This is a genomic window from Micromonospora sp. CNZ295, from assembly GCF_004217535.1.
Map to the genome: position 1 here is coordinate 3369741 of NZ_SHKZ01000001.1, position 57671 is coordinate 3427411.

A 57671-nucleotide genomic window follows, 5' to 3' on the forward strand; every position below is an offset into this window, starting at 1 on the left:
GTACGAGGCGCTGATCGTCGCGTCGCTGGCGCAGGCGGAGGCCGGCGTGAAGAAGGACCTCGGCAAGGTCGCCCGGGTCGCCTACAACCGGGTGTACCGGGGGAACTTCGACTGCGGCTGCCTGGAGATGGACGTCACGGTCAACTACTACCTGGAGCTGACCGGGCAGCCGACCAAGGCGTCCAAGGACATGACCGCGGCCGAGCTCGACAACCCGAAGAACCCGTACAACCGCAAGCTCAGGGGCATGCTCCCGACACCGATCAACAACCCCGGCCGGGACGCCCTGGAAGGCGCGATGAACCCGCCGAAGGGCGACTGGCTGTTCTTCGTGGCGGTCGACCGGCAGGGCAACTCCGCGTTCGCGGAGACCTACCAGGATCACCTGAAGAACGAGGCCAAGGCCCGGGAGGCCGGGATCATCTGATGGCGGTCGCGCGGCGGGCGGCGGTGGTCGGCAAGCCGATCGCGCACTCCCTCTCCCCGGTGATCCACAACGCCGGCTACGCGGCGGCCGGGCTGACCGGCTGGTCGTACACCCGGTTCGAGTGCGCGGAGTCGGAGCTGCCCGGCCTGGTCGCCGGCCTCGGCCCGGAGTGGGCCGGGCTCTCGGTGACCATGCCGGGCAAGGAGGCGGCGCTCGCGGTGGCCGCGGCCGCCTCGCCCGTCGCGGTCGCCGTCGGCGCCGCCAACACGCTGGTACGACGCGGCGACGGCAGCTGGTACGCGGACAACACCGACGTCACCGGCATGGTCGACGTGCTGACCGCCGCCGGCGTACGCCCGGGGGCGACAGTGACCGTGCTCGGCGCCGGTGGCACGGCACGCGCGGCCCTGGCGGCGGCGGCGCGGCTGCGCGCCCGGGCGGTGACCGTGGTGGCCCGGCGGGCCGAGGCGATCGGGGCGCTGCGACCGGTGGCCGACGCGGTGGGCGTGCCGCTGGCCGGCGCGCCGTGGGACGGGGCCGCCGACCACTGCGCCGCCGACGTGGTCGTCTCGACCGTGCCGAGGGGCGTCGCCGACCCGCTCGCCGCGGCGGTGCCCTGGCGGCCGGCCACCGTGCTCTTCGACGCCCTCTACGACCCGTGGCCGACCCCGCTGGCGTCCGCCGCGCGGGCCGCGGGCTGCCGGATCGTCTCCGGCCTCGACCTGCTGCTGGCCCAGGCTCTGGGCCAGTTCGAGCAGTTCACCGGCGTGCCGGCGCCGCGCGAGGCGATGGCGGCGGCGCTCGCGGCAGCCCGGTCCGCGTGACCTCGACCGTCCTCTGTGGTCGTGCGGAGGATCCTTAGGCGACGGTTAAGACGCGCTTAGGTCCAGCTGACGTCCTCACGCCCTGTCGCGTCCGCCGCTACGCTGCCGGATGTCAAGGCAGCAGACCCAGGGAGTTTCGTTGAGCAGGCGTGGAGTTCACCGGCTCACCCGGCACCGTGGCCCCCGACGCAAGGCGGCGCTGCTCGGCGTCGCCGCGACGACGGTGGTCGGCGGGCTGGTGGCGGGCGTGATGCCGCTGCTGGCGGCCGACGACATGTCGGTGCACGCGGTGGCCGACACCACGGCCACCCTCGTCTCGCAGGACGGCGACAACGGCGCCCGGACCACCCTCGCCACCTGCCCGGCCCGCTGCGACGCCAACCCGCGCGGCGCCCGGGAGGCGGTCATCCAGTTCGCGGTGACCACCCTCCCCGCGAACGCGGTCAACGTCCGGGCCACCCTGCGGGTGCACGCCTGGCAGAAGTTCGACGCCACCGTCACCGCCCACGCGTCCACGGTGGACGCCCGCCTGGCCCGGCCCGCGCCGGCGCCGGTCGGCCCCGCCGTCGACACCGTCACCGGGGTGCGCCCCGGCTTCAACGACTGGGACGTATCCGCGCTGGTGCAGGGGAACGGCGTGGTCACGGTCTCGCTGGCGCAGACCGGGCTGGAGACCCGCATCTACTGGGCCTCCTCCGAGAACCGCGCCACGGACCTGCGGCCCCGCCTGGTCCTGAGCTACGACGTCGCGAGTCGCCCGACCGCCGCGCCGAGCAGCGCCGCACCGGCGCCCTCGCCGAGCCGGACGCCGGCCCCGACCACGCCGCCCCCGCCGAGCGCCAGCCCGACCAGGCCGGCGCCGAGCCCGACCGTGACCCAGTCGCCGCGCCCGGCCGGCTGCGGGCAGGTCTCCTCGAAGCTGGTGCCCTCCTGCGGCGCGTGGTGGGGCATGTACTCGCCGACCAACCCCGCGACCTGGGACCACGGCCGCGCCATCACCGACGTCGAGGCGCAGGTCGGGCGCCGGTTCGACATCGTGCACCGCTACCACGACTTCTCCAACAACGGCAGCAACGGCGCCTTCCCGGACGCGTACGAGCAGCAGCAGATGCGCGAGGGCCGGCTGATGTTCTTCGCCTGGGAGTCCCGCATCTTCTCCTCGGGCACGGTGCTCACCTGGAAGGACGTCTACAGCGGCCGGCACGACGCGACCATCGACGCGGTCGCCGGCCGGATCCGGGCCACCGGCGTTCCGGTGTTCATGGGCTTCGACCACGAGCCGGAGGACGAGCCCGCCAAGGGCATCGACGCGGACTTCGTCCGCGCCTGGCGGCACGTGCACGACCGGTTCGCCGCGGCCGGCGCGCACAACGCCGTCTGGGTGTGGACGATGATGGGCTGGTCCGGCCACTACAGCCGGTACGCGGGCCTGTACCCGGGCGACCGCTACGTGGACTGGGTGGCGTGGGATCCGTACAACTTCCACGTCTGCAACGGCAGCACGGTCTGGAAGAGCCCGGCGACCACCATCGGCAGCTTCTACCGCTGGCTGGACCAGAGTGGCATCGGCGCCGGCAAGCCGCGGATGCTCGCCGAGTTCGGCACCAACTTCAACGCGGCCGACCGGCTCGCCAAGCGGCGGTGGTTCGAGGAGTTCCCCGCCGCGCTGAGGGCGCACCCGAAGATCAAGGCGGCGATCTACTTCAACTCGGCCGGCATGACCACGCGGACGAGCAGCTGTGACATGACGATGAACCACGATTCCTCCGCCCTGGCCGGGTTCACCCGGGCCGGCCAGGACGCCTACCTGCGGCAACCCACTCCGGAGGGCTGAGGACGCGACGGGCCGCGCGACGGCGGCGGGATGCCCGGACGTCAGTCGGACATCCGACCCGGTACGCTCGCCGTCGTCGCGTAGGGCCAGTGACCGCCCAATCGGCGGATATCGCCGACCGGGGTGGGCGAGGCACGCTACGCGGGTTCTCATCCACCTTGGAGGCGTAGCGTGCCCGAAGTCTCGCTCTCTCGGCGATCTGCCGGATTCCGTATCCGCGCGGCCGCGATCGGTCTGCTGACCGTCGTCGCCGCGGTGGCCGTACCGTCGGCGGCGTCCGCCGCCGTGGTGCCGGCGCCCGAGACGCAGACCCTGGTGTCGACCAACCCCGCCGACAGCACCCCGCACGCGCGTGACGGCGAGGCCCGAGCGTTCGCCCAGGTCGGCTCGATGGTCTACGTCGGCGGCAGCTTCACGCAGATCCGCCAGAACGCGAGCGCGGGCTGGACGACGCAGCGCTACCTGTTCGCGTACGACCGGAGCACCGGGACGATCTCGACGACCTTCCTGCCGGTGCTCGACGGCGCGGTGAACGCGCTGATGGCCGGCCCGAACAACACGCTGATCGTGGGCGGGGCGTTCAAGAACGTCAACGGAGTGTCCCGGAAGAACCTGGTGGCGCTCAACGCGACCACCGGCGCGATCATCGACAGCTGGGTGGGCCGGTCCGACGGCGGCATGATCCGCGACATGGTCCGGCACGGCAACTGGCTGTACCTGGCGGGCGCGTTCAACTGGATCAACGGCACCTCGCACAACGGGCTGGCGCGGCTCAACTACACCACCGGCGCGATCGACCCGACCTTCAACATCAACGCGACCGTCGGGCGGCACGGCACCAGCTCGTACGCCTGGGCGCTCGACGTGACGCCGGACGGGAACACCCTCGTCGCCGGCGGCAACTTCACGCTCGTCAACGGTGAGTCCCGCAACCAGATGGTGCTGGTCGACCTGACCGGCACGCCGAGCGTCCTGGACTGGAGCACCGACAAGTTCGTCCCGCCGTGCGCGGCGCCGGCGACCTTCGTCCACTACGTGCAGGACGTGCGGTTCGGCGGTGACGGCAGCTGGTTCGTCGTCGGCACCAACGGCGGCGCGGGCTGGCCGGCCGCGTACTGCGACGCGCTGGTCCGCTTCGAGACCGCCGCCCGGGGCAGCGGGCAGCTCGGCACCTGGGTCAACTACACCGGCAACGACACCATCACCTCCGTCGAGGTCGCCGACAACGTCATCTACCTCGGCGGGCACTTCCGCTGGCTGAACAACCCCAACGCCAGCGACCGGGCCGGCGCCGGGGCGGTCGACCGGCTCGGCATCGCCGCCGTCACCCCCGCCACCGGCATGCCGGTGGCCTGGAACCCGGGCCGCCGGGGAAGCTCGTCGATGCCGGCCGGCACCAGCACGTGGGGCTCCCAGGTGCCGGTGCTGTGGCGGGGCAGCGACGGGCTGTACTTCGGGCACAACTCGGACGGCATGGGCAGCGAGTACCACGGCCGCCTGGGCATGTTCCCGCTCGCCGGCGGGCGCACCGTCACGCCGAAGACGGCGCCGACCGCGACCAGTGGCAACCTCTACCTGGGCACCGGTCAGGGCGAGCTCGCCAAGGTGCCGTTCGACGGCACGAGCATCGGCGCGGCGACCACGGTCAGCCAGCCCAACTACACCGCCGCCGGTGCGACCTGGCGGGTCAGCGACCGGATCTACTGGGCGCACACCGTCGCCGGCACCCCGACGGGCAGCCGGATCGACATCTCGATGTTCAACGGCGGTGCGATCGGCGTCCCGTGGGAGTCGTCCGGCTACAACGACTGGTTCAACGCCGCCAACATGACCGGTGCGTTCTTCCTCAACGGCCGGCTCTACTACACCCGCAGCGGCGGCAGCGGCCTCTACTACCGGTACTTCGAGACCGACGGCAACTACCTCGGCGCCACCGAGTTCACCCTGCCCACCACCGGCGTGACGTGGTCGACGGTGCGCGGCATGGCCTGGGTGGGCGGCAAGATCGTGTACGGCAGCACGGACGGGACGCTGCGCAGCGTGCCCTTCGACCCGACCGCCGCCCCGGCGGTGGACGGCGCGGCGAGCACGGTGATCGCACCGGCGAGCGCCGACCTGAACTGGTCGACGCCGCGCACGTTCTTCTCCGTGCAGTGACGGGTCGACCGTCCGGGACGGGCGATCGGTAGATTGTTCATGTCGGGCCGGCGGCGGATCCCCGCCGCCGGCCCGCGACGTCGGGAGGGTCCGTCCGGTGTCCGGCGCCCGAGACGTTCCTCGCGTACAACACAACAGACGGTGAAAATCCCATGACTGATGCACCTCCCGGCTCCTGGTCCGCCGACACGTCCGGTGGCGGGGGCGCGCCGGCCCGTACGGTGACGCTGACCGACCTGCTGCGGGTGCCGCTGCACCGGATCCGGCTGGTGGCGTCGGTCGCGGTCCTGGGTCTGGCGGCCGGGCTCGGGTACGTCTTCCTCGTCCCGGGCGCGGTCACCGCGAACGCCGTGGTCGCGGTCCGCCCGGTCGTCACCGACGCCTTCACGCCTGGCGCGCCCTCCGACCGGGCGGTGAACATGAACGTGGAGAGCGGCATCGCCACCGGGACCGACGTGGTGCGGCGCCTGGTGGAGGCCACCGGCCGGGACCAGCGCGACGTGCGGGACGCGCTCGAGGTCGAGGTGCCCACCGGCGGCCAGATCCTGCGCTTCCAGTACTCGGCGAACTCCCCCGAAGAGGCGGTGGAGGCCGTCAACGTGGCGGCGCAGGCCTACCTCGACGTGCGCCGCGGCATGTACGAGCGGCAGCGGGACGAGATGCTCCGCTCCTACGACGACAGCATCGCCAAGGTGCAGGCCGAGCAGGCGGCGCTGCAACGGCGGATCGCCAACGCCCGCGACGGCGCCGTGGACGCGGCGGTGGCCGAGCTGGGCGGCGTCAACAGCCGGCTGACCCAGCTCAGCTCCCAGCGCAGCGAGATCGCGGCGGTCGACGTGAACCCGGGCTGGGTCACCCGCACGGCCGAGAAGGCGCTGGTCTCCCCGGGCGGCAACCGCCCGCTCTACCTGGCCGTCGGCCTGCTGGGCGGCATCCTGCTCGGCGTCGTGCTGGCGTACCTGTGGGAATCGGTGGACCGCCGGATCCGGTCGGTCGACGACGGCCGGGACGCGACCGGCCTGCCGCTGCTCGGCACGGTGCGCAGCCGGCCGTTCCGCGGCTCCCGGCACGCGATGGACGCCGACATCCGGTACGTCGCCTTGGCGATCGCCGAGCGGGTCCGCGAACCCGCCCGGGTGGCGCTGCTGACCACCCGGGAGGACCAGTCGGCGATGACCGCCGGCCTGGCGGTGGCGCTCGCCGCCACCGGCCGGGACGTGTACGTCGCCGACGACAGCGGCCGCCTGGACCGGCTGCGTGCCGAGGTGCTGGCCGGCCTGGGCCGGCTCCCCGCCGCGGCCAACCCGGCCCGCCCGGTCGTACCCAAGCCCCGCGAGGGCGGCGCGGCCAGCGTCGACGACGTCACCGAGGTGATCACCGTCCGCCGGCCGTCCCCGCACCCCACCCCCCGTCCCTCGACCGACCCGGACGCCACCATGACCCTGCCCCGGGTCACCTCCGGTGCGCCGCCGGTCAGCGGGAAGAGCAAGGTCAAGACGACCGCGGACGAGGTGCCGGTGGGTGCCGGCGGCGTGCGGTTCGGCACCTGGCGGCAGCGGGCCGCCAACGGCCTCGTGCTCTTCAACGCCCCGCCCGCCGAGGCCGACGAGCGCGGCGTCGCCGCCGCCCGGCAGGGCACCGCCGTGGTGGTGGTCGAACAGGACCGGACGCGCCAGACGGACCTGCGCCGGTTGGCGGAACGGCTGCGCGCCGCGGGGGTCACACCGCTCGGCTTCGTCCTTGCCCGCAGCGGGTGGGGGTGACGGTGCCCCGCACCCGGGCCCCGTCCGTCAGCGAGCCGGCCGGTGAGGACCCGGCCGCGATCGGGCCGCCCCCACCTCCACCGCCTCCGCCACCCCGGCTGCCGGTCTGGCCGCTGGCGGTGATGTTCGGCCTGGTGCCGGTGTGGTGGGCGGCGGGCGCGTTCTACCTGGGCTGGTCACTGCTGGGCGCGGTGCTGCTGGCGCTGCTGCTCGTCCGGGGTCGGGTGCCGCTGCCGCCGGGCAGCGGGGTGTGGCTGGTCTTCCTGGCGCTGGTCGTACTCAGCGCCACCCAGCTGTCGTCGCCGGGTTCGCTGCCCACCTTCGGCCTGCGGCTGGGGTTCTACGTGACCGCCCTGGTCGTCGGGGTCTACGTGTACGCCGTCGCGCGGGAACGCGGCGACCTGGCCGGCGTGCTGGTGCCGCTGTGCCTGTTCTGGTTCGGCCTGGTCCTGCTGGGCTGGCTGGGCGTGCTGGCGCCGAGGTTCGCCCTGACCACCCCGGTTGAGGTGCTGCTGCCCGGGGGCATCGCCGGCAACTCGTACATCCAGGACCTGGTGCACGTGACGGCCGCCGAGTTCAGCGAACGGTCGCTCGACCCGATCTACCGGCCGGCGGCGCCGTTCCCGTACACCAACAACTACGGCAGCGCGTACGCGATGGCCCTGCCGTGCGTCGTGGCGTTCACCATGCTGCGCCGGCGCGGCCTGCTGCGCTGGGCGCTGCTCGTGTCGCTGCCACTGTCGCTGCCGCCGGCGTTCCTCACCCTGAACCGGGTGATGTTCGCGAGTCTCGGCGCGGGCCTGCTGGTGCTCGGTCTGCGGGCGGCCCGGCGGGGAAACATCCGCGTCGGTGCCTCCGTCGTCGGGGTGCTCCTCGTCGGCGGGCTGGTCACGCTGTTCATCCCGGTCGCCGAGATGATCGGCAACCGCGTCGAGGCCAGCGACACCAACAGCGACCGGCTCTCGCTCTACGCCGAGGTGCTCCGGCGCATCGCGGAGTCGCCGTGGCTGGGCTACGGCGCACCGGTCAGCGCGGACACCCTCACCGCGGCGGCCCCGGTCGGCACGCAGGGCCAGCTGTGGATGGTGCTGTTCAGCCACGGGGTGCCCGCGCTGGTGTTCTTCCTCGCCTGGTTCGCCGTCGCGGCGGTGATCTGCGCGCGCGCCCGCTCGGCGGCGGGGCAGTGGCTCGCGGTGCTGCCGGTGGTGTGCGTCGTGCAGATCCCGTTCTACGGCATGGCGAGCCCGAACCTCGCCGTCGCCTTCTTCGCGATCGCCGTCACCATGGCGCTCGTCGAGCGGGAGGCCGGGGCGCGCCACGTGATCCAGCTCCGCCCGGCCGGTGGCCCGGGGGCGGTGGCCGGATGACCGCCGCGACCCGCCCGCCGTCCGGTACGGCCGGACGCGCCGACGCCACCACCGCCGAGTCGCGGCGCAGCGCGCGCAGCGGGGCGGCCGGGCTGTTCGGCGCGGCCGTCAACGGGCTGTTCGGCTTCGTGCTGGCGGTGGTCATCACCCGGGGGTACGGCACCGAGGGCTCCGGTGCCTTCTTCGCGGCGATCGGCGTCGTCACGGTCGCCGCCGCCGTCTGTGTGCTGGGCGCGGAGACGGGGCTGATCTGGGCGCTGCCCCGGCGTCGCCGTGGCGCCGACGGTGACGCCGCACGGGTCCTGCCGGTGGCCCTGCTGCCGCCGATGTCCGCCGCGATCGTGGTCGCCGCGGCCGGGGTGCTCGCCGCCGGCACGCTCGCACCCCGGCTGCTGGACGGGCCGGGCGCCGAAGCCACCGCGCTGGTCCGGGCCAGCTTCGCCGCGGTTCCCGTGGTGGTGGCCATGACGTTGCTGTTCGCCGTGCTGCGCTGCGTACGGCCGATCCGCGCGTACGTGGCGGTGCAGTCGGTGCTGCTTCCGGTGGCGCGACCGCTGCTGGTGGGCGCGGCGGTCCTGACCTCCGGTGGGCTGCTGGCCGGGCTGACCGGCTGGCTGGTGCCGGCGGCGGTGGCCGTGCTGGTCACCCTGGTGCTGGTCGCCGGCCCGCTCGGCGTCGGCCGGGGGGCGGCCCTGCGTCCGGCGCCGGGCGACTGGTCGACGTTCTGGAGGTTCGCGCTGCCCAGGGCCGCCTCGGCGGCGATCGACGCGGGTGCCGTGTGGGTCGGCGTGCTGCTCACCTCGGTGCTCGCCGGGGCGGCCGAGGCGGGCGTGTTCGGCGCCGTCGGGCGGTACATCCTGGCCGGCCAGCTCGCGATGCAGGGCCTGCGGGTGGCGGTGTCCCCGCAGCTCTCCCGGCTGCTCGGCGAGGGCCGGCCGGACGCGGCCGCCGCCGTGCACCGGCAGCTGACCACCTGGGGGCTGGTGCTGTCCTGGCCGCTCTACCTGCTGCTCGCCGTCTTCGGGCCGGCGTTCCTGGAGCTGTTCGGGTCCGGCTTCGCCACCGGCGCCGCCGCGATGACGGTGCTCGCCGTGGCCATGCTGGTGAACACCGGGGTGGGCAACGTGCAGAGCCTGCTGCTGATGGGCGGTCGCAGCGGCCTGCACCTGGTCGCCACCGTGGCCGGGTTGCTGGTCACCGTCTCCCTCGGTCTGGTGCTGATCCCCGGCCACGGCGCCACCGGCGCGGCCCTGGCCTGGGCCGCCGGCATCGTCACCGAGAACCTGATCGCGGTGACGTGCGCGTGGCACGTGGTGCGGCATCCTCTGGTGGACGCGCCGATGCTGGCCGCGGCGGCGACCACCGTCGCCGGGGTGGGCGCCGCCGCGGCCGTCGGCGTGCTGGCCGGTGGCCGGGGGATCCCCGGCCTGCTGGCCGCGGTGGCCGTGCTGGCGGTCGCGTGCGTCGGCTTGTTGACGTTGCCCCGGGTGCGGCGCGGCATCCGGGTCACCATGAGGCAGATCCGTGGGCGGGGGGAGGCGGCCCCGGCCGCCTCCGGCCCCGCCGCACCGCAGCAGGAGGGCAGGTGAGGTCCGTCGTGCCGGCTTTGCGTGATCGGGTGAAGCAGTTGGTGCCGACCCAGGTGACCGAACGGGTGAGGGAGTCCCTCGTCGAGTACGGCGTACGGACCAGTGACCGGCGTCCGCTGCCGGATTTCCTCATCATCGGCACCAAGCGGGGCGGCACCACGTCCCTGTGGAACTACCTGATCCAGCATCCGCTGGTGCCGCGGCTCTTCCCGGCCTGGAACACGAAGTCCGCGCACTACTTCGAGGAGCACTGGCGGCGCGGCGAGGCGTGGTACCGCTCGCACTTCCCGACCGTGCGGCACCGGGAGGCGCTGGCCCGGCGGCACGGCGGGCCGGTCCGGGTCGGCGAGGCGGCCCCGCTGTACATGTTCCACCCGCTCGCCGCGCAGCGGGTGGCCGCGCTGATGCCGTCGGTCAAGCTCGTCGTGCTGCTCCGTGACCCGGTGGAGCGGGCGTACTCGCACTGGAAGGAGCGGCGCACCCATGGCATCGAGCCGCTGGACTTCGCCGACGCCCTCGCCGCCGAGGAGGAGCGCACCGCGGGCGAGCGGGAGCGGCTGATCGCCGAGCCGGAGTACTTCAGCGAGGCGTACGACTGGTACACCTACCGGGCCCGGGGCCGCTACCTGGAGCACCTGGAGCCGTGGCTGGAGCGCTTCGACCGTGGGCAGTTCCTCTTCCTGCCCAGCGAGGAGCTCTACCGGGACGCCCGGTCGACCTACCGGCGGACGCTGGACTTCCTCGGTCTTCCGCCGCACGACCTGCCCAGCTTCAAGGTCTACAACGACCGGCGCTCCGCTCCGCTGGACCCGGCGCTGCGGGCGGAGCTGACCGCCTACTACCGTCCCTACAACGAGGCGCTGCGGCAGCGGCTCGGGCTGGACCTCGACTGGCCGGACCGGTCCGCGTGACGGCGGCGGCCACCACGCCCGCCGACCCGCGTACCCGCACCGACGGGCTGGGCTGGGTGACCCGGGCGGTCTTCGGTGACGAGCGGGTGGAGTTGACCGTCGGCGGCCCGCCGTCGGCCGGCCGCCGGGTGGTGGCGCGGTACGCGATCGTCCCGTCCCCGGAGCGGGCCCGGTTCCTGCTGCCGCTCGGCTCGCCGCGGGCCACGGCGGCGTCGCTGCTGGCGTACAACGCGCTGCGGCCGCCGAAGGTGCGGGCGGTGCGGGCCGTCCTCGGTGGGGTCGCCCGGCTGCGTGGGATCGAGCTGGCCCCGTTCCCGGTCCTGACCGTGTCGCTGCCCGACGGGGTGGCCGCCGACGAGGCGCTGCTGGCGCAGCGGCTCGCCGCCCTGCTCGGCCGCGGTGCCGCGTACGCGGCCTGCGGGGTGCGCCCGCCGGACCCGAACCACAAGCCGACACTCCAGTTGTTCGACGCCGCCGGCCGTCCGCTCGGCTACGCGAAGATCGGGTGGAACGACGCCACCCGTGCGCTGGTGACCGCCGAGGCGGCGGCCCTGCGCGAGCTGCCCGCGTGCACCGGGGCTCCGGGCCATCCGGTCGCACCCCGGCTGCTCGTCGAGACCGCGTGGGCCGGGCAGGCCGTCGCGCTCGTCGAGCCACTGCCACCGGACGTGCGGGGCGTGCCCGCGACCGAGCCGCCCGAGGTGGCCGCGGTCCTCGCGGTGGCCCGCCGGGGCCGCCCGCCGGCCCCGCCCCGGGCGCTGGCCGGTTCGAGCTTCCTGACCCGGCTGCGGGCGGCCGCGGAGCGTGCCGCCGCCAGCACGCCGGACGGCGCACGGGCGGTCGCCGCGGTGGCCGCTCTCGCCCACCGGCACGGCGACACGGCCGTCGAGTTCGGCCACTGGCACGGCGACTGGGTGCCGTGGAACCTCGGCCGGCACGCCGGCCGGCTGGTCGCCTGGGACTGGGAGCACAGCGGCCCGGACGTCCCGGTCGGCTTCGACCTGGCGCACGACGCGTTCCAGCGGGCCCTCGTACTGCGTGGCGAGCCCGCGGGCACCGCGGCCGACGCCGTCGACGCCCAGCTCGCCCGGTACGGCGACGCGCTGGGCCTGGACCGGGCGGGACGGCGGCTGGTGGCCGACGGGTACCTGCTGGAGATGTGGCTGCGGACCTGGCGCCTGGCCGACGCCGGCGCGGGATGGAACGCCGCGCTGCACCCCGCCCTGTTGGACGTAATCGAGAAACGGCATAGCGGGTGATCATCCGGTCGCCCTATACAGCAACCACGCGAAATGTGATCTGCTCTCGCGTGGCGTCGATCGGAAATCCAAGCGAACTGTGGGGGTCGCGTGGAAACGAACACCGGGGATCGCGGCGATCCTCCTGTCCTGCTGCTGGTCGGGTCGAGCGGCGGGCACCTCGCCCAGCTGCTCGCACTGCGCACCTGGTACGAGCGCTGGCACCGCTGCTGGGTCACCTTCGACACCCCGGAGGCGATCTCGCTGCTCGACGGCGAGGAGGTCGTCCCGGCCCACCACCCGACCACCCGCAACGTGCGCAACCTGCTGCGCAACACGCTGCTGGCGGCACGGGTGCTGCGGCGGCGCCGGGTGGCCGCGGTGGTGACGACCGGAGCGGGCGTCGCGGTGCCGTTCGTGGTGCTCGCCTGGCTGCGGCGGATCCCCACCGTCTACATCGAGGTGTACGACCGGATCGACACCCCGACCCTGACCGCCCGCCTCTGCCGCCCCTTCCTGTCCGCGATGCTCGTGCAGTGGGAGGAGCAGCGCCGGCAGTACCCGGAGGCGACCGTCGTGGGGACGCTCCTGTGAGCGCGGAGCGGAGCCCCGCGGCCGCGGACGGAAGGCGGGCGCGGTGACGGCGGAGCGGGCCGCCGCGCCGGCGCGGGCGGACAACGGCCACCGGGTTCCTCGGCAGCGCGACCGCTCCGGCACCGCGCCGGTCCAGGTGCTGGTCGCGGTCGGCACGGACAAGCACCCCTTCGACCGCCTGGTCGGGTGGCTGGAGGGCTGGCAGCCGGCGGTCGCCGGCCGGGCCGCGTTGACCGTCCAACACGGACACACCCGGGCGCCCGACGTGCCCGGTGCGGTCGCCTTCCTGGGGCACGACGAGCTCCAGACCGCGATGTCCGGCGCCGACATCGTGGTCTGCCACGGCGGGCCGGCCACCATCCTGGAGGCCCGTCGGCACGGCCGCCTGCCGATCGTCGTCCCCCGGGACCCGTCGCACGGCGAGCACGTCGACGACCACCAGCTGCTGTTCGCGCGGCGGCTCGGCGCCGCCGGCATGGTGGTGCTGTGCGAGACCCGCGAGGCGCTCCTGGCGGCGCTCGCCACCGGGCTCGACGAGCCGGGCCGGTTCACCGTCCGGGCCGATCCCGACGCGGCCCGCGCGCAGGAGGCCGCCGTGGCGCGGGTCGGGGAGATCGTGGAGGACCTGGTGGCCGCGTCCGGCGGCCGGTGGAAGTGGTGGCGGCCGTGGAAGCGGTCGCACCGGAATGGAGCGCGACGATGACCGCACACCCGAGCGTGAGTGCCGTGGTGCCCACCCGGGACCGGCCGGAGCTGCTGCGGGCCGCGATCCGCGGCATCCTCGACCAGGACTACCCGGGCGACGTCGAGGTGGTCGTCGTGTACGACCGCACCGAGCCGGACCCGACGTTGGCCGAGCTGTCCCGGCCGGGCCGTTCGGTCCGGGTCATCCGCAACGAGCGCACCCCCGGTCTGGCCGGTACCCGCAACACCGGCGTCCTGGCCGCCACCGGTGAGCTGATCGCCTTCTGCGACGACGACGACGAGTGGCTGCCCGGCAAGCTGCGGGCGCAGGTCGACGCGCTCGCCGCCGCCCCCGGCGCCGAGTTCGTCTGCTGCGGGATCCGGGTCAGCTACGACGGGCACACCGTCGACCGGTCGCTGTCGCGCGAGCGGGTGACTCTCGCCGACCTGCTGCGGGACCGGATGACCGAGCTGCACCCGTCGACGTTCGTGATCCGCGCCGCCGCGCTGCGCGACGGCTTCGGGCTGGTCGACGAGGAGATCCCCGGCAGCTACGCGGAGGACTACGAGTTCCTGCTGCGGGCCGCGCGCAGCGCGCCGCTGGTGAACCTGCAGACCCCGTACGTGCTGGTGCGCTGGCACAAGCGGTCGTACTTCGCGCAGCGCTGGGACACCATCTCCGAGGCGTTGCAGTGGCTGCTGGAGCGCTACCCGGAGTTCGGCACGCAACCGGCCGGCGAGGCGCGGGTGGCCGGGCAGATCGCCTTCGCCCGGGCCGCCTCCGGCGACCGGCAGGGCGCGCTGCGGTGGGCGCGGCGCACCATCCGGCGCAACCCGCGGGAGCCGCGGGCGTACCTGGCGCTCGCCGTGGCCGGGCGGATGGTCCGGGCGGACGCCGTCCTGCGCACCCTGCACAAGCGCGGCCGGGGCATCTGAGCCGCGTACCCACTCCGGTCGTCCTCCGTGGCGAGCGGTCACCCCGACACAGCAGACAAGGATTCCGGCCGATGGCACTGCACTCGCTCAGGTTCCGCCTCGTCGACTCACCGACCTCGCTGGGCGCGAAGCGCCGGGCCCGGCGGGCGGCCTGGCTGTCGGAGACGTTCCCCGACCTCGCCGAGATGAGCGTCCTCGACCTCGGCGGGCGGGTGGAGAGCTGGGCGCGGGTGCCGGTCCGGCCGGCGCGGGTGCACGTGGTCAACCTGGAGCCGCTGCCGACCGAGCTGCCCGAGTGGGCCGAGGCCGACCACGCCGACGCCTGCGAGCTGCCGAAGAGCATCCTGAGCCGCCGGTACGACCTCGTCTTCAGCAACAGCGTGCTGGAGCACGTCGGCGGGCACGAACGCCGGCGCCGCATGGCCGAGGCGATCCGCGAACTGGCGCCCGCGTACTGGGTGCAGACGCCGTACCGGTACTTCCCGATCGAGCCGCACTGGGTGGCGCCCGGCATGCAGTTCCTCCCGGTGTCGGCGCGGGTGGTGGTCGCCCGGAAGTGGCCCCTGGCGTACACGCCGGGCAAGTCGTACGAGGCGGCGATGCGGCAGGTGCTGACCACCGAACTCATCGGCCGGGCCGAGCTGCGCTACCTCTTCCCGGGCGCCACCATCCGCAGCGAGCGGCTGCTGGGCCTCACCAAGTCACTGATCGCGATCAAGAAGTCGGCCTGATCCGGCCGGCTGGCGGACGGCCGCGTCCGCAGGGCGGGACGCGCCGGCCACCGCACTCCGGCGGCCCGCGCCCGTGACAGACTGACCGCTGTGTTGCGCTGGTTGACTGCAGGTGAATCGCACGGTCCCGCCCTCGTCGCGCTGCTGGAGGGCGTACCGGCCGGTGTCGAGGTGACGTCCGGGGAGGTCGCCGGTGAGCTGGCCCGCCGCCGGCTCGGCTACGGCCGGGGCGCCCGGATGTCCTTCGAGCAGGACGAGGTCGAGGTCATCGGCGGTCTGCGGCACGGCGTGACCCTGGGCAGCCCGGTGGCGATCCGGGTCGGCAACTCCGAGTGGCCGAAGTGGCGCAGCGTCATGGCCGCCGACCCGGTCGACCCGGAGGAGTTGGCCCGGCAGGCCCGCAACGCGCCGCTCACCCGCCCGCGCCCGGGCCACGCCGACCTGGCCGGCATGCAGAAGTACGGGCACACCGACGCCCGTCCGATCCTGGAGCGGGCCAGCGCCCGGGAGACCGCCGCCCGGGTCGCCGTCGGCGCCGTCGCGAAGGCGCTGGTCAAGCAGGCGCTCGGCGTCGAGATCGTCTCGCATGTGGTGGAGTTGGGCCCGGTCGCGGTGAAGCCCGGCCTGCGGCCGACCCCGGCCGACAGCGAGCGGATCGACGCCGACCCGCTGCGCTGCCTCGACCCGGAGGCGAGCGCCCGGATGGTCGCCGAGGTCGACGCCGCGAAGAAGGCCGCCGACACCCTGGGGGGCGTGGTGGAGGTCCTGGCGTACGGGGTGCCGCCGGGCCTCGGCAGCCACGTGCAGTGGGACCGCAAGCTCGACGCCCGGCTCGCCGGCGCGCTGATGTCGATCCAGGCGATCAAGGGCGTGGAGATCGGCGACGGCTGGCAGCAGGCCCGCTCCCGGGGCTCCGAGGCGCACGACGAGATCATTCCCAGCGCCACCGGGGTGCGGCGGGTCACCGACCGGGCCGGCGGGCTGGAGGGCGGCATCACCACTGGCGAGCCGTTGCGGGTGAAGGCCGCGATGAAGCCGATCTCCTCGCTGAACCGTGCCCTGTCGACCGTGGACGTCACCACCGGCGAGCCGGCCACCGCGATCAACCAACGCTCGGACGTGTGCGCGGTGCCGGCCGCGGCGGTCGTCGCCGAGGCGATGGTGGCGCTGGTGCTCGCCGAGGCGGCGGTGGAGAAGTTCGGCGGCGACTCGGTGGCCGAGATGCGGCGCAACCTCGCCGGCTACCTCGACGCGCTGGTGATCCGGTGACCGCGGCGACCCGTCCGGTCTGCGTCCTGGTCGGGGCGCCCGGCTCCGGCAAGACGACCGTCGGGCAGGCGCTCGCCGCCCGGCTGGGCGTGGAGTTCCGGGACACGGATCTCGACATCGAGCGGATGGCGGGCAAGCCGATCCCGGAGATCTTCGTCGACGAGGGGGAGGCGCACTTCCGTACCCTCGAACGGGCAGCCGTGGCCGCCGCGCTGGCGTCCTGTTCCGGGGTGCTCGCCCTCGGCGGCGGCGCGGTCCTCGCCGAGGAGACCCGGGGGGCGCTGGTCGGGCATACCGTCGTGCACCTGTCGGTGGAGCTGCCCGACGCGGTGAAACGGGTCGGGCTCGGCGCCGGGCGGCCGCTGCTCGCGATCAACCCGCGCGCCACCCTCAAGCACCTGATGGACCAGCGCCGCCCGCTCTACGCGGAGGTGGCGACGCACACCGTGGCCACCGACGGGCGCGCTCCGGAGGAGATCGCCGCCGAGATCGCCGGCCTGCTCAAGCCCTGACCGCGGTCGGCCGTGGCTGGCGTCGCGGCGCGGCCCGCTCCGGCCGCCAGCTGACCAGCAGGGCGAGGGCGAGCAGGATCTCGGCCAGGTCACCGCCGTAGTACATGACGGTTGCTCCGGCCCGCAGCTCGTCCGCGCCGGCCGGCACGTCGACCAGCAGGCCGGCGTAGAGGAGTTGGGCGAGGACGGCGTGCGCGGCCACGCCGACGCCGAGGACGAGCAGGCGCACCGGGACGCGGGGCCGGTGCGGTCCGGGGTCCGGGCCGGCGATCGACCAGGCGAACAGGTATCCGCTCAGCACGAAGTGCAGCTGCACCAGCCCGTGCATCACCGGACTGTCGAGGCTGGCCCGGTAGAGCGGGGTCAGGTAGAGCAGCCAGAGCCCGCCCGCGGTGAGCGCCAGGCCGGTGACCGGATGGGCGAGCACCCCGGCGACCGGGTGGCGCAGCAGCCGGACGGCCGCCCGCCCGGTGCGTGGGCGCAGGCTCCGCAGGGCCAGGGTGCCCGGCGCGCCGAGCACCAGCACGAGCGGCGCCAGCATGCCGAGCAGCAGGTGCTGGACCATGTGGCCGGGCAGGTCCCGGGCCGGCCAGAGCAGGCCGGCCACGAGCAGCGCCGCGCCCAGCCCGAAGCTGGCCGTCCGGCGGTGGCTCCAGCCCGCCCGGCCGGGGTCGCGCTGGCGCAGCGCGGCCGCCAGGTAGACCCAGAACAGCAGCAGCGGCACGAGCGCGGCCGCCGGGAAGCCCCCGTGCCCGGTGTGGGCCGCGCTCATCGCCCGGCGCAGAGGTCGACGGCGCGGGCCCGCCGCTGGACCGCCCAGCCGAGCGCGATCAGCACCACGCCGAGCGCGAGGAAGGCCAGGTCCCACCAGAGCTGGTGGGGGCCGCCGCGGACGTGGTGGATGCCGAGCAGGTGGTGGTCGACGATCCCCTCGACCAGGTTGAACAGGCCCCAGCCGACCAGCGCCCAGCCCCAGAGCATGGGGGAGCGCCACAGCCGGCCGCGCGAGCGGGTGACCCGGGAGTAGAGCAGGGCCAGGCCGGTCAGCACGGCGACCCACGTCACCACGTGGAAGAGGCCGTCCCACAGGGTGTTCATCTCCAGACCGGGCACGGTGTCCACGGGGTACGACTTGATCCCGACGTTGTCGGTGTCGGTGCTGCTGAGCAGGTGGTGCCACTGGAGGACCTGGTGCAGCAGGATGCCGTCGACGAAACCGCCCAGGCCGACGCCGAGGATCGTCGCCGGCACCCGGATGTCCGCCTCGTCGATGCTCGATCGGGCCATCGCCTGCACCTCCGCCGTGTCGGGTCGACCGCATCAGTACCCGTTTCCGCCCGTTCAAACGTTGTCCCGCGGCCACCGTTTGGACAGTCGCGGTGCCGGTGGCGCCGGCTCGACTAGGCTGCGCGCGATGGACGAGGTGACCCGGATCCCGGTCGGCGGCGAGCGGCCGTACGACGTGCTGGTGGGACGCGACCTGCTCGACCCGCCGCCCCTGCTGCTGCCCGGCGCGGAGCGGGTGGCCTTCCTGCACGCGCCGCCGCTGCAGGGCCTGGCCGGGGACCTGGCCGAACGGGTCGGCGCGGCGGGGGTCGCGCCGCTGCTGATCGAGGTGCCGGACGCCGAGGCGGGCAAGCACGTCGACGTGGCGGCGGCCTGCTGGGACCGGCTGGGCGAGGCCGGCTTCACCCGCAGCGACGGCGTGGTCGGCGTGGGCGGCGGAGCGGTCACCGACCTGGCCGGCTTCGTGGCGGCCTGCTGGCTGCGCGGGGTGCGGTGGGTGCCGGTGGCGACCTCGCTGCTCGGCATGGTGGACGCGGCGGTCGGCGGGAAGACCGGGATCAACACCGCCGCCGGCAAGAACCTGGTGGGCGCCTTCCACCCACCGGCCGGCGTGATCTGCGATCTGGCCACCCTGGACAGCCTGCCTCCGGCCGATTTGGCCGCCGGCATGGCCGAGGTGGTCAAGTGCGGGTTCATCGCCGACCCGGTGATCCTCGACCTGGTCGAGCGGGACCCGGCCGGCGCGCTGGACCCGACCGGGCCGGCGGCGCGCGAGCTGATCGAACGGGCGATCCGGGTGAAGGCCGACGTGGTCTCCGGGGATCTGCGCGAATCCGGGGTCCGGGAGGTGCTCAACTACGGGCACACGCTGGCCCACGCGATCGAGAAGGTGGAGGGCTACCGCTGGCGGCACGGCCACGCCGTCGCGGTGGGGCTGGTCTACGCGGCGGCGCTGGCCCGGCTGGCCGGCCGGCTCGACGCGGCGACCGCCGAGCGGCATCGCACCGCGGTGGCCGCGCTTGGCCTGCCCGCCGGCTACCGGGCCGACGCCTGGCCGGAGCTGTTGGCGACGATGCGGGTGGACAAGAAGGCGCGCGGCAGCGTGCTGCGCTTCGTGGTGCTGGACGGGTTGGCCCGCCCGGCGATCCTCGAGGGCCCGGCCGACGAGTTGCTGCACGAGGCGTACCGGGAGATCGCGACGTGAGGGTGTACGTGCTGAACGGGCCGAATCTGGGCCGGCTGGGCACCCGGCAGCCGGAGGTGTACGGCGTCACCACGTACGCCGACCTGGTGGAGCTGTGCGAGCGGACCGGCCGGGAGCTGGGGCTGGACGTGGTGGTCCGGCAGACCGACGCGGAGCACGAGCTGCTGGGCTGGCTGCACGAGGCGGCCGACGAGGGCGCGGCGGTGGTGTTGAACCCGGCCGCCTGGTCGCACTACTCGATCGCGGTGCGGGACGCCTGCGCGATGCTGCGCGCCCCGCTGGTCGAGGTGCACATCTCCAACATCCATGCCCGGGAGCCGTTCCGGCACCATTCGGTGGTCTCCGCGGTGGCGACCGGGGTGATCTGCGGCCTGGGCGTGGACGGCTACCGCCTCGCCCTGCACCACCTGGCCGTCCGGCCCGCCGCCTGATCGGCGCGGTCGCCCGGGACGCGGGCGGTCCTCCCCGGGTGCCTCGAACCGCCGTGCCGCCGGCCCGGCGACCTCCGCACGTCGGGGAGCACCTCGGCTGGCCGACGACGGCGCCGGCCGGCTGCGCCGGGCGGGAGCCGGCGGGCGCGGCCGGTGCTCGGTCGGTGCTCGGTCGGGCGCGGCTAGTAGACTTTCCAGGTCTGTCCGCCAAATCATGATCAAGGCAGGAAATGGCCACCACCAACGACCTGAAGAACGGCCTGGTACTCAACCTCGACGGCGAGCTGTGGTCCGTCGTGGAGTTCCAGCACGTCAAGCCTGGCAAGGGTGGTGCGTTCGTGCGTACCACGCTGAAGAACGTGCTCTCCGGCAAGGTGGTCGACAAGACCTTCAACGCGGGCACCAAGGTCGATACCGCCACCGTCGACAAGCGCACAATGCAGTACCTGTACGCGGACGGCGAGGACTACGTCTTCATGGACATGGAGACGTTCGACCAGATCACCGTTCCCGGCGGCACCGTCGGCGAGGCGGCCAACTACCTGCTGCCCGAGGCCGAGGTGATCGTCGCCACCCACGAGAGCGTGCCGCTGTACGTCGAGCTGCCGACCAGCGTGGTGCTCGAGATCACGTACACCGAGCCGGGTCTGCAGGGCGACCGCTCGACCGGCGGCAACAAGCCGGCCACCGTCCAGACCGGCGCCACCGTGCAGGTGCCGCTCTTCATCACCACCGGCGAGAAGATCAAGGTCGACACCCGCGACGGCCGTTACCTCGGCCGCGCCTGATGGCCGAGGGTCCGAAGCAGCAGATGCCGGCGCGCCGCAAGGCGCGCAAGCGGGCGCTGGACGTGCTCTTCGAGGCCGACCTGCGGGACCGTCCACCGGTCGAGGTGCTCGCCGGCTACGTGGAGCGGATCGAGAAACCGCTCCCGGAGCACCTGGGCTACACGGTCAGCCTGGTCGAGGGGGTCGCCGGCCACCTCGACCGGATCGACGAGCTGATCGCCAGCTACGCCGAGGGCTGGACGCTGGACCGGATGCCGGCGGTGGACCGCAACCTGGCCCGGATCGCGGTCTACGAGCTGATCTACGTCGACGAGATCGACGACGCGGTGGCGATCAGCGAGGCGGTGGAGCTGGCCCGGCAGATGTCGACCGACGACTCGCCGCGCTTCCTCAACGGCATCCTCGGCCGGATCGCCGAGTACGCCACGCGCTGACGGCGGCGCCGCGGCATTCGACAGATACGACGAAAGGGCCCGTGCCGGACGGCACGGGCCCTTTCGGTCGTCAGCGCTCAGGAGGCGAAGAACGCCCGGGGGTCGGCGACGAGCACGCCGTGCTCGGTCAGCCGCTCGATCAGGCCGGACGGCGAGGCGTCGTAGACGATCGCCAGGGCGCGCAGGTCGTCGGCACGGATCGACAGGACGCGGCCGTTGTAGTCGCCGCGCTGCTGCTGGATCGCGCGGGCGTACCGGGCGACGTAGGCGAGGTCCTCCGAGGCCTCGTCGTAGAGCCGCTCGAGGTCCAGCACGATCTTGCTGGTCGGCTCGTGGCGGACGCCGCTGCCGTCGGGCAGCAGCTCGGAGACGGGAACGCGGTAGAAGTCGGCCAGCTCGGCGAGACGGGACACGGTGACCGCCCGGTCGCCGCGCTCGTACGAGCCGACCACCACGGCCTTCCACCGCCCGTTCGACTTCTCCTCCACGCCCTGCAGGGACAGGCCCTGCTGCTGGCGGATGGAGCGCAGGCGGGCGCCCAGCGACTTGGCGTACTCAGAGGGCATTCGGACACTCCCAGTGCTGCTCGGGGTTCTCCCGTCGATCGCTACGGAGCGTGACGGTACGGGGATTGCGACAGCCGGTCAAGTGGTCGTGACCTTCCCGTTTCACCGCGGGGGGAGTTGTCCCCATTTGGTCACCGTGACCACGACGTCAGCGGCCGGCGACGGTCCGTACGGTGACCACTGGTAACGTGGCCGGAAGCCCCCGGCCGGTCCGCCCGCGGCCCGCGCCGGTCATCCGACGTCCTTTAACGACCCGTCCCGTGAGGCGGGGAAGGAGGTCCGCCGTGGCCTACCCACCGGCTGCCCGACCGTCGACCGCCCGGCAACCCTCGGTGAAGGTGATCCTCACCAGCGCCGACGTGCAGCGCGTGGTCGACCGCATCGCCCACCAGATCCTCGAGAAGACGCAGGGCGCCCAGCAGACCGTCCTGCTCGGGATCCCCACCCGGGGTGCCCCGCTCGCCCGGCGGCTCGCCGCCCGGATCAGCGCCTTCGAGGGCGTCGACGTCCCGGTCGGCGTGCTCGACATCACTCTCTACCGCGACGACCTGCGCCGGCACGCCACCCGCGCGATCGGCCCGACCGAACTCCCGGCCGGCGGCATCGACGGCAAGCGCGTCGTCCTCGTCGACGACGTCCTCTTCTCCGGCCGTACGGTGCGTGCGGCGCTCGACGCGCTGAACGACGTCGGCCGGCCGGCGTCGGTGCAGCTCGCCGTCCTGGTCGACCGCGGCCACCGCGAGCTGCCGATCCGCGCGGACTACGTCGGCAAGAACATCCCGACCGCCCTCGCCGAGAGCGTGAAGGTCATCCTCGCGGAGACCGACGGCGCCGACGAGGTCAAGCTCTACGGGAGCAGCTCGTGATCCGGCACCTGCTCTCCGGCGCCGACCTGGACGCCGACACCGCCATCCAGATCCTGGACACGGCCGCCGAGATGGCCACCGTCGCCGGCCGGGAGGTCAAGAAGCTGCCCGCGCTGCGCGGCCGGACCGTGGTGAACCTCTTTTACGAGGACTCGACCCGCACCCGGATCTCGTTCGAGGCGGCCGCCAAGCGGCTCAGCGCGGACGTGATCAACTTCTCGGCGAAGGGCTCCAGCGTCGCCAAGGGCGAGAGCCTGAAGGACACCGCGCTCACCCTCCAGGCCATGGGCGCCGACGCGGTCGTCGTCCGGCACCCCGCCTCGGGCGCCCCGCACCGGCTCGCCGACTGGGTGGACGGCTCGGTGGTCAACGCCGGCGACGGCACCCACGAGCACCCGACCCAGGCGCTGCTCGACGCGTACACGATGCGCTCCCGGCTGGGCCGGCTCGCCGGCCTGTCGGTCGCGGTGGTCGGGGACGTGCTGCACAGCCGGGTGGCACGCTCCAACGTCCTGCTGCTCTCCACGCTCGGCGCCAAGGTCACCCTGGTCGGCCCGCCGACGCTGATCCCGGTGGACATCGCCGCGGCGCTCGCCCCCGGCACCGCCGTCTCCTACGACCTGGACGCGGTCCTGCCGCACTCGGACGTGGTGATGATGCTGCGGGTGCAGCGCGAGCGCATGAACGACTCCTACTTCCCGTCCGCCCGCGAGTACGCGCGCCGCTACGGCCTCGACGGGCCCCGGATGCGCCGGCTGCCGGAGCACGCCATCGTCATGCACCCCGGCCCGATGAACCGGGGCATGGAGATCACGCCCGAGGTGGCCGACTCGCCCCGCTCCACCATCGTCGAACAGGTCGCCAACGGCGTCTCCGTCCGGATGGCCGTCCTCTACCTGCTGCTCGGAGGGAACAACCGGTGACCGCGTACCTGATCACCAACGTGAGCGTCGTCGGCACCGCGCCGACCGACCTGCTGATCCGCGACGGCGTCGTCGCCGAGACCGGCGCGGGCCTGGCCGCGCCGGACGCCACCACCGTCGTCGACGGCACCGGCCTGGTGGCCCTGCCCGGCCTGGTCGACCTGCACACCCACCTGCGCGAGCCCGGCCGGGAGGACGCCGAGACCGTGGAGACCGGGTCCCGGGCGGCGGCCGTGGGCGGCTACACGGCGGTGTGCGCGATGGCGAACACCTCCCCGGTCGCCGACACGGCCGGCGTGGTCGAGCAGGTCTGGCGGCTGGGCCGGGAGGCCGGTCTGGTCGACGTGCAGCCGATCGGGGCGGTCACCGTCGGGCTGGCCGGCGAGCGGCTGGCGGAGCTGGGCGCGATGGCCGACTCCGCCGCCCGGGTGCGAATCTTCTCCGACGACGGGCACTGCGTCGCCGACCCGCGGCTGATGCGCCGGGCCCTGGAGTACGTGAAGGCGTTCGACGGCGTCATCGCCCAGCACGCGGAGGAGCCCCGGCTGACCGAGGGCGCCCAGATGCACGAGGGCGAGGTGTCCACCCGCCTCGGCCTCACCGGCTGGCCCGCGGTCGCCGAGGAGGCGATCATCGCCCGGGACGTGCTGCTCGCCGAGCACGTCGGCAGCCGGCTGCACATCTGCCACGTGTCCACGGCCGGCAGCGTCGAGGTGCTGCGCCAGGCGAAGGCCCGGGGGGTCCGGGTCACCGCCGAGGTCACCCCGCACCACCTGCTGCTGACCGACGAGAAGGCGGCCAGCTACGACCCGGTCTTCAAGGTCAACCCACCGCTGCGCACCGCCACCGACATCCAGGCCCTGCGTGCCGCGCTGGCCGAGGGCGTCATCGACATCATCGCCACCGACCACGCACCGCACGCCGTGGAGGACAAGGAGTGCGAGTGGGCGTACGCCCGGCCCGGCATGCTCGGCCTGGAGACGGCGCTGTCGATCACCCTGGACGTGCTCGGTCCGCAGTGGGACCTGATCGCCGAGCGGATGTCCCGCGCGCCCGCCCGGATCGCCGGCCTGGCCGAACACGGCCGGGACCCGGCGCCCGGCGTGCCGGCCAACCTGACCCTGGTGGACCCGGCCGCCCGCCGCACGATCGAGCCGGCCGAGCTGGCCAGCCGCAGCCGCAACACCCCGTACGCCCGGATGACGCTGCCGGGTCGCGTCGTGGCGACCTTCCTGCGCGGCGAGGCGACGGTCCTGGACGGAAAGGCGGTCAAGTGACCCGCAGACGACCCGCGATCCTCGTCCTCGAGGACGGGCGCACGTTCCACGGCGAGGCGTACGGCAGCGTCGGGGAGACCTTCGGCGAGGCGGTCTTCAACACCGGCATGACCGGCTACCAGGAGACGCTGACCGACCCCTCGTACCACCGGCAGGTGGTGGTGCAGACCGCGCCGCACATCGGCAACACCGGCGTCAACGGCGAGGACGACGAGTCCGGCCGGATCTGGGTCGCCGGGTACGTGGTCCGCGACCCGGCGCGGATCGGCTCGAACTGGCGCGCCACCGGCGGCCTGGAGGACCGGCTCGCCGCCGAGGGCGTGGTCGGTATCAGCGGCGTCGACACCCGCGCGCTGACCCGGCACCTGCGCGAGCGGGGCGCCATGCGGGTCGGCGTGTCCAGCGTCGAGACCGATCCGCGGGCGCTGCTGGCCCGCGTCCGCCAGTCGCCCCAGATGGTCGGCGCGGACCTCTCCGGCGAGGTGACCACCCGGCAGCCGTACGTGGTCGACGCGCAGGGGGAGCACCGGTTCACCGTCGCCGCCCTGGACCTCGGCATCAAGCGCAACGTGCCCCGGCGGCTCGCCGCGCGGGGCGTCACCACCCATGTGCTGCCGGCCGGCTCGACCATCGAGGACCTGCTCGCCACCGGCGCCGACGCGGTGTTCTTCTCACCCGGCCCGGGTGACCCGGCGACCGCCGACGGGCCGGTCGCGCTGGCCCGCGAGGTGCTGACCCGCCGGGTGCCGCTGTTCGGCATCTGCTTCGGCAGCCAGATCCTCGGGCGGGCGCTGGGCTTCGGCACCTACAAGCTGGGCTACGGCCACCGCGGCATCAACCAGCCGGTGCTCGACCGGGCCACCGGCAAGGTCGAGGTGACCAGCCACAACCACGGCTTCGCCGTCGCGTTCCCCGGCGCCGAGCCGGGGGCGGTCGTACCGGACCAGGTGATCGACACCGAGTTCGGCGGGGTCGAGGTCTCGCACGTGTGCCTCAATGACAACGTGGTCGAGGGGCTGCGGGCCCGGGACGTGCCCGCCTTCACCGTCCAGTACCACCCGGAGGCGGCGGCCGGCCCGCACGACGCGGACTACCTCTTCGACCGCTTCGCCGAGCTCATCGAGGGGCGCGCCCATGCCTAAGCGGACCGATCTCAAGCACGTCCTGGTGATCGGCTCCGGGCCGATCGTCATCGGGCAGGCCTGCGAGTTCGACTACTCCGGCACGCAGGCGTGCCGGGTGCTGCGCAGCGAGGGGATCCGGGTCAGCCTGGTCAACTCGAACCCGGCGACGATCATGACGGACCCGGAGTTCGCCGACGCCACGTACGTCGAGCCGATCACCCCGGAGTTCGTCGAGCTGGTCATCGCGAAGGAGCGGCCGGACGCGGTGCTGCCCACCCTGGGTGGCCAGACCGCGTTGAACACGGCCGTCGCGCTGCACGAGGCCGGCGTGCTGGAGAAGTACGGCGTCGAGCTGATCGGCGCCAACATCGACGCCATCCGTCGGGGCGAGGACCGCCAGCTGTTCAAGGACATCGTCGCCAAGGCGGGCGTCCGGATCGGCGTCGAGGACCCGGCCGCGCTGGTGCCCCGCTCCCGGGTCTGCCACTCGATGGACGAGGTCCGGGAGACCGTCACCGAGCTGGGCCTGCCGGTGGTGATCCGGCCGTCGTTCACGATGGGCGGCCTCGGCTCCGGGATGGCGCACACCGACGAGGACCTGGACCGCATCGCGGGCGCCGGCCTGGCCGCCAGCCCGGTGCACGAGGTGCTCATCGAGGAGAGCGTGCTCGGCTGGAAGGAGTACGAGCTCGAGTTGATGCGCGACCGGCACGACAACGTGGTGGTCGTCTGCTCGATCGAGAACGTCGACCCGATGGGCGTGCACACCGGCGACAGCGTCACCGTGGCCCCGGCCATGACACTGACCGACCGGGAGTACCAGCGCCTGCGGGATCTCGGCATCGCGGTGCTGCGCGAGGTGGGGGTGGACACCGGCGGCTGCAACATCCAGTTCGCGGTGAACCCGGCCGACGGCCGGATCGTCGTGATCGAGATGAACCCCCGGGTGTCCCGCTCGTCGGCGCTCGCCTCGAAGGCCACCGGCTTCCCGATCGCGAAGATCGCGGCGAAGCTCGCCATCGGCTACACCCTCGACGAGATCCCCAACGACATCACGCTGAAGACCCCGGCGGCGTTCGAGCCGACGCTGGACTACGTGGTGGTGAAGATCCCCCGGTTCGCGTTCGAGAAGTTCCCGGGCGCCGACCCGGAGCTGACCACCACGATGAAGTCGGTCGGCGAGGCCATGAGCCTGGGGCGTAACTTCACCGAGGCGCTGAACAAGGCCATGCGCTCGCTGGAGACCAGGGCGGCGGGTTTCTGGACGGTGCCCGACCCGGCCGGCGCGACCAGGGAGAACACGCTGGCCGCGCTGCGCATGCCGCACGACGGGCGGCTCTACACCGTCGAGCGGGCGCTGCGGCTCGGCGCGTCGATCGCCGAGGTCGCCGCCGCGTCCGGCGGCATGGACCCGTGGTTCCTCGACCAGATCGCCGCCCTGGTGGAGCTGCGCGCCGAGATCGTCGACGCGCCGGTGCTCGACGCCGACCTGCTGCGCCGGGCCAAGCGGGCCGGCCTGTCCGACCGGCAGCTCGCCGCGCTGCGTCCCGAGCTGGCCGCCGAGGACGGCGTACGCACCCTGCGACACCGCCTCGGTGTCCGGCCGGTCTACAAGACCGTGGACACCTGCGCGGCCGAGTTCGAGGCGATGACCCCGTACCACTACTCGTCGTACGACTCGGAGACCGAGGTCCTCGGCTCGGCCCGGCCCAAGGTGCTCATCCTCGGCTCCGGGCCGAACCGGATCGGGCAGGGCATCGAGTTCGACTACTCCTGCGTGCACGCCGTGATGGCGTTGCGGGACGTCGGCTTCGAGACCGTGATGGTCAACTGCAACCCGGAGACCGTCTCCACCGACTACGACACCGCCGACCGGCTCTACTTCGAGCCGTTGACGTTCGAGGACGTGCTGGAGGTGTGGCACGCCGAGGACTCCACCGGCCGGGCCGCCGGCGGCCCGGGGGTGGTGGGGGTGATCGTGCAGCTGGGCGGCCAGACTCCGCTGGGCCTCGCGCAGCGCCTCAAGGACGCGGGCGTCCCGGTGGTCGGCACCTCCCCGGAGTCGATCCACCTCGCCGAGGAGCGGGGCGCGTTCGGCTCCCTGCTGGCCCGCGCCGGGCTGCGCGCACCGGCGCACGGCACCGCCACCTCGTACGACGAGGCGAAGGCGATCGCCGATGAGATCGGCTACCCGGTGCTGGTCCGCCCGTCGTACGTGCTCGGCGGGCGGGGCATGGAGATCGTCTACGACGACACCACGCTGCGCGACTACATCGGCCGGGCCACCGACATCTCCCCGGACCACCCGGTGCTGGTCGACCGGTTCCTCGACGACGCCATCGAGATCGACGTGGACGCGCTCTGCGACGCCGACGGCGAGGTCTACCTCGGTGGCGTGATGGAGCACATCGAGGAGGCCGGCATCCACTCCGGGGACTCGTCCTGCGCCCTGCCGCCGATCACGCTGGCCGGCTCGCACGTGACCCAGGTCCGCCGCTACACCGAGGCCATCGCCCGGGGCATCGGGGTGCGCGGCCTGCTCAACGTGCAGTACGCCCTCAAGGACGACCAGCTGTGGGTGCTGGAGGCGAACCCGCGCGCCTCGCGTACGGTGCCGTTCGTCTCGAAGGCCACGGCGGTGCCCCTGGCGAAGGCGGCGGCCCGCATCGCGCTCGGCGCCACCGTCGCCGAGCTGCGCGCCGAGGGCCTGCTCCCGCCTGGCGGGGACGGCGGTTCGCTGCCGCCGGACGCGCCGATCGCGGTCAAGGAGGCGGTGCTGCCGTTCAAGCGGTTCCGCACCCCGACCGGCAAGGGCATCGACTCGCTGCTCGGGCCGGAGATGAAGTCGACCGGCGAGGTGATGGGCATCGACACCGCCTTCGGGCACGCCTTCGCCAAGTCGCAGTCCGCCGCGTACGGCTCCCTGCCCACCGCGGGGCGGATCTTCGTCTCGGTGGCCAACCGGGACAAGCGCGGCATGATCTTCCCGATCAAGCGCCTCGCGGACCTGGGCTTCGAGATCGTGGCCACCACCGGCACCGCCGAGGTGCTGCGCCGGCACGGCATCGCCTGCGAGCAGATCCGTAAGCACTACGAGTCGGGCGCGGGTGAGGACGCGGTGTCGCTGATCCGCTCCGGCGAGGTGGCGCTGGTGGTGAACACCCCGCAGGGCTCCGGGGCGAGCGCCCGCTCCGACGGGTACGAGATCCGCAGCGCCGCCGTGACGGCCGACATCCCGTGCATCACGACGGTCCCCGGCGCCGCCGCGGCGGTCATGGGCATCGAGGCGCGGATCCGCGGCGACATGCAGGTCCGCCCCCTGCAGTCCCTCCACGCCTCCCTCCACGCCTCCCTCCACGCCTCCCTGCGAGCCGACCGGTGACCCCCGCGCGACCCCGGGCCGCCGCCCCCACCACCCAGTTGATCAAGAAGTTTTGGTGCGCTGAGGCGATCGCTGACGCCCAAAACCTCTTGATCAACGGGGGTGGCCGCGGGGGAGGCGCGGCGTGATCTTCGAGCGGACGGTCCGGCCGGTGCTGTTCCGGGTGGGCCGGGGGGACGCGGAGGCGGCGCACGAGTTCACCCTGCGGCGGCTCTCCGGTCTCGCCCGGGTGCCCGCCGCGCTGGCGCTCCTGCGGGCGCGGTACGCCGTGCGGGCGCCCCGGACCGTGTTCGGCGTGGAGTTCCCGAATCCGGTGGGACTGGCGGCCGGGATGGACAAGGACGGGGTGGCGTTGCCGGCGTGGCCGGCGTTGGGCTTCGGGTTCGTCGAGGTCGGTACGGTCACCGCGCGCCCGCAGCCGGGCAATCCCCGGCCCCGGCTGTTCCGGCTGCGTGCCAGCGAGGCCGTGGTGAACCGGATGGGCTTCAACAACGCCGGCGCCGAGGCCCTCGCGGCGCGGCTGGCGGCGCTGCCCCGCCCGATCGGCGTGCCGCTGGGCATCTCCCTCGGCAAGTCCAAGGTCACCCCGCTGGAGGAGGCGGTCGAGGACTACCGCTCCTCGTACCGCGCCCTGCGCGACCACGGCGACTACTTCGCCGTCAACGTCTCCTCGCCGAACACTCCGGGCCTGCGGTCCCTGCAGGACCGGGCCCACCTGGACGCGCTGCTGGCCGCCCTGGTGGGGGAGAAGCCGGTGCTGGTGAAGATCGCGCCGGACCTGACCGAGCCGGCGATCGCCGAGCTGCTGGAGGTCTGCCTGGCCCGGGGAGCGGCCGGGGTGATCGCCACCAACACCACCCTCGCCCGTGCCGGGCTCGCCCCGGCGGACCGGGCGCGGGGCGCCGAGACGGGCGGGCTGTCCGGCCGGCCGCTGGCCGCCCGCGCGCGGGAGGTGGTCGCGTTCGTGCACCGGGAGACCGGCGGGCGCCTGCCGATCGTCGGCGTCGGCGGCATCGCCACCCCGGACGACGCGGCGCGGATGTTCGACGCCGGCGCGTCGCTGATCCAGCTCTACACCGGTTTCATCTACCGCGGCCCGGCGCTGGTCCGCAGCACCGCCGCCGGCACCCGATGACCCACGCGATCCGGCACTTTCGGGCGCCGACAGGGTGGATCGAACCGACCGATGAAAGGTCGAGCGGAGGGAGGGAGCTTCGTGACGCCTGAGGAGATATCGGCGGCGGACGCGGCGCATGTCTGGCATCCGTACGCGGCTGTGCCGCCCGCCAGCGCGCCGTACGTGGTGGAGGGCGCGTCCGGGGTCCGGTTGCGACTCGCCGACGGGCGCGAACTCGTCGACGGGATGTCGTCGTGGTGGGCGGCGATCCACGGCTACCGGCACCCGGTGCTGGACGCGGCGGTGACCGACCAGCTCGGGCGCATGAGCCACGTGATGTTCGGCGGGCTGACCCACGAGCCCGCCGTCACGCTGGCGCGTAGCCTCGTCGAGCTCGCCCCGGACGGCCTGGAGCACGTCTTCCTGGCCGACTCGGGCTCGGTGAGCGTCGAGGTGGCCATCAAGATGTGCCTGCAGTACCAGCGGGCCACCGGCCGGCCGGAGCGCCGCCGGCTGGGCACCTGGCGGGGCGGCTACCACGGCGACACGTTCCACCCGATGAGCGTCTGCGACCCGGAGGGCGGCATGCACCACCTGTGGGGGGACATGCTGCCCCGGCAGGTGTTCGCCCCGGTGCCGCCGGGCGGGTTCGACTCGCCGCCCGATCCGGCGTACGAGGCGGCCCTGGCCGACGCGATCGCCCGGCACGCGCACGAGCTGGCCGCCGTCGTCGTGGAGCCGGTGGTCCAGGGCGCGGGGGGCATGCGGTTCCACAACCCCCGCTACCTGCGGGTGCTGCGGGAGGCCACCCGCGCGCACGGGGTCCTGCTGATCTTCGACGAGATCGCCACCGGCTTCGGCCGCACCGGCACCATGTTCGCCGCCGAGCACGCCGGGGTGGCCCCCGACGTGCTCTGTGTCGGCAAGGCCCTCACCGGGGGCTACCTGACCCTGGCCGCGGCGCTGTGCACGGCGGAGGTCGCCCGGGGCATCTCGGCCGCCGGGGTGCTCGCCCACGGCCCGACGTTCATGGGCAACCCGCTCGCCTGCGCGGTCGCCAACGCCTCCCTGGGCCTGCTGCGCGCCGGTGCCTGGCCGGCGCAGGTGGCCCGCGTCGAGGCGGGCCTGCGGGCCGGCCTGGAGCCGCTGCGCGGCGCGCCGGGCGTCGCGGACGTCCGGGTGCTCGGCGCGATCGGGGTGGTGCAGCTCGACCGCGAGGTGGACCTGCCGGCGGCCACCGCCGCCGCCGTCGCCGAGGGCGTCTGGCTGCGGCCGTTCCGGGACCTGGTCTACACCATGCCCCCGTACGTCACCGACGACGCCGACCTGGCCCGGATCGCCGCCGGGGTCGCGGCCGCGGTGAAGGCGGGCTGAGCCGCCGGTCCAGCCGCCCGGAGTACGCGCGACCGCGCGGGACGCCCGACCGGAACCGGGCGGGAGAGCACGCGGACGGCACCCGCCGCCCGCCGGAGAGGCGCCCGGGTCCGGGCGCCGGAGAGGAAGGTCGGCATGGAGAGCTTCGGCGCCCGCCTGCACCGGGCCGTCACCGAGCGGGGGCCGCTCTGCGTGGGCATCGACCCGCACCCGGGTCTGCTCGCCCGCTGGGGCCTCGACGACGACGTACGCGGCCTGGAACGGTTCGCCGGCACGGTGGTGGACGCCCTGGGTGACCGGGTCGCGGTGGTCAAGCCCCAGTCGGCGTTCTTCGAGCGTTTCGGTGCCCGTGGCGTGGCAATCCTTGAGTCAACTATCCGACAGTTACGAAATTGTGGCTCGCTCGTTCTGCTCGACGTCAAGCGCGGCGACATCGGCTCGACGGTCGCGGCGTACGCCGCCGCGTACCTCGATCCATCGAGTCCGCTCTATGTTGATGCGGTCACGGCGAGCCCCTACCTCGGGGTGGGTTCGCTCGCTCCGATGTTCGATCTGGCGGCCGCGCACGGCGGTGGCGTCTTCGTGCTGGCTCTCACCTCCAACCCGGAGGGCGCGGCCGTGCAGCGGGCCCGGGCCGCCGACGGGCGGACCGTCGCGCAGACCGTGATCGACGAGATTTCCCAGCTCAACGCGGGTGCGCAGCCGTTGGGCAGCTTGGGGCTGGTGGTCGGGGCGACCATCGGCGCGACCGGTCACGACCTGTCCTCGGTGAATGGGCCGCTGCTCGCCCCGGGCCTCGGCGCGCAGGGTGCGACGGCCGCCGACCTGCGGATCGTCTTCGGGTCCAGCCTGCCCGCCGTGCTCCCGTCGTACTCCCGGGAGGTGCTGGGCGCGGGCCCCGACGGGACCGCGTTGCGGGCCGCGGCGGACCGGGCGCTGGCCGAATGCCGGGCCGTCCTCGCCGGTTCGTGACTGACTGACGGCTCGGTCACTTTCCGTTGATCTTCGCGCGTCCACGTTGCCGAAAACTCCGCTGACCGCTAGTTTTCCCCGCGCTGGGAACCATGGACCCCTTGGTTCACAGCGACACCACGTTTCACAGTGCGGCGGTGCGTCCCGCCCGTCGCGATAGGGACCTGAGGAGAACTGGTGCCGCTCCCGTCACTGACCCCCGAGCAGCGCGCAGCAGCGCTGGAGAAGGCCGCGGAGATCCGCAAGGCCCGTGCTGAGCTGAAGGAGCAGCTCAAGCAGGGCAAGACCACCCTTTCGGCCGTTCTCGAGCGGGCCGAGTCCGACGACGTCGTCGGCAAGCTGAAGGTGTCCGCCGTCCTGCAGGCGATGCCGGGCATCGGCAAGATCCGGGCGACCCAGATCATGGAGAAGCTCAAGATCGCCGACAGCCGGCGCCTGCGTGGCCTCGGCGAGCAGCAGCGCAAGGCCCTGCTTGGAGAGTTCGCCGCCAACTGAGGCCGGCAGCCGTGTAGAAACAAGCAGTGAGCACGGATGGCGAGGCGCGCCCGCCGGCTCGGCTCACTGTCCTGGCCGGGCCCTCGGGCTCCGGCCGGGACGGTGTCGTCGAGCTGGTCCGGGCGCGTTCTCCCGCCGTGTGGACGCCGGTGCCGGTTACCACCCGGCCCCGGCGCGACCACGAGGTCGACGGTGTCGACCGCGTCTTCCTCGACCCGGTCGAGTTCGACCGGGTCCTCGCCGCGGGCGGCCTGCTGGAGTGGAGCCGCATTGGCCCGCACCGGCGCGGCACGCCGTACGAGCCGCTGCGGTCGCGGCTGGCCGCCGGCGATCCCGTCCTGCTGCCGCTCGACCTGGCCGGCGCGCTGCTGGTCCGGGTGGCGCTGCCGGATGCCCGGCTGGTCCTGCTGCACCCGCCCGGGCGCGCCGTCGATCCGGTCACCGCGGCCCACTTCGACCACCCCGTGGTCCACGACCTGACCGAGCGCGTTGTGGACAAGCTGGTAGGATTGCTCGGTTCTTCCTTCCTGGCTCCGGCGCGACCGCGCGTGCGCGGTTGACCGCCAGCACCGCGAGCGGTGCGACAGACACAGAGGTCAACACAGTGGGATCCATCGCCACCAACCCCGAGGGCATCACCAACCCGCCGATCGACGAGCTTCTCGAGAAGACCACCTCGAAGTACGCGCTGGTCATCTTCGCCGCCAAGCGGGCGCGGCAGGTGAACGCCTACTACAGCCAGCTCGGCGAGGGCCTGCTGGAGTACGTCGGCCCGCTGGTCGAGACCACGCCCCAGGAGAAGCCGCTCTCCATCGCGATGCGCGAGATCAACGCGGGCCTGCTCACCGCTGAGCCCACCGACCAGCCGTAACGCCCCCTCCGATGTCCCCCCGGATCGTGCTCGGGGTCGGCGGCGGCATCGCCGCGTACAAGGCCTGCGAGCTGCTGCGGCTCTTCACCGAGTCGGGCCACCGGGTCCGGGTCGTGCCGACCGCGTCGGCGCTCCGCTTCGTCGGAGCGCCGACCTGGGCGGCCCTGTCCGGGCAGCCGGTGGCCGACGATGTCTGGTCCGACGTCCACGAGGTGCCGCACGTGCGGCTCGGCCAGCAGGCCGACCTCGTGGTCGTCGCGCCGGCCACCGCCGACCTGCTCGCGAAGGCCGCCCACGGGCTCGCCGACGACCTGCTGACCAACACCCTGCTCACGGCCCGCTGCCCGGTCGTGCTGGCACCCGCCATGCACACCGAGATGTGGGAGCACCCGGCGACCGTCGCCAACGTCGCCACCCTGCGGGCCCGCGGGGTCCGCGTGATCGAGCCCGCGGTCGGCCGGCTCACCGGCGTCGACACCGGCAAGGGCCGGCTGCCCGACCCGGCGGAGATCTTCGCCGTGGCCCGGCGCGCCCTGGCCCGGGGCGTCGCCGCCCCGGCGGACCTGGCCGGGCGGCACGTGGTGGTCACCGCCGGCGGCACCCGCGAACCCCTCGACCCGGTGCGCTTCCTCGGCAACCGGTCCTCCGGCAAGCAGGGGTACGCGTTCGCCCGGGCCGCCGTGGCCCGGGGCGCCCGGGTGACCCTGATCTCCGCCAACGTCTCGCTGCCCGACCCGGCCGGCGCCGACCTGGTGCGCGTCGGCACGACCGGTGAGCTGCGCGAGGCGACGCTCAAGGCGGCCGTCGAAGCGGACGCGGTGGTCATGGCAGCCGCTCCCGCCGATTTCCGCCCGGCGACGTACGCGACTGGCAAAATCAAGAAATCGGACGACGGCAGCGCGCCCACCATCGAGCTCGTCACGAACCCGGACATCGCCGCCGAGCTCGGCCAGCGCCGCCGTCCGGAGCAGGTGCTGGTGGTGTTCGCCGCCGAGACCGGCGACGCCGAGGCCAACGGCCGGGCCAAGCTCGCCCGCAAGCGGGCGGACCTCATCGTCATCAACGAGGTCGGCCCGGACAAGGTCTTCGGCGCCGAGACCAACGCGGCGACCGTCATCGGCGCGGACGGCTCGGTCAGCCGGATGCCCGAGCAGTCCAAGGAAGACCTCGCCGACGGCGTCTGGGATCTGGTCGTCGCCCGGCTCGCCAGCCGTTCCTGACAGCTGGGCCGGGCACCGACCGAACGGGCCGACTCCGGACGCGGATGACTACACTGCCGCGGAACGACTTTTCCACGACTTAGGAGTGCCGTGACACGCCGCCTCTTCACTTCCGAATCGGTCACGGAAGGCCACCCGGACAAGATCGCTGATCAGATCAGTGACGGGATTCTCGATGCGTTGTTGGCGGAGGATCCGCGGTCGCGGGTGGCCGTGGAGACGTTGATCACGACGGGTCAGGTGCATATTGCGGGTGAGGTGACGACGAGGGCGTACGCCGACATCCCGTCGATCGTGCGTCGGACGATCTTGGGGATTGGTTATGACTCGTCGAAGAAGGGTTTCGATGGGGCCTCGTGTGGGGTGAGTGTGTCGATCGGGGCGCAGTCGGCGGACATCGCGCAGGGGGTGGACAACGCCTTCGAGTTGCGTACGGGTGCGTCGGAGAGTGCGTTGGACGCGCAGGGTGCGGGCGATCAGGGGATGATGTTCGGTTTTGCGTGTTCGGAGACGCCGGAGTTGATGCCGTTGCCGATCGCGTTGGCGCATCGGTTGTCGCGGCGGTTGGCGCAGGTGCGTAAGGACGGGACGGTGCCGTATCTGCGGCCGGACGGTAAGACGCAGGTGACGATCGAGTATGAGGGTCTGCGTCCGGTGCGGTTGAACACGGTGGTGGTGTCGTCGCAGCACGCGGCGGATATCTCGTTGGAGTCGCTGTTGACGCCCGACGTCCGTGACCACGTGATCGCGCCGGAGGTGGAGAGTCTGGGTCTGGACACCGGGGGGTACCGGTTGTTGGTGAATCCGACGGGTCGGTTCGAGATCGGTGGTCCGATGGGGGATGCGGGGCTGACCGGTCGGAAGATCATCGTGGACACGTATGGCGGGTATGCGCGTCATGGTGGTGGGGCGTTTTCGGGTAAGGATCCGTCGAAGGTGGATCGGTCGGCGGCGTACGCGATGCGGTGGGTGGCGAAGACTGTGGTGGCGGCGGGGCTTGCGGAGCGGTGTGAGGCGCAGGTGGCGTACGCGATCGGTAAGGCGCATCCGGTGAGTTTGTTCATCGAGACGTTCGGTACGGAGACGGTGCCGGTGGAGCGGATCGAGAAGGCGGTCACGGAGGTGTTCGATCTGCGGCCGGCGGCGATCATTCGGGATCTGCATCTGTTGCGGCCGATCTACGCGCAGACCGCGGCGTACGGGCACTTCGGTCGGGAGTTGCCGGACTTCACGTGGGAGAGCACCGACCGCGCCGCCGACCTCAAGTCGGTAGCGGGAGCCTGAGCAGCAACCCGCGCAGCGACCGGCGACCCGCCGAGGGGTCGCCGGTCGCTCGCGTCTGCGTCGACGTGCCCCTGGCCCACCTCGACCGCCTGTTCGACTACCTGGTGCCCGAGGCGCTCGACGCCGACGCCGGGCCCGGCACCCGGGTGAAGGTCCGGTTCGCCGGCCAACTCGTCGACGGCTGGCTGCTGGAGCGCGTCGAGGCCTCCGAGCACCCGCGCCTCGCGTACCTGGAGAAGGTCGTCTCCCCGGAGCCGGTGCTCGCGCCGGAGATCGCCCGCCTCGCCCGCGCGGTCGCCGACCGGTACGCGGGCAGCCTCGCCGACGTGCTCCGCCTCGCCGTCCCACCCCGGCACGCCCGGGTCGAGAAGGAACCCCACCCGGCCCCCGGCACCGGGGACGACGCCCCGCCGCAGCCCGGCCCCGCCGGAGCGCCGGCTCCGGCCGCGCCCGACGCCTGGCGCGACTACCCGGCCGGCCCGGCCCTGCTGCGGGCCCTCACCGACGGCCGCGCCCCGCGCGCGGTCTGGTCCGCGCTGCCCGGCGAGGACTGGCCCGCCCGCTACGCCGAGGCGGTCGCCGCGACCGTCGCCGGCGGCCGCGGCGCCGTCGTGGTCGTCGCCGACGCCCGCGACCTGGACCGGCTCGACACGGCACTGGCCGCCGCGCTCGGTCCCGGCCGGCACGTCCAGCTCACCGCCGCGCTCGGCCCGGCCCGGCGGTACCGGGCCTTCCTCGCCGCCCGCCGGGGCGACGTACCCGTGGTGATCGGTACCCGGGCGGCCATGTTCGCCCCGGTGCCCCGGCTCGGCCTGGTCGCCATCTGGGACGACGGTGACGACCTGCACGCCGAGCCCCGCGCCCCCTACCCGCACGCCCGCGAGGTGCTGCTGACCCGCGCCCAGCTCACCGACGCCGCCGCCCTGGTCGGCGGGTACGCCCGCACCGCCGAGGCGCAGCTGCTCGTCGAGACGGGCTGGGCGCGCGAGGTCGTGGCCGACCGGGCCACCGTCCGGGCCCGGACGCCGGCGATCGCCCCCACCGGCGACGACCCGCAGCTCGCCCGGGACCCGGGCGCGGCCACCGCCCGGCTGCCGAGCCTCGCCTGGACCGCCGCCCGGGACGCGCTGCAGGCCGACACGCCGGTGCTGGTCCAGGTGCCCCGGCGCGGCTATTTGCCCTCGGTCGCCTGCGCGACGTGCCGTACGCCCGCCCGCTGCCCGCAGTGCGCCGGCCCGCTCGCCCTGCCGTCGGCCGAGGGCGCCCCCGCGTGCCGCTGGTGCGGGCGCGTCGCCGCCGCGTACGCCTGCCCGGAGTGCGGGGGGCGGCGCCTGCGGGCGTCGGTCACCGGCGCCCGGCGGACGGCCGAGGAACTGGGCCGGGCCTTCCCCGGCGTCACCGTGCGGACCTCCGGGCGGGAGGAGGTCCTCGCGGCCGTCCCCGGCGGCGCCGGCCTGGTCATCGCCACCCCCGGCGCCGAACCGGTCGCCGACGGCGGCTACGGTGCCGTGCTGCTGCTCGACTCCTGGGCCCTGCTCACCCGCGCCGACCTGCGGGCGGGGGAGGAGGCGCTGCGACGCTGGCTCACCGCGGCCGCGCTGGCCCGACCCGCGGCGGCCGGCGGCCGGGTCGTGGTGGTCGCCGACGGCGCGCTCGCCCCGGTGCAGGCGCTCCTGCGCTGGGACGCCGGCTGGTTCGCCGCCCGGGAACTCGCCGAGCGCCGGGAGCTCGGCTTCCCGCCGGCGGTGCGGATGGCCAGCGTCACCGGCCCGCCGGCCGCCGTCGCCGACCTGCTCGCCGAGTCCCGGTTGCCCGACGAGGCCGAGGTGCTCGGCCCCGTCCCGGCCGACGGCGAGCGGGAGCGGATGCTGGTCCGGGTGCCGCGGGCCCGGGCCGCCGCCCTCGCCGCGGCGCTGCACACCGCGGCGGGTGTCCGCGCCGCCCGCAAGGCCGCCGACCCGGTCCGGCTCCAGGTCGACCCGCTCGCCCTGTTCTGAGCCGCCGGCGACCCGGTGGACATCCACGGTGACGATGCGTCACCGGATCAGGCGTGACGGACACGCTGTGTGGGAACTGACCCGGTGATGGGTGATAGCATCGCCCGTCATGCCCGACGATGGCGGGAGCGCGTCGGTACGGCGCGGCGTCATGAGCTCAAGCAGCCGGTGATCAGGGGTGGACCAGTCGTGACCGTTCCTCAGTCGATCGTCTTCAACGGTGATCTCGGCAGCGGCAAGAGCACCGTCTCCGTGGAGATCGCCAAGCGCCTCGGCATGCGCCGGGTCAGCGTCGGCGACCTCTACCGCCAGATGGCCCAGGAGCGGCAGATGACCGCCCTCCAGCTCAACCTCCACGCCGAGCTGGACCAGGCCGTCGACGGCTACGTCGACCAGCTCCAGCGGGACATCGCCGCCTCCGGGGAGCGCCTGGTCATGGACTCGCGGCTCGCCTGGCACTTCTTCACCGACGCGCTGAAGGTGCACATGATCACCGAGCCGGGTGAGGCCGCCCGGCGGGTGTTGCTGCGCCCCTCCGGCCCGGCCGAGAGCTACACCTCGCTGGAGGAGGCGAAGGCCCGGCTCAAGGAGCGCAGCGAGAGCGAGCGGGGCCGGTTCATCGTCCGCTACGGCGTGGACAAGGCCCGGCTGCGCAACTACGACCTGATCTGCGACACCACCCGGGCCACCGCCGAGGAGGTGATCGAGCACATCATCGACGCGTACGAGGGCCGGCTCTGCCCCGAGGTGCTGCGCGACGCCCCGCCGCTGTTGCTGCTCGACCCGGCGCGGGTCTACCCGACCGAGGACATCGCCGGCCTCCGCGATCTGTGGGACTCGGAGTTCGTCGGCGAGGTCGCCGGGGCCGGCGACGAGGCGCTCGAACCGCTGCGGATCGGCTACACCGGCGAGCACTTCTTCGTCGTCGACGGGCACCGGCGGCTCAGCGCCGCGCTGCAGAGCGGGTTCCGGCTGGTGCCGGCCCGGCTGGTCGCCGAGGTCGACGAGCCGGTCGTCGGCGGGATGAGCGCCCTCGACTACTTCGCCGCCCAGGTGCGGCCCGGCCTGATCCACGACTGGGAGGCCGCCCACAAGATCGAGCTGCCGCTGCCGGAGCACACCCTGCTGGGCGGGGACGCGGTCCTGGCCGGGGAGCCGGGCGCCGCCTCCTGACGGCGCCGCCGGGCGCTGCGCCGGTCGAAGCGGCAACCGGGCGCGGTCCGCGTCCGCCGGCTTCCGGGGCTGCGGGCGGGCCCGTCCAGCGCGCATGATGGAGCCTCCGGGAGCTCGGCACGGGGAGGCACGCATGGCGGCATCCGAGGCGCTCGCGCTGCTCATGTCGCCCGAGGGCCGGCTCGACCCGTACCCGACGTACGAGCGGCTGCGCGCGCACGGCCCGGTGGTCCAGGCCGCGCCCGGCTTCTTCGTGGTCACCGGGTACGCCGAGGCCGACGCGGTGCTGCGCGACCCGCGGTTCGTCGTGCTCGACGGCGAGATGCGCGACGACCTCTTCCCGCAGTGGCGCAGCAGCCCGGCCCTGATGTCGATCTCCCGGTCGATGCTGCGCACCAACCCGCCCGACCACAGCCGGATGCGCCGCCTCGCGGCCGGGGCGTTCACCCCGCGCCGGGTCGCCGCCATGCGGGAGGTGGTGGCCGACCAGGCCGACGAGCTGATCGACGAGATGGTTCGCGCCGGTCGCGACGGCACCCCGGTGGACTTCATGGCCGGCTTCGCGTACCCGCTGCCGGTGGCGGTGATCTGCGCCCTGCTCGGCGTGCCCGCGGCCGACCGGCCCCGGTTCCGGCGCTGGGCCGGCGACCTGACCGGCGTCCTGGAGCCGGAGTTCAGCCCGCAGGACCTGGCGGTCGCCGACGCCGGCGCGAGCGAGCTGCGCGACTACTTCACCGGGCTGATCGCGCAGCGCCGCCGCGCCCCGGGCGACGACCTGACCACCGGGCTGGTGCAGGCGCACGACGCCGACGGTGACCGGCTCTCCGGGGAGGAGCTGCTGGCCAACCTCGTGGTGCTGCTGGTGGCCGGCTTCGAGACCACCACCAACCTGCTCGGCAACGGCCTGGTGGTGCTGCTGGAGCACCCGCGCGCCGCCGACGCGCTGCGGTCGCACCCGGACCTCGCGCCCGCGTACGTCGAGGAGCTGCTGCGGCACGACTCCCCGGTGCAACTGACCACCCGCGCGGCCGGCGCGCCGGTGACCCTCGACGGCGTCGAGCTGCCGGCCGGCAGCTGGCTGCTGCTCCTGCTCGGGGCCGCGAACCGCGATCCCCGGCGGTTCCCCGAGCCGGCCCGGTTCGACCCGTGGCGCGCCGAGTCGCACCCGCTCTCCTTCGGGTCCGGTCCGCACTACTGCCTGGGCGCCGGGCTGGCCCGGCTGGAGGCGCAGGTCGCCTTCCCGCTGCTGCTGCGCCGGCTGCCCGACCTGGCCCTGGCCGGTACGCCGCACCGCCGGACGCGGCTCACGCTGCGTGGCTACGAGACACTCCCGGTCACCGCCACCGCTGCGGCCACCGATCGCGGTACGCCGGCCGGGACCGGCCGGGGCACTCCGTAGACTGGTACGGCACGACCGCCGCCCAGCCCACGAAGGAGCCACCCCGCGTGACCGTCCAGCCCATCCGTCTGTTCGGCGACCCGGTGCTGCGCACGCCGGCCGATCCGGTGGTCGACTTCGACGTCGAGCTGCGCAAGCTCATCGCCGACCTGACCGACACGATGCGCGAGCAGGGCGGCGCCGGCCTCGCCGCGCCGCAGCTCGGCGTGGGCCTGCGGGTGTTCGCCTTCGACGTGGACGACGTGGTGGGCCACCTGGTCAACCCGGTGCTGGAGTTCCCCGACGAGGAGGAGCAGGACGGCCCGGAGGGCTGCCTGTCCATCCCCGGCCTGTACTTCGACACCAAGCGCCGGCAGAACGTCATCGCCAAGGGCTTCAACGGCTACGGCGACCCGGTGCAGATCGTCGGCACCGGCCTGATGGCCCGCTGCGTGCAGCACGAGACCGACCACCTCGACGGGGTGCTGTTCATCGACCGGCTCGACGCGGCCGGCCGCAAGGAGGCGATGAAGGCGATCCGCCAGGCCGAGTGGTACGACCCGGCCGCCCCGCCGACCGTCAAGCTCAGCCCGCACGCCTCCAGCAGCCCCTTCGGCCTCGGGCGGTGACCGGCCGGTGCGCGTGATCTTCGCCGGTACGCCGGCCGTCGCCGTCCCCGCCCTCGCGGCGGTGGCGGCCTCCCGCCACGACCTGGTGGCCGTGGTGACCCGCCCGGACGCCCCGGCCGGTCGCGGTCGCGGCCTGTCCCGTTCCCCGGTGGGCGCCTGGGCCGACGAGCACGGGGTCGAGGTGCTCACCCCCGCCCGGCCGCGCGAGCCGGAGTTCCTCGACCGGCTGCGCGAGCTGGCGCCCGACTGCGTGCCGGTCGTCGCGTACGGCGCGCTGGTCCCGCCGGCCGCGCTGGAGATCCCCCGGCACGGCTGGGTCAACCTGCACTTCTCGCTGCTGCCGGCCTGGCGCGGCGCGGCACCCGTGCAGCACGCCGTGCTGCACGGCGACGAGCTGACCGGCGCCAGCGTCTTCCAGCTGGAGGAGGGCCTGGACACCGGCCCGGTGTACGGCACCCTCACCGACGAGATCCGGCCCACCGACACCTCGGGCGACCTGCTGGAGCGGCTCGCCCACTCCGGTGCCGGGCTGCTGGTCGCCGTCCTCGACGCGATCGAGGACGGCACCGCGCGGGCCGAGCCCCAGCCGGCCGACGGGGTGTCCCTGGCGCCGAAGCTCACCGTGGAGGACGCCCGGGTGCGCTGGGGCGAGCCCGCGTTCGCCGTGGACCGGCGCGTCCGCGCGTGCACCCCGGCCCCGGGCCCGTGGACGACCTTCCGCGACGAGCGGCTCAAGCTGGGCCCGGTCACCCCCGTCGCGAACGGTCCCGACCTGAAGCCGGGCGAGCTGCTGGTGGAGAAGTCCCGGGTGCTCGCCGGCACCGCCACCACGCCGGTGCAGCTCGGCGAGGTGCGGGCGGCCGGCAAGAAGGCCATGCCGGCGAGCGACTGGGCGCGCGGCGCCCGGGTCGCCGCCGGGGAGGTCTTCGCGTGACGGACCCCGCGGACCGCGCCGATCGTCCCGACAACCCGCGCGGCGGCCGGTTCGACGCCGGCCCCGCCGGCGTTCCGGACACCGGCCGGGCCGGCGACTCCGGCTCCGCCCGGTTCGCCCGGTCGACCGGTGGCCGTCCGGAGCGCGCCGGCCCCCGCCGGGGCGACGACCGCGCCGGGCGCCCGGAGCGCGCCCCCCGCGGCGCGGGCCCCCGGCCCGGCCGCCGCACGCTCCCGGCCGACCGGCCCCGGTACGCGGCCTATCAGGCGATCGAGGCGGTCAACCGGGACGACGCGTACGCCAACCTGGCGCTCCCGGCGATCCTCCGCGACGCCGGGCTGACCGGCCGGGACGCCGCCTTCGCCACCGAGCTGACCTACGGGACGCTGCGCCACCTGGGCACCCTCGACGCGATCCTCACCGACGCCGCCGGGCGGGACGTGGCGCGCATCGACCCGCCGGTCCGCGACGCGCTGCGGCTCGGCGCGTACCAGCTGCTGCACACCCGGGTGCCGGCCCACGCGGCGGTCTCGTCGACGGTCGACCTGGTTCGCTCGGTGGGGCCGGGGGCGACCGGGTTCGCCAACGCGGTGCTGCGCGAGGTCGCCGGCCGGGACGCCGACGCCTGGGTGGCCCGGCTCGCCCCGCCGCTGGATTCCGACCCGGTCGGGCACCTGGCCCTCGCGTACAGCCATCCGCAGTGGATCGTGCGGGCGTTCGCCGAGGCGCTGGGCGGCGACCTCGACGAGACCGCCCGGCTGCTCATCGAGGACAATGAGCGCCCGCCGGTGCACCTGTGCGCCCGTCCCGGGCTCGCCGACCCGGTGCAGCTGGCCGACGAGGTCGGTGGCGCGCCCGGCGCCTTCTCCCCGTACGCGGTCTACTCGGGTGGCGGCGCGCCAGGGGATCTGCCGGCGATCGCCGCGGGCCGGGCCCACGTGCAGGACGAGGGCTCCCAGCTGGTGGCCGACGCGCTCGCGGTGGCCCCGCTCGACGGGGCGGACGGCCGCTGGCTCGACCTGTGCGCCGGCCCGGGCGGCAAGTCCGGCCTGCTGGGCGCGATCGCCGCGCAGCGTGGCGCCCGGCTCACCGCCGTCGAGGTGTCCGAGCACCGTGCCCGTCTCGTCGCCCAGGCCACCCGCGACCTGCCGGTGACCGTGCTGAACACCGACGGCCGCACCGTCGGCGCGGACCCGAAGCTCGCCGAGGCGCACTTCGACCGGGTGCTCGTCGACGCGCCCTGCACCGGCCTGGGCTCGCTGCGCCGCCGGCCCGAGTCGCGCTGGCGTCGGCAGCCGTCGGACCTGCCGGCGTTGACCCGGCTGCAACGGGAGCTGCTCGGGGCGGCGCTGCGGGCGGTCCGCCCCGGCGGTCTGGTCGCCTATGTCACGTGCTCGCCGCACACCGTCGAGACGCACGTCACGGTCACCGAGTCGGCCCGGCGGGCCGGGGTGCCGGTCGACTTCGTCGACGCCCGCCCGCTGCTGCCGGCGGGGATGCCGGGGCTCGGCGACGGGCCGACGGTGCAGCTGTGGCCGCACCGCCACGGCACCGACGCGATGTTCCTCGCGGTGCTGCGCCGGGGCTGACGCCGCCGTCCGTCGCTCAGCCCATCGGCAGGCCGCTGCGGCCGGCGCCCTTCATCGACCGGGTCAGGTTCCGGTCGGCGATCCAGAGGAAGCACTGGATGCCCCGGTTGCCGTTGCGCCACTCGGACTCCTGGGGGTGGTACCAGATCGAGCCGGTCCGGAACCGCACCTCGCTGCGTGGCACCTTGGCGTACGCGGCGATCAGCGCGCCGCACCCGTCGCGGACCCGGCGCTGGTTCTTGCGGAACGCCGCGAAGCTGGTGTCCGGCGCGGTCCAGACGCCGACGAACTCGGCGTGGTGCCGGCGGGTGCAGGCGATCGGCGCCATCGTGGTCACCCGGTCGTCCTCGATCTTCGGGTTGAAGCAGGTGTGCCGCAGCGGAGACGTGCCCTTCAGCGCGCCGGCGAGGCCGGTGTCGCGGGAGACCACGCTCGGGTCGTCCATGCTCCGCAGCTCCGCCGCGTCGCAGCGGAACCAGCGGGCCCCGCCGGTCCAGGCGGCCGGCGAGGGGAACAACACGTTCAGCCCGATCCGGCCGCTGCGCCAGTCGCCGCCCAGCGCCCGGGTCGCCTCGCGGTGGCAGGTGGTGTGCGCGGCGCGCATGCCGGCGGAGCCGGCGGCCGGCGGCTCGGTGGCCGTCGCGGCGGCCCCGGTCAGCGTCCCGAGGTGCAGGGTCTCCACCTTGTGCGGCTGGTCGCAGGGCACCGGCGCGTAGCCGTCGAGATAGCCGACCCGGGCCACGAACGAGTGGCAGGTGCCCGCCTCGGGGGTGAAGACCGTCGCGGCGCTGAGCGGTGCCCAGTCGTCGACCAGGTCGCCGTCGGTGCCGGCCGGCGGTGTCACGCAGCCGCCGAGCGCCAGGACCACCACCGCGCCGCACAGCGCGAGCCAGCGTCGCCTCATCGTCCGGCCTCCCCGTCGTCCGGTGGACCGGCACCGTCGTTGCCCGCCACGCTGCGGGAGCATACGGCACCCGGCGCGGGATTCAGATGGCCGGCAGTCCCTGCGGGCCGACACCGCGCATCGAGCGGGTCAGCTTGCGGTCGTCGCTCCACAGGAAACAGCGCACCCCGCGGTCGCCCTCCTCCCACTCCCGCTCCGACGGTGGGTAGAAGATCGATCCCGCCCGGTACGGCAGGTCGCTGTTGTTGGGCACGTCGGCGAACGCGGCGATCAGCGCCATGCACCGCTGGTGCGCCTGCTGCTCGCTGCGGGTGAACTCCGCCCAGCTCAGGTCGCGTTCCAGGTAGACGCCGACGAACTCGGCGCGGTGCGGCTCGGTGCACAGCACCGGGGCCATGTAGTTCAGGTTGTCGCCGATCAGCTTCGGGTCGAAGCACCCGTGCACCAGCGGGGAATCGCCGAGCATGGCGCCGCGCAGGCTGCCGGTCCGGTTGACCGGCCGGGTGTTGTCGATGCTGTCGGTCTCGCTCAGGTCGCAGCGGAACCACCGGGCGCCGCCGGCCCAGGCGGACACCGAGGGCAGGGTAATGTTCAGCGTGAGGCGGGCGGCGTGCCAGTCGCCGCCGAGCACGTCGCGGACCCGCTGGTCGCACTCGGCCCGCGCGTCGCGCAGGTCCGGCGAGCCCGGGTCGGGCCGGCGGTCACGCTCGGCGACGGGGCCGGTGAAGGTGCCCACGTGCACGGCCTCGGCCAGGTGGTTGCGGGCGCAGTCCACCGTCTCGTACGTGCTCGCCTGCACCACCGCTGTGATCCGCGGCAGGCACACCCCGGCGGCCGGCACGAACAGCCGCGCCTCGGACAGCACCGGCCAGTCGTCGGTGAGGTCACCGTCGGAGCCGCCGGGCCGGACACAACCGCCCAGCAGGAGCGCGGCCGTGCCAGCCAGCGCCAGTGCTCGGAGAGGAAGCCACCGTCGCATCATCCGCCCTTCCCGGGAGCTGACGGCCGGTGCCGCGGACCGGCCGGCGCGTCCGCCGGTGGTCGTGCAACCCACGTACCGTCCCTGATGGAGTGTTGCCGCGTTTCGGTCTTCCGGCCAGTCGCGAATGGCTCTCCGGCCGGTTTGACCGCCCGGAAGGGCCAATTCTGCACCAGAGGTCACCGCTGGGTCACCGGGTGTCCCGCTTGGTGCCGTGCCGCCAGCGGATGGTGGCGGCGTTCGTACACTTGCCCAGTGACCGTACCGCCGCCGATCGTCGCGCCGAGCATCCTGGCCGCCGATTTCGCCCGCCTCGCCGACGAGGTCCGTGCCGTCGAAGGTGCCGCCGACTGGCTGCACGTGGACGTCATGGACAACCACTTCGTGCCGAACCTGACGATCGGGCTGCCGGTCGTGCAGAGCCTGCGGGCCGCCACGAAGCTCCCGTTCGACGTCCACCTGATGATCGAGGACCCGCGGCGGTGGGCCCCCGGGTACGCCGACGCCGGCGCGTACAACGTGACGTTCCACGCGGAGGCCTGCGACGACCCGGTCGCGCTCGCCAAGGACCTGCGGTCGGCCGGCGCCAAGGCGGGGTTGGCGATCGACCGGGACACCCCCGTCGAGCCGTACCTGGAACTGCTGCCCAGCTTCGACACGCTGCTGATCATGACGATCAAGGCCGGCTTCGGCGGGCAGCGGTTCATCCCGCACCTGCTGGACAAGGTGCGCACGGCCCGCCGGCACGTCGACGCCGGCCACTTGGAGGTGCGGATCGAGGTCGACGGCGGCATCGCCGCCGACACCATCGCCCAGGCCGCCGAGGCGGGTGCGGACGCCTTCGTCGCCGGCACCGCCGTCTATGGGGCGGACGACCCGGCCGAGGCGGTCCGGAAGCTGCGGGAGCTGGCGGAACGCGCGGCGGCCGGGGCCTGACGTGGAGCCCGCCGGCGACCGCCCGGACGTGATCCTCGTCGTCGACGACGACGAGGACATCGCGCGGTTCGTCGAGTTCAACCTGCGGCTGCACGGGTACGAGGTGATCCACGCCGGCGACGGCCAGGAGGCCCTCGAGGTGATCGAGCGCGAGCGCCCCGACCTCGCCGTGGTCGACCTGATGATGCCCCGGATCGACGGCCTGGAGCTGACCCGGCGGTTGCGCGCCGACCCGATGACCGCCGCGCTGCCGGTGATCATGCTGACCGCCAAGGGGCTGACCGTGGACAAGGTGCACGGCCTCAGCGCCGGCGCCGACGACTACCTGGTCAAGCCGTTCGACACCGCCGAGCTGGTGGCCCGGGTCAGCTCCACCCTCCGCCGCAACAAGGAGTTCCGCGAGGTCTCCCCGCTGACCGGGCTGCCCGGCAACAGCCGGATCCGCCGGGAGATCGCCGACCGGATCCGGGTCGGGTCGGACTACGCGGTCGGGTACATCGACATCGACCGGTTCAAGAGCGTCAACGACGTGTACGGCTTCGTCCGCGGTGACGACTTCATCTCGGCGCTGGCCCGCAGCCTGCACCGGGCGGTGGTCTCGGTGGGCCTGCCGCCGGCGTTCCTCGGCCACGTCGGCGGCGACGACTTCGTCTTCGTCTGCACGCCGGACCAGGTCCTGCCGCTCACCTCGCGGGTCTCGACCGACTTCGAGAAGGCCGCCGACGCGCTGTACGACCCGCCCGACGCCGCCCGCGGCTACGTCGAGGTGAAGGACCGGCGCGGCAACCTGCGCCGCGCCGCGCTGGTCACGCTCTCCATCGGCGTGGCGATCTCGGACGCCAACAAGCGCCTCACCAACCCGCTGGAGGCGATGACGATCGCCTCCGAGATGAAGTCGGTGGCCAAGAGCCAGCCGGGGTCGTACGTGGCGGTGGACCGGCGCCGGGGCGTGGCGGACCCGAGCCATCGTCATGTGAAGTAGCTCGCGTGGGTGCCACAGACGCCCCGTCGCGTGTAAGACTGCCGGTAGTACCCACCACGCGCTGGCGGGACTCGGTGTAATTCCGAACCGGCGGTGATCCACGGTCCGACCGTGGTAAGCCCGCGACCCGGGAGCGGTTCGTCCGCCCGGTGGACCTGGTGAGAATCCGGGGCCGACGGTTGGTGCGGGCATGCCCGCACCAGACAGTCCGGATGGGAGACAGCGCGCGGGACGGATGGGCCGTGCCCGGCCGCCACTTCGGCGTGCGGCGCGCCCGCCCTGGGCCGGCTCTGCCGTCCCTGGGTCTCCGCCGCCGCACGCCCGCGGCCCGATGCCGCCGCTCCCGTCGCCGCCCGCGCGCCGACCGGCGAGCGAGAGGGCAGGGCATGGCCGGCGTCTCCGTCGACGAGGCGATGCGTCGCGCGATCGAGCTTGCCGCGCGCGGTCTCGGCACCACCAGCCCCAACCCGGTGGTCGGCTGCGTGCTGCTCGACCCGGCGGGCCGGGTCGTCGGCGAGGGCTTCCACGCCTACGCCGGTGGGCCGCACGCCGAGATCGTCGCGCTCGCCCAGGCCGGCGAGCGCGCCCGCGGCGGCACCGCGGTCGTCACTCTGGAGCCCTGCGACCACACCGGCCGCACCGGCCCCTGCAGCAACGCCCTGGTCCAGGCCGGGGTCGCCCGGGTCGTCATCGCCGTGCCCGACCCGAACCCGGTCGCCGCCGGCGGCGCGGCCACGCTGCGCGCCGCCGGGGTCCAGGTCGACCTGGGGGTACGCGCCGCCGAGGCGGAGGCGGGCAACATCGCCTGGCTCACCTCGATGCGCCGGGGCTGGCCGTACGTGATCTGGAAGTACGCGGCGACGCTGGACGGGCGTTCGGCGGCCGCCGACGGCACCAGCATGTGGATCACCTCCGAGGCGGCCCGGATGGACGTGCACGCGCTGCGCGGCACCGTCGACGCCGTGATCGCCGGGGTGGGCACCGTGCTCGCCGACGATCCACGCCTGACCGCCCGGAACCTGCGCGACGGCAGCCTCGCCATCCGTCAGCCGCTGCGGGTGGTGGTGGACTCGGCGGGCCGTACCCCGACCGGGGCCCGGGTGCGCGACGCCGCCGCGCCCACCTGGATCGCCACCGCCGCGGAGGTCGGCGCCGGCCCGGACGGCCGGGTCGACCTGAACGCGCTGCTCGCCGCGCTGCACGGGCGCGGGGTCCGGGCCGCCCTGCTGGAGGGCGGGCCCCAACTGGCCGGCGCGTTCCTCGCCGCCGGGCTGGTCGACAAGATCGTCGGCTATGTCGCGCCCCGGCTGCTCGGCGCCGGGCCGACCGCGCTGGTCGACGCGGGTGTGACCACGATCGCCGAGGCCATCGACGTCGAGCTCGTCGACGTTATGCAGGTCGGTCCCGACCTGCGGATCACCGCGCTGCCCCGGAAGAGGGAGGGCTGACATGTTCACCGGCATCGTCGAGGAGTTGGGCGAGGTCGTCCGCGTCACCGAGACCGCGGGCGACTCCGCGCTGGTCGCGATCCGCGGCCCCCTGGTGACCTCCGACGCCCGCCACGGGGACTCGATCGCGGTCAACGGCGTCTGCCTGACCGTGGTGGACGTCGCCGACGGGACCTTCACCGCGGACGTGATGGGGGAGACGCTGCGCCGCTCCGCGCTCGGCGCGCTGCGCCCCGGCGACCCGGTCAACCTGGAACGCGCCGCCGCCCTGGGCAGCCGCCTCGGCGGGCACCTGGTGCAGGGCCACGTCGACGGCGTCGGCGAGGTCGTGGCCCGGGAACCGGCCGCGCAGTGGGAGACCGTCCGGTTCCGCCTCCCCGCGGCCCTGACCCGGTACGTGGTGGAGAAGGGCTCGATCACCGTCGACGGGGTGTCGCTGACCGTCGCCGACGTCGGGGCCGACTGGTTCACCGTCGGCCTGATCCCGACCACCCTGAAGCTCACCACGCTCGGGTCGCGCGGCGTCGGTGATCCGGTCAACCTGGAGGTCGACGTCCTGGCCAAGTACGTCGAGCGCCTGCTCGGCGGCACGACCGCGAGCGGGGTGGCGTGATGGGTCCCCTCGGCTGGCTGCTCGACGCCCAGGTGAGCCTCGCCGGCTCGCCCGTGCTGGTCCGCGAGATCGTCGGCAACGTGTTCGGGCTCGCCTCCGCCCTGCTCGGCCTGCGCCGCTTCGTGTGGGCCTGGCCGGTCGGCATGGTCGGCAACGCGCTGCTGTTCACCGTCTTCCTCGGCGGCGCGTTCGCCACCCCGCAGGCGCACGACCTCTACGGCCAGGCCGGCCGGCAGGTCTTCTTCTTCGGCGTCAGCGTCTACGGCTGGTGGCGCTGGTCGCGCAACCGCCGCCGCGGTATCGACGGCGCCCCCGCCGTGGAGCCGCGCTGGGCGACCGGGCGGGAGCGGCTCGGCCTGCTGCTCGCCGCGGTCGCCGGCACCGCCGCCGCGTACCCGGTGCTCGCCGCCCTCGGCTCGTGGGGGCCGCTGCCGGACGCGTGGATCCTGACCGGCAGTTTGCTCGCCACGTACGGGATGGCCCGCGGGTACGTCGACTTCTGGCTGATCTGGATCGCCGTCGACGCGGTCGGGGTGCCGTTGCTGCTGCGCGGCGGCTTCTACCCCTCCGCGGCCATGTACCTGGTCTACGGCGCGTTCTGCGTCTGGGGCCTCGCCGCGTGGTGGCGGACGGCGCGCGCCACCCGTCCCGCCCCGATCCCGTCGACCACCTACTCGGAGGCCGTGGCATGACCACCAGTTTTGGCAGCATCGAGCAGGCGCTGGAGGACATCGCCGCCGGCCGGCCCGTCGTCGTGGTCGACGACGAGGACCGGGAGAACGAGGGTGACCTGATCTTCGCGGCCGAACTGGCGACGCCGGAGCTGGTCGCCTTCATGGTGCGGCACACCTCGGGCTACATCTGCGTGCCGCTGACCGAGAGCGAGTGCGACCGGCTGGACCTGCCGCCGATGTACCACACCAACCAGGACCGGCGGGGCACCGCGTACACGGTGACCGTGGACGCCCGGGAGGGCGTCAGCACCGGCATCTCGGCCGCCGACCGGGCGCACACCATGCGGCTGCTCGCCGACGCCGCCACCGGGCCGGCCGACCTGGCCCGTCCGGGCCACGTGGTGCCGCTGCGGGCCCGCGAGGGCGGCGTCCTGCGCCGGCCCGGGCACACCGAGGCGGCGATCGACCTGACCCGGCTCGCCGGGCTGCGCCCGGCCGGCGTCCTGTGCGAGCTGGTCAACGACGACGGCACGATGATGCGGGTGCCGGACCTGGAGAAGTTCTGCGCCGAGCACTCGCTCACGCTGATCACCATCGCGGACCTGATCGCGCACCGGCGGCGGACGGAGAAGCAGGTCGAGCTGGTCGCCGACGCCCGGATGCCCACCGAGCACGGGGTGTTCCGGGCGCTGGGCTACCGCAGCGACTACGACTCCGCCGAGCACGTCGCCCTGGTCATGGGCGACCTCGGCGACGGCCGGGACGTGCTGGTGCGAGTGCACTCCGAGTGCCTCACCGGCGACGTCTTCGGCTCGGTGCGCTGCGACTGCGGCCCGCAGCTCAACGCCGCCCTGGATCGCGTCGCCCGGGAGGGCCGGGGCGTGGTGCTCTACGTCCGCGGGCACGAGGGGCGCGGCATCGGCCTGCTGCACAAGCTGCAGGCGTACCAGCTGCAGGACCTGGGCCGGGACACCGTCGACGCGAACCTCGACCTCGGCCTGCCGGCGGACGCGCGGGACTACGGCACGGGTGCCCAGATCCTCTACGACCTGGGCGTACGGTCGATGCGGCTGCTCACCAACAACCCGGCCAAGCGCGCCGGCCTGGAGGGGTACGGCCTGACCATCACCGGCCGGGAGGGCCTGCCGGTCCGGCCGCACCCGGAGAACGTGCGCTACCTGCGCACCAAGCGGGACCGGATGGGGCACCTGCTGGACGAGCTGGACGAGGTGACCGAGGCTCCGATGGGCCGCCCGGTCGCCGGCGACGAGATCGGAGCGTAGCCATGGCGGGTTTCGGGGAACCGGGCATCGACACGGTCGACGCTTCCGGCCTGACGGTCGGCGTGGTCGCGGCCCGCTGGCACGGCGACCTCACCGACCACATGCTCGACCGGGCGGTCGCCGCCGCAGCGGCGTGCGGGGCCCGCGCCGTGGTCGCCCGGGTGGCCGGGTCCGTGGAGCTGCCCGTGGTGGCCCAGGCGCTGGCCCGCCGGTGCGATGTCGTCGTCGCGTTGGGCGTCGTGGTCCGGGGCGCCACCGCCCACTTCGACTACGTCTGCCGCTCGGTCACCGACGGGCTGACCCGCGTCGCGCTGGACGAGGGCAAGCCGGTCGCGCACGGCGTGCTCACCGTCGACACCCTCGAGCAGGCCCGGGACCGGGCCGGGCTGCCCGGCTCGGCGGAGGACAAGGGCTGGACCGCGACCGTCGCCGCGCTGGACGCCGCCCTGGCCATCCGGGATCTCTCCGCCGCCGCCCACCGGGTGGGCTTCGGCGGCTGACCGGGCCGGGCCGGGCGATCAGCCGGCCGGCGCCGGCGTCGGGGCGGGCGGGAGCGCGGGTGGCCGGGGTGCCGGCCCGGCGGCGGGCCGCCCCGGCCCGAGCAGCGGTGGCGGCGCGGCCACGCTCCCGGTGTGCCCAGCGGGCGGACGCGCCGGACCCCGGCGCGTCCGGGACGGCCGCGCGGCTGCGAGAATCGGCCGGTGAAGACGTTCGAGGAGTTGTTCGCCGAGCTGCAGGCGAAGGCCGCCGCCGGCACCCCGGGCTCGGGCACCGTCGCCGCCCTGGAGAAGGGCGTGCACTTCATCGGCAAGAAGGTCGTCGAGGAGGCGGCCGAGTCGTGGATGGCCGCCGAGCACGAGGGGCCCGAACGGACCGCCGAGGAGATCTCCCAGCTGCTCTACCAGGTGCAGGTGCTGATGCTCGCCACCGGTCTCGACCTGAAGGACGTCTACCGACATCTCTGAGTGCGTCCTCGCCCTGATCCTCCCCGATCACTCAAGGAGCACTCCGCCATGCTGCGTGTCGCCGTACCCAACAAGGGTTCGCTGGCCGAGTCGGCCGCCCAGATGCTGTGTGAGGCGGGCTACCGCCAGCGCACCGACCCGAAGGACCTGATCTGCCGGGACGAGCCCAACGACATCGAGTTCTTCTACCTGCGCCCGAAGGACATCGCCACCTACGTCGGCTCCGGTGACCTCGACGTCGGCATCACCGGCCGGGATCTGCTGATCGACTCCGGCGCCCCCGCCGAGGAGGTGGTGGACCTGGCCTTCGGTCGGGCCACCTTCCGGTTCGCCGCCCGCCCCGAGGACGTCGACTCGGTGCAGGAGCTGGGCGGGCACCGGATCGCCACCGCGTACCCGGGGCTGGTCGAGCGGCACCTCGGCGAGCTGGGCGTCAAGGCCGACGTGATCCGCCTGGACGGCGCCGTGGAGAACGCCATCCGCCTCGGCGTCGCCGACGTCGTCGCCGACGTGGTGGAGACCGGTGCCACGCTGCGGCAGGCGGGCCTGGTGGTGTTCGGCGAGCCGCTGCTGCGCTCGTCGGCCGTGCTCGTCCGCCGCGCGGGCGCGTCCGCCCACCCGCAGTGCGAGCAGCTGCTGCGCCGCCTCCACGGGGTGCTGGTCGCCCGGCGTTACGTGATGCTCGCGTACGACGTGCCGGCCGGCCTGCTGGACCGGGCCAGCTCGCTGACGCCGGGCATCGAGTCGCCGACCGTCTCCCCGCTGCACCGTGAGGGCTGGGTGGCGGTGCAGGCGATGGTGCTGCGCGACGACGTGCACCGGATCATGGACGAGCTGTACGAGCTCGGGGCGCGGGCGATCCTGGTCACGAACATCCACGCCTGCCGGCTGTGACCGCGCCGGGGCAGCGGGGCGGCGCGGCCGCCGGAGCGGGCGACGCGCGGCGGGTGCCGGTACCGCGCCGGGACCGCCGGGCGCGGGGGGACCGTCCGCCCCTGCCGTCGTGGGTCGCGCTCGGGGTGGTCACCCTCGGCGGTGCCGCGGCGGCCACGCAGAGCGCGGTCAACGCCGAGCTGGGGGCGCGGGCCGGGGATCCCACCCTGGCCGCGACGGTCAACAACCTCGGCGGGTGCCTGCTCGTCGCCGCCGCCCTGCTCGGCATGCGGACCCTCCGGGCCGACCTGCGCCGGCTGCGCCGGGCCGGGCTGCCGTGGTGGGCGTACCTCGGTGGGCTCGGCGGCGCCGCGATCGTCGTGCTCGCGGCGTACGTCGTGCCGGTGGTCGGGGTGGCGGTGTTCACCATCGCCCAGGTCGCCGGCGGCAGCTTCGGCGGGCTGGCGGTGGACCGGGCGGGCCTCGCGCCGATCGGGCGGCTCGCGCTCACCGGCCCCCGGCTGGCCGGGGCGGTGCTCGGCGTGGTCGCGGTGGCGCTGGCCCAGCTCGGCCAGCCGGTCGGTGACCTGGCTCTCGGCATGATCCTGCTCGCCGTGGCGGGCGGCGTCGCGGTGGCGCTCCAGACGGCGCTCAACGGTCGGGTGTCGGACGCGAGTTCGGCCACCGCCGGGGTCGCCGTCAACTTCGCCGTGGGTACGCCGGTGATCCTGCTCGTGGCGGCGCTGGCCGGTGCCCTGACCGGCCCGACACCGACCTGGCCGGACGCCTGGTACCTCTACACCGGCGGGCTGCTGGGCGTGGGCATCGTGGCCAGCCTGGTGGTCGGCGTGCGGGTGGTGGGCGTGCTGCGTACCGGCCTGCTCCTGGTCGCCGGGCAGCTCGGCGGCGCGCTGGTGCTCGACGCGCTGCTGCCGGCCGGTCCCGGGCTCCGGCTGCCGGTGCTCGCCGGGGCGCTGCTGACGCTGGTCGCCGCGCTGGTGGCCGGCCGGGGCGCCGGTGCGGGGGCGCCGGGCGGGACGCCCGGCGGGCCGTCTCGTGTGGCGGGTGCGGAGCGACCGGGCGCGGGTGGCAGACTGGTGGGGTGAGCGAAACCGAGTCCATCCGCATCCGGCCCCGCCGCATCCGGCTGGTCTGCTGGGCCTCGGCGGCCGCGCTGCTGATCGTGTTCAGTCTGGTCGCGACCTCCCTGACCGGCCCGACCGGCAGCGGCTACGGCACGTTCCAGCGCGGCGACCAGCTCGCCATGATCGGTCTCGGCGTGTTCGGGGCGCTCGGCTTCCTGCTCTTCACCCGTCCCAAGGTGGAGGCCGACGGGCACGGGGTGCGGGTGCAGAACGTGATCGGCTCGTACCAGCTGCCCTGGGAGGTCGTCCGGGGCGTCCGGTTCGACCGGGGCGCCCCGTGGGCCAGCCTGGAGCTGCACGACGACGACCTGGTGCCGATGGTGGCCCTGCAGGCCGCCGACAAGGAGCTGGCGGTCGAGGGGGTCCGGGCGCTGCGCCGGCTGCACCAGGCCCACCAGGCCCGCCTCGCCGAGGGCGCCGCCGGCCGCTGAGGGCCGCACGGGCACGCCGCGGGACAAGATCGGGTGCCCGGTTTGGGGGAGCGGCGACCGGCGGTGTAGTGTTGTCGAGTCGACCAGGCTGTCCGCGTGTGTCACTTGCTAAGAGGGATGCGCGGGCGGCATGAAAGCGGAGCGCCCTGCTCCCACCCGAGTCGCCACGCGGTGGCCGGGTCCGGTCACCGGTTTCCGGGCACGTCCCGGTGCCGGATGCGCGACCATGTTGTCGTGCCGACCGGTCGAGCGGGCCCTGGCATCCGCCGGGGCCTTCTGCTTTCCGGGTCGGTTCCCACCCGGGAGCCGCGGGGTCGGCTACGCAGGAAGACTCGACTCGAGGAGGCCCCATCAGCGTCGAACCACGCGTGAACGAGCAGATCCGGGCACGTGAGGTCCGACTGGTCGGCCCTGAGGGTGAGCAGGTGGGCATCGTCCCGCTGGAGCGCGCCCTGCAGCTGGCCGCGGACGTCGACCTGGACCTGGTCGAGGTTGCGCCGATGGCGCGCCCGCCGGTGTGCAAGCTCATGGACTTCGGCAAGTTCAAGTACGAGAGCGCACTGAAGGCGCGCGAAGCGCGGCGTAACCAGCAGCAGACCGTCATCAAGGAGATGAAGCTCCGGCCGAAGATCGACCCGCACGACTACGAGACCAAGAAGGGTCACGTGGTGCGGTTCCTCAAGGCCGGCGACAAGGTCAAGGTGACGATCATGTTCCGCGGTCGCGAGCAGAGCCGCCCGGAGCTGGGTTACCGGCTCCTGCGCCGGCTCGAGTCCGAGATCTCGGAGCTGGGGTACGTCGAGGCCGCGCCGAAGCAGGACGGCCGAAACATGATCATGGTTCTCGCGCCGCACCGCGCCACCAAGGCGGCCGCCACGGCGGCCCGTGGCAGCGCACTACCGCGGGGCGAGCGGGAATCCGGCGCCCCCGAGACGGCGCCGCCGGTCGAGGCCGGGCCCGCCGGGACGACCGGCGAGTAACAGGGGAGAAGACGTTCCACATGCCGAAGATGAAGAGCCACACCGGGATGGGCAAGCGCGTCCGGCTGACCGGTAAGGGCAAGGTCATGAAGCAGCAGGCCGGCCTGCGCCACAACCTGGAGAAGAAGCCCTCCACCCGGACCCGCCGGCTGACCGGCACCGTCGTCGCGGCCAAGGCCGACGTCAAGCGCATCAAGAAGCTGCTCGGCCGCTGACGCGCGCCACCTGAGCCGAAGAAGGAGTTGAGATGGCACGCGTCAAGCGGGCTGTGAACGCCCAGAAGAAGCGCCGTACCCTGCTGGAGACCGCGAGCGGCTACCGCGGTCAGCGCTCCCGCCTGTACCGCAAGGCCAAGGAGCAGGTGCTGCACTCGATGCAGTACGCCTACCGGGACCGCCGCGACCGCAAGGGCGACTTCCGTCAGCTGTGGATCCAGCGGATCAACGCGGGGGCCCGCGCCAACGGGCTCACCTACAACCGCCTGATCCAGGGCCTCCGGCTGGCCGGCATCGAGGTCGACCGGAAGATCCTCGCCGACCTGGCCGTCAACGACGCCGCCGCCTTCGCGGCGATCGTCGAGCTGGCCCGCGCCGCCGTCGCGGAGCACGGCACCGGTGGCGCCCCGGCCCAGGCCGCCTGATCCAGCCCCGGCAGTTCGAGGCGTCTCCCATGCAGTCACGACCGCAGGGGAGGCGCCTCGACGCCGTCGCGGGGCCGTTCACCCCGCGTACGCCCCGGGTCGTCGCCGCCCGCCGGCTGCAGCGCCGCCGGGACCGCGAGGCCGCCGGCCGGTTCCTCGCCGAGGGCCCGCAGGCGGTCCGCGAGGCGCTCGCCCGGCCGCGCACGGTCCTCGAGCTCTTCGGCACGCCGGCCGCCCTCGACCGGTACGCGGACCTCGCCGCCCGGGCGGCCACCGACGACGTTCCCGTCTCCGAGGTCACCGACGAGGCGCTGGCCGCGCTGACCGAGACCGTCGCCCCGCAGGGGCTGGTCGCCGTCTGCCGGCACCTCGACGTGCCGCTGGACACCGCGCTCGCGCGGGCGCCCCGGCTGGTCGCGGTGCTCGCCGGCATCCGCGACCCGGGTAACGCCGGCACCGTCCTGCGCACCGCCGACGCGGCCGGGGCGCAGGCGGTGGTCTTCGCCGGCGAGGCCGTCGACCCGTACAACGGCAAGGCCGTGCGCGCCTCCGCCGGCAGCCTCTTCCACGTCGACGTGGTGCGCGCACCGGATCCGCTCCAGGTGATCGCGGCGCTGCGGGCCGCCGGGCTCAGCGTCCTGGCCACCACCGGGTACGGCGCCGACGA

The 57671-nt window shown here is 74.1% G+C and carries 58 protein-coding genes and 1 riboswitch (2 of these 59 cut by a window edge); of the genes, 53 read left to right on the top strand and 5 right to left on the bottom strand.

Annotated features, from left to right (window positions below; all coding sequences use genetic code 11):
* The 15 genes from mltG to EV376_RS15935 form a co-directional block, all read left to right on the top strand.
* Nucleotides 1–427 carry the end of an endolytic transglycosylase MltG gene (gene mltG / locus EV376_RS15865; RefSeq protein WP_130324043.1) on the top strand. Its footprint begins 776 nt before the window's first position, so only the last 427 of its 1203 coding nucleotides appear in the window; its start codon lies beyond the left edge, outside the window; its stop codon occupies nt 425–427.
* A complete protein-coding gene (locus EV376_RS15870; protein WP_130324045.1) occupies nt 427–1251 on the top strand; it encodes a shikimate dehydrogenase in 825 nt (274 codons plus the stop codon). Before mltG ends, EV376_RS15870 begins: the two co-directional genes overlap by 1 nt.
* Before the next feature lie 139 nt (nt 1252–1390).
* Nucleotides 1391–3085 carry a glycoside hydrolase gene (locus EV376_RS15875; RefSeq protein ID WP_130324047.1) on the top strand — a complete coding sequence of 565 codons (1695 nt, stop codon included), beginning with the start codon at nt 1391–1393 and terminating at the stop codon, nt 3083–3085.
* Between the two features lie 213 nt (nt 3086–3298).
* Nucleotides 3299–5242 (top strand): delta-60 repeat domain-containing protein, encoded by a 1944-nt coding sequence (locus tag EV376_RS15880; protein WP_130328680.1) that lies wholly within the window; start codon nt 3299–3301, stop codon nt 5240–5242.
* Nucleotides 5243–5394: 152 nt separating this feature from the next.
* Nucleotides 5395–7005: a lipopolysaccharide biosynthesis protein gene (locus tag EV376_RS15885; protein ID WP_130324049.1), complete on the top strand. Its 1611-nt coding sequence runs from the start codon at nt 5395–5397 to the stop codon at nt 7003–7005.
* Nucleotides 7006–7007: 2 nt separating this feature from the next.
* Nucleotides 7008–8372 carry an O-antigen ligase family protein gene (locus EV376_RS15890; RefSeq protein ID WP_130324051.1) on the top strand — a complete coding sequence of 455 codons (1365 nt, stop codon included), beginning with the start codon at nt 7008–7010 and terminating at the stop codon, nt 8370–8372.
* The gene (locus tag EV376_RS15895) at nt 8369–9961 is read left to right on the top strand and encodes a lipopolysaccharide biosynthesis protein (RefSeq protein WP_130324053.1); all 1593 of its coding nucleotides are present in this window, start codon (nt 8369–8371) and stop codon (nt 9959–9961) included. The genes EV376_RS15890 and EV376_RS15895 overlap by 4 nt, the downstream gene beginning before the upstream one ends.
* An 8-nt stretch (nt 9962–9969) precedes the next feature.
* The gene (locus tag EV376_RS15900) at nt 9970–10872 is read left to right on the top strand and encodes a sulfotransferase domain-containing protein (RefSeq protein WP_130328681.1); all 903 of its coding nucleotides are present in this window, start codon (nt 9970–9972) and stop codon (nt 10870–10872) included.
* Nucleotides 10869–12131 carry a hypothetical protein gene (locus tag EV376_RS15905; protein ID WP_130324055.1) on the top strand — a complete coding sequence of 421 codons (1263 nt, stop codon included), beginning with the start codon at nt 10869–10871 and terminating at the stop codon, nt 12129–12131. The genes EV376_RS15900 and EV376_RS15905 overlap by 4 nt, the downstream gene beginning before the upstream one ends.
* A 90-nt stretch (nt 12132–12221) precedes the next feature.
* The gene (locus EV376_RS15910; protein ID WP_130324057.1) at nt 12222–12704 is read left to right on the top strand and encodes a glycosyltransferase family protein; all 483 of its coding nucleotides are present in this window, start codon (nt 12222–12224) and stop codon (nt 12702–12704) included.
* A 136-nt stretch (nt 12705–12840) separates the two neighbouring features.
* Complete coding sequence (locus EV376_RS15915; RefSeq protein WP_130328682.1) at nt 12841–13407, top strand: glycosyltransferase; 567 nt, start codon at nt 12841–12843, stop codon at nt 13405–13407.
* Nucleotides 13404–14324 carry a glycosyltransferase family 2 protein gene (locus EV376_RS15920; RefSeq protein ID WP_130324059.1) on the top strand — a complete coding sequence of 307 codons (921 nt, stop codon included), beginning with the start codon at nt 13404–13406 and terminating at the stop codon, nt 14322–14324. The genes EV376_RS15915 and EV376_RS15920 overlap by 4 nt, the downstream gene beginning before the upstream one ends.
* A 71-nt stretch (nt 14325–14395) precedes the next feature.
* Entirely contained in the window at nt 14396–15055 is a 660-nt protein-coding gene (locus tag EV376_RS15925; RefSeq protein WP_130324061.1) for a class I SAM-dependent methyltransferase, read from the top strand.
* A 90-nt stretch (nt 15056–15145) separates the two neighbouring features.
* Nucleotides 15146–16324 (top strand): chorismate synthase, encoded by a 1179-nt coding sequence (gene aroC / locus EV376_RS15930; RefSeq protein ID WP_130324063.1) that lies wholly within the window; start codon nt 15146–15148, stop codon nt 16322–16324.
* The gene (locus EV376_RS15935) at nt 16321–16836 is read left to right on the top strand and encodes a shikimate kinase (RefSeq protein WP_130324065.1); all 516 of its coding nucleotides are present in this window, start codon (nt 16321–16323) and stop codon (nt 16834–16836) included. Before aroC ends, EV376_RS15935 begins: the two co-directional genes overlap by 4 nt.
* On the opposite strand, the gene EV376_RS15940 is transcribed toward EV376_RS15935, so the two are convergent.
* Nucleotides 16826–17608 (bottom strand): cytochrome c oxidase assembly protein, encoded by a 783-nt coding sequence (locus EV376_RS15940; RefSeq protein ID WP_130324067.1) that lies wholly within the window; start codon nt 17606–17608, stop codon nt 16826–16828. The genes EV376_RS15935 and EV376_RS15940 overlap by 11 nt on opposite strands.
* Nucleotides 17605–18123: a DUF2243 domain-containing protein gene (locus EV376_RS15945; RefSeq protein ID WP_130324069.1), complete on the bottom strand. Its 519-nt coding sequence runs from the start codon at nt 18121–18123 to the stop codon at nt 17605–17607. Before EV376_RS15945 ends, EV376_RS15940 begins: the two co-directional genes overlap by 4 nt.
* A gap of 127 nt (nt 18124–18250) precedes the next feature.
* Here EV376_RS15945 and aroB point away from each other — a divergent pair, with 127 nt between their 5' ends.
* The 4 genes from aroB to nusB all read left to right on the top strand — a co-directional run bounded on the left by aroB (nt 18251) and on the right by nusB (nt 20980).
* Nucleotides 18251–19327 carry a 3-dehydroquinate synthase gene (aroB, locus tag EV376_RS15950; RefSeq protein ID WP_130324071.1) on the top strand — a complete coding sequence of 359 codons (1077 nt, stop codon included), beginning with the start codon at nt 18251–18253 and terminating at the stop codon, nt 19325–19327.
* Nucleotides 19324–19758: a type II 3-dehydroquinate dehydratase gene (gene aroQ / locus EV376_RS15955; RefSeq protein WP_130324073.1), complete on the top strand. Its 435-nt coding sequence runs from the start codon at nt 19324–19326 to the stop codon at nt 19756–19758. The genes aroB and aroQ overlap by 4 nt, the downstream gene beginning before the upstream one ends.
* A gap of 230 nt (nt 19759–19988) precedes the next feature.
* Nucleotides 19989–20546: an elongation factor P gene (gene efp / locus EV376_RS15960; protein WP_130324075.1), complete on the top strand. Its 558-nt coding sequence runs from the start codon at nt 19989–19991 to the stop codon at nt 20544–20546.
* A 23-nt stretch (nt 20547–20569) separates the two neighbouring features.
* Nucleotides 20570–20980 carry a transcription antitermination factor NusB gene (gene nusB / locus EV376_RS15965; protein ID WP_207228558.1) on the top strand — a complete coding sequence of 137 codons (411 nt, stop codon included), beginning with the start codon at nt 20570–20572 and terminating at the stop codon, nt 20978–20980.
* Between the two features lie 77 nt (nt 20981–21057).
* Here nusB and bldD read toward each other — a convergent pair whose 3' ends face one another.
* A complete protein-coding gene (gene bldD / locus EV376_RS15970) occupies nt 21058–21546 on the bottom strand; it encodes a transcriptional regulator BldD (protein WP_013285505.1) in 489 nt (162 codons plus the stop codon).
* A 284-nt stretch (nt 21547–21830) separates the two neighbouring features.
* Between bldD and pyrR the strand changes: the two genes are divergently transcribed.
* The 19 genes from pyrR (at nt 21831) to EV376_RS16065 (ending at nt 44151) form a co-directional block, all read left to right on the top strand.
* Complete coding sequence (gene pyrR, locus EV376_RS15975; protein ID WP_130324079.1) at nt 21831–22412, top strand: bifunctional pyr operon transcriptional regulator/uracil phosphoribosyltransferase PyrR; 582 nt, start codon at nt 21831–21833, stop codon at nt 22410–22412.
* The gene (locus EV376_RS15980; protein WP_130324081.1) at nt 22409–23335 is read left to right on the top strand and encodes an aspartate carbamoyltransferase catalytic subunit; all 927 of its coding nucleotides are present in this window, start codon (nt 22409–22411) and stop codon (nt 23333–23335) included. Before pyrR ends, EV376_RS15980 begins: the two co-directional genes overlap by 4 nt.
* Nucleotides 23332–24612, top strand: a complete 1281-nt coding sequence (locus tag EV376_RS15985) for a dihydroorotase (RefSeq protein ID WP_130324083.1) — start codon at nt 23332–23334, stop codon at nt 24610–24612. The genes EV376_RS15980 and EV376_RS15985 overlap by 4 nt, the downstream gene beginning before the upstream one ends.
* Nucleotides 24609–25754 carry a glutamine-hydrolyzing carbamoyl-phosphate synthase small subunit gene (carA, locus tag EV376_RS15990; protein WP_130324085.1) on the top strand — a complete coding sequence of 382 codons (1146 nt, stop codon included), beginning with the start codon at nt 24609–24611 and terminating at the stop codon, nt 25752–25754. The genes EV376_RS15985 and carA overlap by 4 nt, the downstream gene beginning before the upstream one ends.
* A complete protein-coding gene (gene carB / locus EV376_RS15995; protein WP_130324087.1) occupies nt 25747–29118 on the top strand; it encodes a carbamoyl-phosphate synthase large subunit in 3372 nt (1123 codons plus the stop codon). The genes carA and carB overlap by 8 nt, the downstream gene beginning before the upstream one ends.
* A 124-nt stretch (nt 29119–29242) precedes the next feature.
* Nucleotides 29243–30253 carry a quinone-dependent dihydroorotate dehydrogenase gene (locus tag EV376_RS16000; RefSeq protein ID WP_130324089.1) on the top strand — a complete coding sequence of 337 codons (1011 nt, stop codon included), beginning with the start codon at nt 29243–29245 and terminating at the stop codon, nt 30251–30253.
* A gap of 81 nt (nt 30254–30334) precedes the next feature.
* Nucleotides 30335–31609, top strand: a complete 1275-nt coding sequence (locus tag EV376_RS16005; RefSeq protein WP_130324091.1) for an adenosylmethionine--8-amino-7-oxononanoate transaminase — start codon at nt 30335–30337, stop codon at nt 31607–31609.
* A 135-nt stretch (nt 31610–31744) separates the two neighbouring features.
* Nucleotides 31745–32581 (top strand): orotidine-5'-phosphate decarboxylase, encoded by an 837-nt coding sequence (pyrF, locus tag EV376_RS16010; protein ID WP_130324093.1) that lies wholly within the window; start codon nt 31745–31747, stop codon nt 32579–32581.
* A 177-nt stretch (nt 32582–32758) separates the two neighbouring features.
* Entirely contained in the window at nt 32759–33076 is a 318-nt protein-coding gene (mihF, locus tag EV376_RS16015; RefSeq protein WP_091589671.1) for an integration host factor, actinobacterial type, read from the top strand.
* A gap of 26 nt (nt 33077–33102) precedes the next feature.
* Entirely contained in the window at nt 33103–33636 is a 534-nt protein-coding gene (locus EV376_RS16020; protein ID WP_130324095.1) for a nucleoside/nucleotide kinase family protein, read from the top strand.
* 44 nt (nt 33637–33680) lie between these two features.
* On the top strand, nt 33681–33947 hold the full coding sequence (gene rpoZ / locus EV376_RS16025; RefSeq protein WP_013285517.1) for a DNA-directed RNA polymerase subunit omega: 267 nt from the start codon (nt 33681–33683) through the stop codon (nt 33945–33947).
* A gap of 11 nt (nt 33948–33958) precedes the next feature.
* Nucleotides 33959–35167 (top strand): bifunctional phosphopantothenoylcysteine decarboxylase/phosphopantothenate--cysteine ligase CoaBC, encoded by a 1209-nt coding sequence (gene coaBC, locus EV376_RS16030; RefSeq protein WP_130324097.1) that lies wholly within the window; start codon nt 33959–33961, stop codon nt 35165–35167.
* Between the two features lie 90 nt (nt 35168–35257).
* On the top strand, nt 35258–36451 hold the full coding sequence (metK, locus tag EV376_RS16035) for a methionine adenosyltransferase (protein ID WP_130324099.1): 1194 nt from the start codon (nt 35258–35260) through the stop codon (nt 36449–36451).
* A complete protein-coding gene (locus tag EV376_RS16040; RefSeq protein WP_130328683.1) occupies nt 36448–38448 on the top strand; it encodes a primosomal protein N' in 2001 nt (666 codons plus the stop codon). The genes metK and EV376_RS16040 overlap by 4 nt, the downstream gene beginning before the upstream one ends.
* 189 nt (nt 38449–38637) lie before the next feature.
* Nucleotides 38638–39621, top strand: coding sequence for an AAA family ATPase (locus EV376_RS16045; RefSeq protein WP_130324101.1), 984 nt, complete (start codon nt 38638–38640; stop codon nt 39619–39621).
* A gap of 133 nt (nt 39622–39754) precedes the next feature.
* Nucleotides 39755–41020, top strand: a complete 1266-nt coding sequence (locus tag EV376_RS16050) for a cytochrome P450 (protein WP_130324103.1) — start codon at nt 39755–39757, stop codon at nt 41018–41020.
* A gap of 47 nt (nt 41021–41067) precedes the next feature.
* On the top strand, nt 41068–41628 hold the full coding sequence (gene def / locus EV376_RS16055) for a peptide deformylase (protein WP_130324105.1): 561 nt from the start codon (nt 41068–41070) through the stop codon (nt 41626–41628).
* 7 nt (nt 41629–41635) lie between these two features.
* Nucleotides 41636–42562, top strand: coding sequence for a methionyl-tRNA formyltransferase (gene fmt, locus EV376_RS16060; protein ID WP_130324107.1), 927 nt, complete (start codon nt 41636–41638; stop codon nt 42560–42562).
* Nucleotides 42559–44151 (top strand): transcription antitermination factor NusB, encoded by a 1593-nt coding sequence (locus EV376_RS16065; RefSeq protein WP_130324109.1) that lies wholly within the window; start codon nt 42559–42561, stop codon nt 44149–44151. Before fmt ends, EV376_RS16065 begins: the two co-directional genes overlap by 4 nt.
* Nucleotides 44152–44167: 16 nt before the next feature.
* On the opposite strand, the gene EV376_RS16070 is transcribed toward EV376_RS16065, so the two are convergent.
* On the bottom strand, nt 44168–45055 hold the full coding sequence (locus EV376_RS16070) for a septum formation family protein (RefSeq protein WP_130324111.1): 888 nt from the start codon (nt 45053–45055) through the stop codon (nt 44168–44170).
* Nucleotides 45056–45137: 82 nt separating this feature from the next.
* A complete protein-coding gene (locus EV376_RS16075; protein ID WP_130328684.1) occupies nt 45138–46034 on the bottom strand; it encodes a septum formation family protein in 897 nt (298 codons plus the stop codon).
* A gap of 255 nt (nt 46035–46289) precedes the next feature.
* Here EV376_RS16075 and rpe point away from each other — a divergent pair, with 255 nt between their 5' ends.
* From rpe to EV376_RS16150, 15 genes are all read left to right on the top strand, one after another.
* A complete protein-coding gene (gene rpe, locus EV376_RS16080; protein WP_130324113.1) occupies nt 46290–46970 on the top strand; it encodes a ribulose-phosphate 3-epimerase in 681 nt (226 codons plus the stop codon).
* A 1-nt stretch (nt 46971) separates the two neighbouring features.
* A complete protein-coding gene (locus tag EV376_RS16085; protein ID WP_130324115.1) occupies nt 46972–47952 on the top strand; it encodes a response regulator in 981 nt (326 codons plus the stop codon).
* Between the two features lie 56 nt (nt 47953–48008).
* Nucleotides 48009–48180: riboswitch (FMN riboswitch) on the top strand.
* A 158-nt stretch (nt 48181–48338) separates the two neighbouring features.
* Nucleotides 48339–49400 (top strand): bifunctional diaminohydroxyphosphoribosylaminopyrimidine deaminase/5-amino-6-(5-phosphoribosylamino)uracil reductase RibD, encoded by a 1062-nt coding sequence (gene ribD, locus EV376_RS16090; RefSeq protein WP_130324117.1) that lies wholly within the window; start codon nt 48339–48341, stop codon nt 49398–49400.
* Between the two features lies 1 nt (nt 49401).
* A complete protein-coding gene (locus tag EV376_RS16095) occupies nt 49402–50013 on the top strand; it encodes a riboflavin synthase (protein ID WP_130324119.1) in 612 nt (203 codons plus the stop codon).
* On the top strand, nt 50013–50705 hold the full coding sequence (gene pnuC / locus EV376_RS16100) for a nicotinamide riboside transporter PnuC (protein ID WP_130324121.1): 693 nt from the start codon (nt 50013–50015) through the stop codon (nt 50703–50705). Before EV376_RS16095 ends, pnuC begins: the two co-directional genes overlap by 1 nt.
* Nucleotides 50702–51970 (top strand): bifunctional 3,4-dihydroxy-2-butanone-4-phosphate synthase/GTP cyclohydrolase II, encoded by a 1269-nt coding sequence (locus EV376_RS16105; protein ID WP_130324123.1) that lies wholly within the window; start codon nt 50702–50704, stop codon nt 51968–51970. The genes pnuC and EV376_RS16105 overlap by 4 nt, the downstream gene beginning before the upstream one ends.
* A gap of 2 nt (nt 51971–51972) precedes the next feature.
* On the top strand, nt 51973–52470 hold the full coding sequence (gene ribH / locus EV376_RS16110; protein ID WP_130324125.1) for a 6,7-dimethyl-8-ribityllumazine synthase: 498 nt from the start codon (nt 51973–51975) through the stop codon (nt 52468–52470).
* A 201-nt stretch (nt 52471–52671) separates the two neighbouring features.
* Nucleotides 52672–52935, top strand: a complete 264-nt coding sequence (locus tag EV376_RS16115; protein ID WP_130324127.1) for a phosphoribosyl-ATP diphosphatase — start codon at nt 52672–52674, stop codon at nt 52933–52935.
* Nucleotides 52936–52983: 48 nt separating this feature from the next.
* Entirely contained in the window at nt 52984–53829 is an 846-nt protein-coding gene (hisG, locus tag EV376_RS16120) for an ATP phosphoribosyltransferase (protein ID WP_130324129.1), read from the top strand.
* Nucleotides 53826–54914 carry a DMT family transporter gene (locus tag EV376_RS16125; RefSeq protein WP_486482651.1) on the top strand — a complete coding sequence of 363 codons (1089 nt, stop codon included), beginning with the start codon at nt 53826–53828 and terminating at the stop codon, nt 54912–54914. Before hisG ends, EV376_RS16125 begins: the two co-directional genes overlap by 4 nt.
* Nucleotides 54911–55384: a PH domain-containing protein gene (locus EV376_RS16130; RefSeq protein ID WP_130324131.1), complete on the top strand. Its 474-nt coding sequence runs from the start codon at nt 54911–54913 to the stop codon at nt 55382–55384. The genes EV376_RS16125 and EV376_RS16130 overlap by 4 nt, the downstream gene beginning before the upstream one ends.
* A 368-nt stretch (nt 55385–55752) precedes the next feature.
* Nucleotides 55753–56364, top strand: a complete 612-nt coding sequence (gene infC / locus EV376_RS16135; RefSeq protein WP_130324133.1) for a translation initiation factor IF-3 — start codon at nt 55753–55755, stop codon at nt 56362–56364.
* A gap of 20 nt (nt 56365–56384) precedes the next feature.
* On the top strand, nt 56385–56579 hold the full coding sequence (gene rpmI / locus EV376_RS16140; protein WP_130324135.1) for a 50S ribosomal protein L35: 195 nt from the start codon (nt 56385–56387) through the stop codon (nt 56577–56579).
* Nucleotides 56580–56611: 32 nt separating this feature from the next.
* Nucleotides 56612–57004, top strand: a complete 393-nt coding sequence (gene rplT, locus EV376_RS16145) for a 50S ribosomal protein L20 (protein WP_130324137.1) — start codon at nt 56612–56614, stop codon at nt 57002–57004.
* A 29-nt stretch (nt 57005–57033) separates the two neighbouring features.
* Nucleotides 57034–57671: the 5' portion of a TrmH family RNA methyltransferase gene (locus tag EV376_RS16150; protein ID WP_130324139.1), read on the top strand. It continues 253 nt past the right edge of the window; 638 of the gene's 891 nt are visible here — the first part of the coding sequence; it begins with the start codon at nt 57034–57036; its stop codon lies off the right edge, out of view.

Bases quoted from the DNA above. Each gene is read 5' to 3' on its own strand.
- EV376_RS15870 (WP_130324045.1), top strand. From the start codon at position 427: ATGGCGGTCGCGCGGCGGGCGGCGGTGGTCGGCAAGCCGATCGCGCAC.
- efp (WP_130324075.1), top strand. From the start codon at position 19,989: ATGGCCACCACCAACGACCTGAAGAACGGCCTGGTACTCAACCTCGAC.
- EV376_RS15885 (WP_130324049.1), top strand. From the start codon at position 5,395: ATGACTGATGCACCTCCCGGCTCCTGGTCCGCCGACACGTCCGGTGGC.
- EV376_RS15940 (WP_130324067.1), bottom strand. From the start codon at position 17,608: ATGAGCGCGGCCCACACCGGGCACGGGGGCTTCCCGGCGGCCGCGCTC.
- EV376_RS15895 (WP_130324053.1), top strand. From the start codon at position 8,369: ATGACCGCCGCGACCCGCCCGCCGTCCGGTACGGCCGGACGCGCCGAC.
- EV376_RS16050 (WP_130324103.1), top strand. From the start codon at position 39,755: ATGGCGGCATCCGAGGCGCTCGCGCTGCTCATGTCGCCCGAGGGCCGG.
- aroB (WP_130324071.1), top strand. From the start codon at position 18,251: ATGGACGAGGTGACCCGGATCCCGGTCGGCGGCGAGCGGCCGTACGAC.
- EV376_RS16095 (WP_130324119.1), top strand. From the start codon at position 49,402: ATGTTCACCGGCATCGTCGAGGAGTTGGGCGAGGTCGTCCGCGTCACC.
- ribH (WP_130324125.1), top strand. From the start codon at position 51,973: ATGGCGGGTTTCGGGGAACCGGGCATCGACACGGTCGACGCTTCCGGC.
- nusB (WP_207228558.1), top strand. From the start codon at position 20,570: ATGCCGGCGCGCCGCAAGGCGCGCAAGCGGGCGCTGGACGTGCTCTTC.
- EV376_RS16105 (WP_130324123.1), top strand. From the start codon at position 50,702: ATGACCACCAGTTTTGGCAGCATCGAGCAGGCGCTGGAGGACATCGCC.
- EV376_RS16075 (WP_130328684.1), bottom strand. From the start codon at position 46,034: ATGCGACGGTGGCTTCCTCTCCGAGCACTGGCGCTGGCTGGCACGGCC.
- EV376_RS15920 (WP_130324059.1), top strand. From the start codon at position 13,404: ATGACCGCACACCCGAGCGTGAGTGCCGTGGTGCCCACCCGGGACCGG.
- EV376_RS16070 (WP_130324111.1), bottom strand. From the start codon at position 45,055: ATGAGGCGACGCTGGCTCGCGCTGTGCGGCGCGGTGGTGGTCCTGGCG.
- rplT (WP_130324137.1), top strand. From the start codon at position 56,612: ATGGCACGCGTCAAGCGGGCTGTGAACGCCCAGAAGAAGCGCCGTACC.
- coaBC (WP_130324097.1), top strand. From the start codon at position 33,959: ATGTCCCCCCGGATCGTGCTCGGGGTCGGCGGCGGCATCGCCGCGTAC.
- pnuC (WP_130324121.1), top strand. From the start codon at position 50,013: ATGGGTCCCCTCGGCTGGCTGCTCGACGCCCAGGTGAGCCTCGCCGGC.
- rpmI (WP_130324135.1), top strand. From the start codon at position 56,385: ATGCCGAAGATGAAGAGCCACACCGGGATGGGCAAGCGCGTCCGGCTG.
- hisG (WP_130324129.1), top strand. From the start codon at position 52,984: ATGCTGCGTGTCGCCGTACCCAACAAGGGTTCGCTGGCCGAGTCGGCC.
- pyrF (WP_130324093.1), top strand. From the start codon at position 31,745: ATGGAGAGCTTCGGCGCCCGCCTGCACCGGGCCGTCACCGAGCGGGGG.
- ribD (WP_130324117.1), top strand. From the start codon at position 48,339: ATGGCCGGCGTCTCCGTCGACGAGGCGATGCGTCGCGCGATCGAGCTT.
- carB (WP_130324087.1), top strand. From the start codon at position 25,747: ATGCCTAAGCGGACCGATCTCAAGCACGTCCTGGTGATCGGCTCCGGG.
- EV376_RS15945 (WP_130324069.1), bottom strand. From the start codon at position 18,123: ATGGCCCGATCGAGCATCGACGAGGCGGACATCCGGGTGCCGGCGACG.
- EV376_RS15925 (WP_130324061.1), top strand. From the start codon at position 14,396: ATGGCACTGCACTCGCTCAGGTTCCGCCTCGTCGACTCACCGACCTCG.
- bldD (WP_013285505.1), bottom strand. From the start codon at position 21,546: ATGCCCTCTGAGTACGCCAAGTCGCTGGGCGCCCGCCTGCGCTCCATC.